General features: G+C 61.4%; 51 protein-coding genes and 1 pseudogene (2 of these 52 cut by a window edge). 28 read left to right on the plus strand and 24 right to left on the minus strand.

Annotated features, from left to right (window positions below):
- From G3N95_RS26025 to G3N95_RS40650, 7 genes are all read right to left on the minus strand, one after another.
- Positions 1 to 113 carry the 5' end (the start) of an ABC transporter permease subunit gene (locus G3N95_RS26025; RefSeq protein WP_205972952.1) on the minus strand. The gene continues 865 nt to the left of window position 1, outside the view, so 113 of the gene's 978 nt are visible here — the first part of the coding sequence; it begins with the start codon at positions 111 to 113; the stop codon falls past the left edge of the window.
- On the minus strand, positions 110 to 1225 hold the full coding sequence (gene potA / locus G3N95_RS26030) for a polyamine ABC transporter ATP-binding protein (RefSeq protein ID WP_346778412.1): 1116 nt from the start codon (positions 1223 to 1225) through the stop codon (positions 110 to 112). The genes G3N95_RS26025 and potA overlap by 4 nt, the downstream gene beginning before the upstream one ends.
- A gap of 263 nt (positions 1226 to 1488) precedes the next feature.
- The gene (locus G3N95_RS26035; RefSeq protein WP_205972954.1) at positions 1489 to 2610 is read right to left on the minus strand and encodes a polyamine ABC transporter substrate-binding protein; all 1122 of its coding nucleotides are present in this window, start codon (positions 2608 to 2610) and stop codon (positions 1489 to 1491) included.
- A gap of 88 nt (positions 2611 to 2698) precedes the next feature.
- Positions 2699 to 4135 (minus strand): aspartate aminotransferase family protein, encoded by a 1437-nt coding sequence (locus G3N95_RS26040; RefSeq protein WP_205972955.1) that lies wholly within the window; start codon positions 4133 to 4135, stop codon positions 2699 to 2701.
- 58 nt (positions 4136 to 4193) lie between these two features.
- A complete protein-coding gene (locus G3N95_RS26045) occupies positions 4194 to 5528 on the minus strand; it encodes a glutamine synthetase family protein (RefSeq protein ID WP_205972956.1) in 1335 nt (444 codons plus the stop codon).
- A 35-nt stretch (positions 5529 to 5563) separates the two neighbouring features.
- Entirely contained in the window at positions 5564 to 6352 is a 789-nt protein-coding gene (locus G3N95_RS26050; RefSeq protein ID WP_205972957.1) for a gamma-glutamyl-gamma-aminobutyrate hydrolase family protein, read from the minus strand.
- 305 nt (positions 6353 to 6657) lie between these two features.
- Positions 6658 to 6864 carry a hypothetical protein gene (locus tag G3N95_RS40650; RefSeq protein WP_039901929.1) on the minus strand — a complete coding sequence of 69 codons (207 nt, stop codon included), beginning with the start codon at positions 6862 to 6864 and terminating at the stop codon, positions 6658 to 6660.
- 437 nt (positions 6865 to 7301) lie between these two features.
- On the opposite strand from G3N95_RS40650, the gene G3N95_RS26055 reads away from it, so the two are divergent.
- On the plus strand, positions 7302 to 7853 hold the full coding sequence (locus G3N95_RS26055) for a cupin domain-containing protein (protein ID WP_205972958.1): 552 nt from the start codon (positions 7302 to 7304) through the stop codon (positions 7851 to 7853).
- A 101-nt stretch (positions 7854 to 7954) separates the two neighbouring features.
- Positions 7955 to 9448, plus strand: coding sequence for an aldehyde dehydrogenase (locus tag G3N95_RS26060; RefSeq protein WP_205972959.1), 1494 nt, complete (start codon positions 7955 to 7957; stop codon positions 9446 to 9448).
- Between the two features lie 42 nt (positions 9449 to 9490).
- On the opposite strand, the gene G3N95_RS26065 is transcribed toward G3N95_RS26060, so the two are convergent.
- On the minus strand, positions 9491 to 10699 hold the full coding sequence (locus G3N95_RS26065; RefSeq protein ID WP_346778406.1) for an MFS transporter: 1209 nt from the start codon (positions 10697 to 10699) through the stop codon (positions 9491 to 9493).
- Positions 10696 to 11229, minus strand: a complete 534-nt coding sequence (locus tag G3N95_RS26070) for a MarR family transcriptional regulator (protein WP_205972961.1) — start codon at positions 11227 to 11229, stop codon at positions 10696 to 10698. Before G3N95_RS26070 ends, G3N95_RS26065 begins: the two co-directional genes overlap by 4 nt.
- Before the next feature lie 209 nt (positions 11230 to 11438).
- Here G3N95_RS26070 and G3N95_RS26075 point away from each other — a divergent pair, with 209 nt between their 5' ends.
- Positions 11439 to 12023, plus strand: coding sequence for a glycine zipper family protein (locus G3N95_RS26075; protein WP_205972962.1), 585 nt, complete (start codon positions 11439 to 11441; stop codon positions 12021 to 12023).
- Between the two features lie 52 nt (positions 12024 to 12075).
- On the opposite strand, the gene G3N95_RS26080 is transcribed toward G3N95_RS26075, so the two are convergent.
- Positions 12076 to 13611, minus strand: coding sequence for an MFS transporter (locus G3N95_RS26080; protein ID WP_205972963.1), 1536 nt, complete (start codon positions 13609 to 13611; stop codon positions 12076 to 12078).
- A gap of 111 nt (positions 13612 to 13722) precedes the next feature.
- Between G3N95_RS26080 and G3N95_RS26085 the strand changes: the two genes are divergently transcribed.
- A complete protein-coding gene (locus G3N95_RS26085; protein ID WP_205972964.1) occupies positions 13723 to 14628 on the plus strand; it encodes a LysR family transcriptional regulator in 906 nt (301 codons plus the stop codon).
- A gap of 63 nt (positions 14629 to 14691) precedes the next feature.
- Here G3N95_RS26085 and G3N95_RS26090 read toward each other — a convergent pair whose 3' ends face one another.
- The 3 genes from G3N95_RS26090 to G3N95_RS26100 all read right to left on the minus strand — a co-directional run bounded on the left by G3N95_RS26090 (position 14692) and on the right by G3N95_RS26100 (position 16159).
- Positions 14692 to 15105 carry a PRC-barrel domain-containing protein gene (locus G3N95_RS26090; protein ID WP_205972965.1) on the minus strand — a complete coding sequence of 138 codons (414 nt, stop codon included), beginning with the start codon at positions 15103 to 15105 and terminating at the stop codon, positions 14692 to 14694.
- A 46-nt stretch (positions 15106 to 15151) separates the two neighbouring features.
- Positions 15152 to 15307 carry a hypothetical protein gene (locus G3N95_RS26095; RefSeq protein ID WP_167538879.1) on the minus strand — a complete coding sequence of 52 codons (156 nt, stop codon included), beginning with the start codon at positions 15305 to 15307 and terminating at the stop codon, positions 15152 to 15154.
- A gap of 87 nt (positions 15308 to 15394) precedes the next feature.
- Entirely contained in the window at positions 15395 to 16159 is a 765-nt protein-coding gene (locus G3N95_RS26100) for a TetR/AcrR family transcriptional regulator (protein ID WP_205972966.1), read from the minus strand.
- 300 nt (positions 16160 to 16459) lie between these two features.
- Between G3N95_RS26100 and G3N95_RS26105 the strand changes: the two genes are divergently transcribed.
- The 4 genes from G3N95_RS26105 (at position 16460) to G3N95_RS26120 (ending at position 22176) form a co-directional block, all read left to right on the plus strand.
- Entirely contained in the window at positions 16460 to 17641 is a 1182-nt protein-coding gene (locus G3N95_RS26105) for an isovaleryl-CoA dehydrogenase (protein ID WP_205972967.1), read from the plus strand.
- A 39-nt stretch (positions 17642 to 17680) separates the two neighbouring features.
- Positions 17681 to 19288, plus strand: coding sequence for a carboxyl transferase domain-containing protein (locus G3N95_RS26110; RefSeq protein ID WP_205972968.1), 1608 nt, complete (start codon positions 17681 to 17683; stop codon positions 19286 to 19288).
- Between the two features lie 24 nt (positions 19289 to 19312).
- Positions 19313 to 20098, plus strand: coding sequence for an enoyl-CoA hydratase/isomerase family protein (locus G3N95_RS26115; protein ID WP_205972969.1), 786 nt, complete (start codon positions 19313 to 19315; stop codon positions 20096 to 20098).
- Between the two features lie 65 nt (positions 20099 to 20163).
- Positions 20164 to 22176, plus strand: coding sequence for an acetyl/propionyl/methylcrotonyl-CoA carboxylase subunit alpha (locus G3N95_RS26120; RefSeq protein ID WP_205972970.1), 2013 nt, complete (start codon positions 20164 to 20166; stop codon positions 22174 to 22176).
- Positions 22177 to 22198: 22 nt separating this feature from the next.
- Here the strand turns inward: G3N95_RS26120 and G3N95_RS26125 are convergent, their stop codons facing one another.
- From G3N95_RS26125 to G3N95_RS26145, 5 genes and pseudogenes are all read right to left on the minus strand, one after another.
- Positions 22199 to 22987 (minus strand): PhnD/SsuA/transferrin family substrate-binding protein, encoded by a 789-nt coding sequence (locus G3N95_RS26125; protein ID WP_205972971.1) that lies wholly within the window; start codon positions 22985 to 22987, stop codon positions 22199 to 22201.
- A gap of 60 nt (positions 22988 to 23047) precedes the next feature.
- Complete coding sequence (locus G3N95_RS26130; RefSeq protein ID WP_205972972.1) at positions 23048 to 24238, minus strand: glycosyltransferase family 9 protein; 1191 nt, start codon at positions 24236 to 24238, stop codon at positions 23048 to 23050.
- A gap of 127 nt (positions 24239 to 24365) precedes the next feature.
- Positions 24366 to 24683, minus strand: a pseudogene (locus tag G3N95_RS40655) (hypothetical protein); the annotation flags it as partial.
- A 319-nt stretch (positions 24684 to 25002) separates the two neighbouring features.
- Positions 25003 to 26310, minus strand: coding sequence for an NAD(P)-binding domain-containing protein (locus G3N95_RS26140; RefSeq protein WP_205972973.1), 1308 nt, complete (start codon positions 26308 to 26310; stop codon positions 25003 to 25005).
- A 154-nt stretch (positions 26311 to 26464) separates the two neighbouring features.
- The gene (locus G3N95_RS26145) at positions 26465 to 27433 is read right to left on the minus strand and encodes a tripartite tricarboxylate transporter substrate-binding protein (protein WP_346778407.1); all 969 of its coding nucleotides are present in this window, start codon (positions 27431 to 27433) and stop codon (positions 26465 to 26467) included.
- Positions 27434 to 27716: 283 nt separating this feature from the next.
- Between G3N95_RS26145 and G3N95_RS26150 the strand changes: the two genes are divergently transcribed.
- From G3N95_RS26150 to G3N95_RS26160, 3 genes are all read left to right on the plus strand, one after another.
- Positions 27717 to 28640, plus strand: a complete 924-nt coding sequence (locus G3N95_RS26150) for a LysR family transcriptional regulator (RefSeq protein ID WP_205973012.1) — start codon at positions 27717 to 27719, stop codon at positions 28638 to 28640.
- A gap of 92 nt (positions 28641 to 28732) precedes the next feature.
- The gene (locus G3N95_RS26155) at positions 28733 to 29545 is read left to right on the plus strand and encodes an IclR family transcriptional regulator (protein ID WP_346778408.1); all 813 of its coding nucleotides are present in this window, start codon (positions 28733 to 28735) and stop codon (positions 29543 to 29545) included.
- Positions 29546 to 29745: 200 nt separating this feature from the next.
- Positions 29746 to 31857 (plus strand): 3-hydroxyacyl-CoA dehydrogenase NAD-binding domain-containing protein, encoded by a 2112-nt coding sequence (locus G3N95_RS26160; RefSeq protein ID WP_205972975.1) that lies wholly within the window; start codon positions 29746 to 29748, stop codon positions 31855 to 31857.
- 314 nt (positions 31858 to 32171) lie between these two features.
- On the opposite strand, the gene G3N95_RS26165 is transcribed toward G3N95_RS26160, so the two are convergent.
- Positions 32172 to 32930, minus strand: coding sequence for a hypothetical protein (locus G3N95_RS26165; protein WP_241018940.1), 759 nt, complete (start codon positions 32928 to 32930; stop codon positions 32172 to 32174).
- 343 nt (positions 32931 to 33273) lie between these two features.
- On the opposite strand from G3N95_RS26165, the gene G3N95_RS26170 reads away from it, so the two are divergent.
- From G3N95_RS26170 to G3N95_RS26215, 10 genes are all read left to right on the plus strand, one after another.
- Complete coding sequence (locus G3N95_RS26170) at positions 33274 to 35394, plus strand: acetate--CoA ligase family protein (protein WP_205972976.1); 2121 nt, start codon at positions 33274 to 33276, stop codon at positions 35392 to 35394.
- 38 nt (positions 35395 to 35432) lie between these two features.
- Positions 35433 to 36473, plus strand: a complete 1041-nt coding sequence (locus tag G3N95_RS26175; RefSeq protein ID WP_241018942.1) for a CDP-6-deoxy-delta-3,4-glucoseen reductase — start codon at positions 35433 to 35435, stop codon at positions 36471 to 36473.
- Positions 36474 to 36499: 26 nt separating this feature from the next.
- The gene (locus G3N95_RS26180; RefSeq protein ID WP_205972977.1) at positions 36500 to 37228 is read left to right on the plus strand and encodes an enoyl-CoA hydratase/isomerase family protein; all 729 of its coding nucleotides are present in this window, start codon (positions 36500 to 36502) and stop codon (positions 37226 to 37228) included.
- A 50-nt stretch (positions 37229 to 37278) separates the two neighbouring features.
- Complete coding sequence (locus G3N95_RS26185; protein ID WP_346778409.1) at positions 37279 to 38067, plus strand: enoyl-CoA hydratase-related protein; 789 nt, start codon at positions 37279 to 37281, stop codon at positions 38065 to 38067.
- An 82-nt stretch (positions 38068 to 38149) separates the two neighbouring features.
- Complete coding sequence (locus G3N95_RS26190; protein ID WP_205972978.1) at positions 38150 to 38407, plus strand: hypothetical protein; 258 nt, start codon at positions 38150 to 38152, stop codon at positions 38405 to 38407.
- Positions 38408 to 38538: 131 nt separating this feature from the next.
- On the plus strand, positions 38539 to 39948 hold the full coding sequence (gene tcuA, locus G3N95_RS26195; RefSeq protein ID WP_205972979.1) for an FAD-dependent tricarballylate dehydrogenase TcuA: 1410 nt from the start codon (positions 38539 to 38541) through the stop codon (positions 39946 to 39948).
- Entirely contained in the window at positions 39935 to 41095 is a 1161-nt protein-coding gene (gene tcuB / locus G3N95_RS26200) for a tricarballylate utilization 4Fe-4S protein TcuB (protein ID WP_205972980.1), read from the plus strand. Before tcuA ends, tcuB begins: the two co-directional genes overlap by 14 nt.
- Positions 41096 to 41288: 193 nt before the next feature.
- Positions 41289 to 41774: a tripartite tricarboxylate transporter TctB family protein gene (locus G3N95_RS26205; protein WP_205972981.1), complete on the plus strand. Its 486-nt coding sequence runs from the start codon at positions 41289 to 41291 to the stop codon at positions 41772 to 41774.
- Entirely contained in the window at positions 41771 to 43333 is a 1563-nt protein-coding gene (locus tag G3N95_RS26210; protein ID WP_205972982.1) for a tripartite tricarboxylate transporter permease, read from the plus strand. Before G3N95_RS26205 ends, G3N95_RS26210 begins: the two co-directional genes overlap by 4 nt.
- 207 nt (positions 43334 to 43540) lie before the next feature.
- A complete protein-coding gene (locus tag G3N95_RS26215) occupies positions 43541 to 44278 on the plus strand; it encodes an IclR family transcriptional regulator (RefSeq protein ID WP_241018944.1) in 738 nt (245 codons plus the stop codon).
- 24 nt (positions 44279 to 44302) lie between these two features.
- On the opposite strand, the gene G3N95_RS26220 is transcribed toward G3N95_RS26215, so the two are convergent.
- Positions 44303 to 45079, minus strand: a complete 777-nt coding sequence (locus G3N95_RS26220; protein WP_205972984.1) for an SDR family oxidoreductase — start codon at positions 45077 to 45079, stop codon at positions 44303 to 44305.
- A 50-nt stretch (positions 45080 to 45129) separates the two neighbouring features.
- Positions 45130 to 46251: a CapA family protein gene (locus G3N95_RS26225; RefSeq protein WP_205972985.1), complete on the minus strand. Its 1122-nt coding sequence runs from the start codon at positions 46249 to 46251 to the stop codon at positions 45130 to 45132.
- A 255-nt stretch (positions 46252 to 46506) separates the two neighbouring features.
- Between G3N95_RS26225 and G3N95_RS26230 the strand changes: the two genes are divergently transcribed.
- Positions 46507 to 47334, plus strand: a complete 828-nt coding sequence (locus G3N95_RS26230) for an SDR family NAD(P)-dependent oxidoreductase (protein WP_205972986.1) — start codon at positions 46507 to 46509, stop codon at positions 47332 to 47334.
- Between the two features lie 43 nt (positions 47335 to 47377).
- Here the strand turns inward: G3N95_RS26230 and G3N95_RS26235 are convergent, their stop codons facing one another.
- From G3N95_RS26235 to G3N95_RS26245, 3 genes are all read right to left on the minus strand, one after another.
- Positions 47378 to 48544: a beta-propeller fold lactonase family protein gene (locus G3N95_RS26235; protein ID WP_205972987.1), complete on the minus strand. Its 1167-nt coding sequence runs from the start codon at positions 48542 to 48544 to the stop codon at positions 47378 to 47380.
- Positions 48545 to 48632: 88 nt separating this feature from the next.
- Positions 48633 to 49034 (minus strand): OB-fold domain-containing protein, encoded by a 402-nt coding sequence (locus tag G3N95_RS26240; protein ID WP_205972988.1) that lies wholly within the window; start codon positions 49032 to 49034, stop codon positions 48633 to 48635.
- 5 nt (positions 49035 to 49039) lie between these two features.
- Positions 49040 to 50209: a thiolase domain-containing protein gene (locus tag G3N95_RS26245; protein ID WP_205972989.1), complete on the minus strand. Its 1170-nt coding sequence runs from the start codon at positions 50207 to 50209 to the stop codon at positions 49040 to 49042.
- Between the two features lie 355 nt (positions 50210 to 50564).
- Between G3N95_RS26245 and G3N95_RS26250 the strand changes: the two genes are divergently transcribed.
- From G3N95_RS26250 to G3N95_RS26275, 6 genes are all read left to right on the plus strand, one after another.
- On the plus strand, positions 50565 to 50789 hold the full coding sequence (locus G3N95_RS26250) for a rubredoxin (RefSeq protein WP_241018946.1): 225 nt from the start codon (positions 50565 to 50567) through the stop codon (positions 50787 to 50789).
- A gap of 200 nt (positions 50790 to 50989) precedes the next feature.
- Complete coding sequence (locus G3N95_RS26255; protein WP_241018947.1) at positions 50990 to 52357, plus strand: MFS transporter; 1368 nt, start codon at positions 50990 to 50992, stop codon at positions 52355 to 52357.
- Between the two features lie 46 nt (positions 52358 to 52403).
- Positions 52404 to 54254 (plus strand): NAD-binding protein, encoded by a 1851-nt coding sequence (locus G3N95_RS26260; protein ID WP_205972990.1) that lies wholly within the window; start codon positions 52404 to 52406, stop codon positions 54252 to 54254.
- 60 nt (positions 54255 to 54314) lie between these two features.
- Positions 54315 to 55397: an amidohydrolase family protein gene (locus G3N95_RS26265; protein ID WP_241018948.1), complete on the plus strand. Its 1083-nt coding sequence runs from the start codon at positions 54315 to 54317 to the stop codon at positions 55395 to 55397.
- 365 nt (positions 55398 to 55762) lie between these two features.
- On the plus strand, positions 55763 to 57139 hold the full coding sequence (locus tag G3N95_RS26270; RefSeq protein WP_205972991.1) for an MmgE/PrpD family protein: 1377 nt from the start codon (positions 55763 to 55765) through the stop codon (positions 57137 to 57139).
- 97 nt (positions 57140 to 57236) lie between these two features.
- Positions 57237 to 57671: the 5' portion of a tripartite tricarboxylate transporter substrate binding protein gene (locus tag G3N95_RS26275; protein WP_346778410.1), read on the plus strand. 540 nt of this gene lie beyond the right edge of the window; the window shows 435 of its 975 coding nt (coding positions 1–435); its start codon is at positions 57237 to 57239; its stop codon lies off the right edge, out of view.

A 57671-nucleotide genomic window follows, 5' to 3' on the forward strand; every position in this document is an offset into this window, starting at 1 on the left:
CTGCGGCCCGAAGGCAGTAGCTTCGCGAGGCGCTGTTTGAACGATGCGAGTGCGGGATTCGCATGGGGTGCGGCACCCATTTGCGCCGCTGCGGGTTGGGCGGGATTTCTCATTGCGTCAGCACCACGCCGCTCGACGGCGACCAGGAGACGAACACGTCGTCGTTGTAGACGGGCGCACCTTCGCTCATCAGGTGCGAACTGGAGAGATTCGACATGACGGTCTTTCCGCTCGGCAGACGCACGTGATACAGCGAATAGCTGCCCATGTACGCCACATCCGTCACGACGCCGCGTGCCCAGTTGTGTGCCGCGCCCGGTTTCTCGCGCGACACGCGTACGCGCTCGGGACGCACCGAAATGCCGACGGGCATGCCGAGCGGTCCCGTCACGCCGTGGCTCACGTACATGCGCGCTTCGAGATCCTCGCTTTCGACGAAGATGTGATCCGGTTCGTCTTCGACGACGACGCCCTCGAACAGATTGGTCGAGCCGATGAATTCGGCGGAAAAGCGGCTGTTCGGAAACTCGTAGACTTGCGACGGCGAGCCGATCTGCACGATGCGGCCTTCGCTCATGACGGCGAGGCGGCTTGCCATCGTCATCGCTTCTTCCTGATCGTGCGTGACCATCACACAGGTGACATCGACTTTCTCGATGATGTTCACGAGTTCGAGTTGAGTCTTCTGGCGGATCTTTTTGTCGAGCGCGGACATCGGCTCGTCGAGCAGCAGGAGCTTGGGTCGCTTGACCAGCGAACGCGCGAGCGCGACGCGCTGCTGCTGACCGCCCGACAGTTGATGCGGCTTGCGCTTTGCGTACTTGCTCATCTGCACGAGATTCAACGCATCGGCGACGCGCTCCCTGATCTCGTTCTTCGGCGTGCCTTCCTGTTTGAGGCCGAACGCGACATTCGATTCGACCGTCATATGCGGAAAGAGCGCGTACGACTGGAACATCATGTTCACGGGGCGGCGATAAGGCGGCAAGGTTGCAAGGTCTTCGCCGTCGACATAGATCTTGCCGGACGTGGCCGTCTCCAGGCCCGCCAGCATGCGCAACAGCGTGGACTTGCCGCAGCCCGAACTGCCGAGCAGCGCGAACAGTTCGTTCTTTGCGATGCTCAGGTTGACGTTGTCGACCGCCGTGCTGTCGCCGAACTTCTTCACGACGTTTTCGATGCGGACGAACTGGTCCGTGTTCGTTTTCGTCGCATTCGTGGTCAGGGGCTGCTTGGCCGCATTCGCTGTTTGCGTGGTGTGCGTCGTATTCATGTGTGACCGTTCTTTGCGGATCGCAGGCACGAACGGGCCCTGGCGAGGCGCGCGAAGCGCTCGCAGGATCGTGCTGCAATCGGGGAAACATGGGGCTGCGCGCGAGGCGCAGACTGACAGCGTGACTGCTCTGCGGTGGAGGGATCGAGCGATCCCTCCACCGCTTCATTCAGTTCCCTTTCATGTCTCTGATAACCGGCGTTGAATCACGAGGTTCAATGACCGGTTTTCAGTTGCGCCCAGAGGCGGTTTTCGAGTCGCAGAATATCTGTCGGCATCGGTTTCATCAGGGTCATCTTCGCGATCACGTCGTCGGCCGGGTAGACCGTCTGATCCTGCGCGACAGCCGGAGTGACGAACTGGCGCGCGGCGCGATTGGCGGTGGGGTAGAACACTTCGTTGGTGATGGCGGCGTTGTTCTTCGGGTCCGAAATGTAGTTGATCCATTTCATCGCGGCCTCCGGATGCGGTGCATCCTTCGGCACCACCATTACGTCGAACCACAGCAGGCCGCCTTCCTTCACGTTCGAGAACCTGATGTCATACGAACGCTTCGCTTCTTCGGTGCGGCGTCGCGCGATGCCGACGTCGCCCGACCAGCCCACTACGACGCACACGTCGTTGTTCGCGAGGTCGTTGATGTAACCCGAGGAATTGAACTGCGTGATGTACGGACGGACCTTCTTCAGCACTTCATAGGCAGCCTGATAGTCGCCGGGGTTCGTGCTGTTCGGATCCTTGTGCATGTATTGCAGCGTTGCGGCGAACACGTCGACGGCCTGATCGAGGAACGACACGCCGCAGCTCTTGAGCTTCGACAGATTGGCGGGATCGAACACGAGCGCCCAGCTGTCGACGGGCGCATTCGCGCCGAGCACTTTCTGCACGGCCTGCACGTTGTAGCCGATGCCGTCCGTGCCATACGCCCACGGCACGCCGTACTGGTTGCCTGGGTCAGCGTCCGAGATCAGCTTCATCAAGGTCGGGTCGAGATTCTTCAGATTGGGAATCTGCGCCTTTTCGAGCTTCTGGTAGACGCCGGCCTGAATCTGCTTGGCCATGTAGTTCGAGGTCGGCACGACGATGTCGTAACCGGAACTGCCCGCCAGCAGTTTGGCCTGCAGCGTGTCGTCGCTGTCGTAGTTGTCGTACTTGACGTGAATGCCCGTCTGTTTCTCGAAGTTCGGAATCGTGTCCTTCGCTATGTAGTCGGACCAGTTATAAACATTCAGCTCCGTGTCGGCAGCGTGCGCCGCCGTGCCAGTAAGTCCAGTGATGCCGGCCACGGCGAGCAGTGCGGCCCCCGCGACCGCATGACGAAGATACCAAACGCTCATGTTGATTTCCCTTGAAGAAAAGTCCGGCATGAGCGTGTGTCGCGTTGTCGATTGCGTCACGGCGCCCGCGCCGGTGGTCTGACTGCCGTTACGAAAGCCCGAGTTGTTCTGCGGTTGCGTCGATGGCTTTTTTCGCCTTCGAAACGATCTCGTCGATCTCGCTCTTCGTGACGACGAGAGGCGGCGAGAGCAGCATGCGGTCGCCCGTTGCGCGCATGATCAGATTGCCGTTGAAGCAGAAGTCGCGGCAGATCGTGCCGACGTCGCCGCCGTTCTCGAAGCGCTTGCGCGTCTTCGGGTTTTCGGCGAGCTGGACGCCTGCGACGAGACCCGTGCCCGCCACTTCACCGACGATAGGATGATTCGCGAACGCTTCGCGCAAAGACTGCTGGAAATACGGGCCCGTTTCGTTCTTCACGCGCTCGACGATCTTCTCGTCGCGCAGCAGCTTCAGGTTCGCGACGGCGACGGCGGCGGCAACGGGATGACCCGAATAGGTGAGGCCGTGATTGAACTCGCCGTTTTCGATGATCGCCTTCGCGATACGGTCATGCAGGCCGACAGCGCCCATCGGGATATAGCCGCTCGTCAGACCCTTCGCCATCGTGATCAGATCCGGCTCGAAGCCGAAATGCTGATGCGCGAACCATTCGCCCGTGCGCCCAAATCCGCCGATCACTTCGTCGGCGACGAGCAGCACGTCGTACTTGCGGCAGATGCGCTGGATTTCCGGCCAGTAGGTGGAAGGCGGGAAGATCACGCCGCCCGCCCCCTGGAAAGGCTCACCGATGAACGCAGCGACGTTCTCCGCGCCGAGTTCGAGAATCTCCGTTTCGAGCTGGCGTGCTCGCGCGAGGCCGAATTCTTCCGGCGTCATGTCGCCGCCTTCGCCGAACCAGTAAGGCTGGTCGATATGCACGATATGCTCGACCTGTGAAGGCATCTGCTCGTGCATATAGCCCATGCCGCCCAGCGTGCCGCCCGCGATCGTGGAACCGTGATAGCCGTTCTTGCGCGAAATGACGAACTTCTTCAGCTTCTTGCCTTGCGTCGCCCAGTACTGGTGGACGATGCGCAGCACGGTGTCGTTGCCTTCCGAGCCGCTGTTGCAATAGAAGAAGTGATTGAACGGTGCGGGCGCCAGTTCGGCGAGCAAGGCCGACAGTTCGATCACAGGCGGATGCGTGGTCTTGAAGAACGTGTTGTAGAAGGGCAGTTCCTGCAATTGCTTATACGCCGCGTCCGCCAGTTCCTTGCGTCCATAGCCGACGTTCACGCACCACAACCCCGCCATGCCGTCGATGATCTTGTTGCCGTCGGAGTCCCACAGATAGACGCCTTCTGCCTTGACGATCACGCGGCTGCCGGTGCGATTCAATGCACCCATGTCGGAGAACGGGTGAATGTGATGCGCGGCGTCGAGCGCGCGGTATTCCGCGGTGCTGCGCAACTGTTGCGATGCGCTTGCCCTTGCGGCCGGTTGAGCGGCTTGCACGTAAGCGATTTCTTCTGTCCTGAAACTCATGTTGCCTCCAGTTTTCTTTGCTATTGCGTGTTGTCTGCCGAGTACTTTCGAAAAAGTCTTAGACGTGCAACAGCAAATGCCTGCGCTCCCACGAACTGATCACGCGGAAAAACGCTTCGTATTCGGTTTCCTTTAGCGCGAGGTATGCCTTGATGAACTGCTCGCCCATGATTTCGGCAAGCGGCTCGCAAGCGCCCATCAAGGTGAGTCCTTCTTCCAGATTGCGCGGCAGCTGATACGGCAGTTCATAGCCGTCGCTGGAGAGAGGCTCGGTGGGCGTGAGCCGCTGCGTGATGCCGAGATAACCGGCCGCGAGCGTGCCCGCAATCGCGAGGTACGGATTGCAGTCGACACCCGGAATGCGGTTCTCGATGCGGCGCGCCTGCGGGCCCGAATGCGGAATGCGGAAGCCGACGGTGCGGTTGTCATAACCCCATTGCACGTTGATCGGCGCAGCCATGAAACGCGACAGGCGGCGATACGAGTTGATGTACGGTGCGAAGATCGGCATCAACGCAGGCGTGTACTTCTGCAAACCGGCAAGGTACTGGTTGAACATTTCCGTCGGCTTGCCGTCGCTGCCCGTGAACAGGTTCTGGCCCGTCTCTTCATCGACGAGGCTTTGATGCACGTGCATGGCCGAGCCCGGTTCGCCTTCCATCGGCTTCGCCATGAACGTCGCATACATGTGATGACGCAGCGCCGCTTCGCGCACCGTGCGCTTGAACAGGAACACCTGGTCCGCGAGCTTGAGCGGATCGCCATGCAGGAAGTTGATTTCCATCTGCGCGGCGCCCACTTCGTGAATCAGCGTGTCGACTTCGAGTTCCTGGATGTCGCAGTACTCGTAGATGTCTTCGAACAGCGGGTCGAACTCGTTGACGGCTTCGATCGAATACGCCTGGCGTCCCGTTTCAGCGCGCCCCGTACGTCCGACGGGCGGGCGCAACGGCAGGTCGGGATCCTTGTTCATGTCGACCAGATAGAACTCCAACTCCGGTGCGATGACGGGCTTCCAGCCCTTGGCCTTGTACAGGTCGAGCACGCGGCGCAGCACGCGGCGCGGCGAGATCGCAACGGGCGTGCCGTCGAAATGCACGCAGTCGTGGATCACCTGCGCGGTCGGATCGACGGCCCACGGAATGATGCGGATCGTCGACGGATCGGGCACGCACACCATGTCGGGATCGGTGACGCCCGTGAGCGTGCCGTCTTCGGGATACTCGCCCGTCACGGTCTGGATCATCACCGCTTGCGGCAGACGCATCGACTCGCCGGATTCAAACTTGCTGCGCGGAATGATCTTGCCGCGCGCGATGCCCGCCATGTCGGGAATGATCGCTTCGATTTCAGTGATGTGATGCTTCTTCAGAAACTCGTCAATTTCATGCATGATCGTTCTCTCTGTTTTTTTGCGCTGGACGGGGATCAGACATGTGCGCTTGCAGCCGCTGCCGAACCCGTCCTGATGCGCATTCGATCGCGGCACGCCGCACCGAACGCACGGAAGATCGCGGTCGATAACGCGTCGCTCGCATGCTTCCACTCCGGGTGCCACTGCACACCCAGCGTGAAGGCACGCGCATGCGATACGCCGATCGCTTCGATCAAACCGTCCGGCGCGCGGGCTTCGACCGTGAGGCCGTCGCCGAGCCGCTCGACGCCTTGTCCATGCAGCGAATTCACGCGCACTTCGCTCGCGCCGCCGGCGAGCTTCTGCAACAGCCCGCCTTGCACGAGATGCAGCGCATGCGAGGGCGCGTACTGCAGGTCGAGGTCGTCTTCCTTGTTCTCGCGATGGTCGTCATAGCCGTCCACCGTTTGAACGCTTTGATGCAGCGTTCCGCCGAATACGACATTCATTTCCTGGAAGCCACGGCAAATAGCGAGGACGGGAATGCCCGCGTCGATCGCGGCACGCATCAGCGGCAGTGTCGTCGCGTCGCGCGCGGCGTCGTGCAGCGTGCCGGGCGCGCTCGCATGACCGCCGTAGCGATCCGGTTCGACATTCGAGTAGCTGCCCGTGAAGAGCAGGCCGTCGATATGTGCAAGCAGATCTTCGGGCGCCTGCCGCTCGCCTAACGCGGGCAACAGCATCGCGAGCGCCTGTGCGCCGTCCACGACGGCAGCGATGTATTTCTCGCCGGCGACGTGCGACGGGTGCGGGCCCATCATCGTTCTGTCGGCGCTGATGCCGACCAGGGGTTTGATTTGCATGACTAACGTGTATTCGTTGTTGATTGCTGGAACGCAGCAAATATTGCATCGTGTACGTGCGGCACGATTCCGCCGCCGTGCGCAGAGCGCAAAGCTGCTGAATGGTGCTTGCGTGGCAGCGCCGTCAGCGCATCGCGCCGCGTGTTGCAATCAGATACGCGGTCCGGTTGGCTCCGCTGCGTGCAATCGCAGGCGTGCAACGGCGCGAGCCCGTTTTAAGGACGAGCGCGACCGATGCCGCAGCGCATGCAAGCGCGCGAAGCGTTGACCCGCGAGCGGGCCGGACTGCGAAAGGCGGAGAGGCGCTAGGGCAAGAGCGATGCGACTTCGTCGGTATGCACCGCGATAAACGCACGCGCTGAAATGGAGTTGTGACGACGAACGGAACGGCGCGACAGGATCGTGAAGACGGACAGAAAGCGGCGAAACGCAAGCCTGCCGTTGCTGCCGTCGGCGATGGCGTTGTCAGCGCGAAGACACCTCGCGAACTGACTACGATCCCACCTAACCAAAGGGCCTCGGACTCTCACGATTACACTCGACTGGCACGTTGAAAGTATTGAACGCCCCGCTCGAAAAACGCGTCTGACGTTTAAAGAAACGGGACGACAGGTTGTTATTCGAATTGCATCTTTTACCCGTTGCGCGGCGATGAATCGAGCCTTTCAACCGGCTAAACAAGCAAAGCAACATCAACCTGTAGTTCAGCATATACGAGTCAAAAAGGCCGTCAAAGTCTTTTTACGAATCTTTGATGAGGGCTTACCCTGAGCTATCTATACGCATTTATGTCCACTTTGAAGCGGGTCGATGCGTAAAAATTTCGTTTCGCTTTCAGGGTTTTCCCCAGCGGCGATCAATTTAAAGTGATTAGAATATTCAACACACGCGCGTGCTATTCGAGCGACGTTTTCCTTGTGCAGAACTTTCCGTTTTCGTGAGTACATCGATGTCCATTGAAGTCGCCACCCGCCTGCAATACATCCGCAAAAAGCACGGTCTTTCGCAGCGCGAGCTGGCTAAACGGGCGGGCGTGACGAATGGCACGATTTCGCTGATCGAACAGAATCGCGTGAGTCCTTCCGTCGGCTCGCTAAAGAAGTTGCTCGAATGCATTCCGATGAGCCTCGCCGAATTCTTCACATTTGAAGTCGAGGCCGATCGCACGGTGGTGTCGCGCCGTGCCGACATGCCGAATCTCGGCAATGAGCAGATCGAGTTCTATCTGGCGGGCGCGAGTGTCAAGGACCGCAATATGGGCATCATGCGCGAGGTGTATCAGCCTCACGCGGATACGGGCCCTGAAATGTTGCAGCATGCGGGGCACGAGGGCGGCGTGGTGGTCAGCGGTCAACTCGAATTGACCGTCGACGGCACCACGTGGCTGCTCGACCCCGGTGACAGCTATTACTTCGAAAGCCGCTTACCGCATCGTTTTCGCAATCCCAGCGCGCAGCAGGTGTGCGAAGTCGTGTCGGCCAATTCGCCGCCCACTTTCTAGGTCTTTTCGCACGCCGCTTCGCGTCAACGCGTATCGGCGCAGCATTGAATGATGCGCATACCGGATGGTCTGCGCTGAACGCATAACATTGAGGCATCCTGATGGACAAGACGACATTGGCTTACTGGCAAGAAAAGGCAGCAGCGCTTGCAATCGAAGGGCGCGCATTTATCGACGGTGAATACCGTTCCGCCGGAAACGGGCGGACGTTCGACTGCGTCAGTCCTATTGACGGCAAGGTGCTCGTCAAGGTCGCCGATTGCGGCGAAGCCGACGTGAATGCCGCCGTGCGCGCTGCGCGCCGTGCATTCGATGCAGGCGTATGGTCCGGACTCAATCCGCGTCAGCGCAAGGCAAAGCTGCTCAAATGGGCAGCGCTGATGCGCGAGCATCTCGACGAACTCGCGTTGCTGGAAACACTCGATGCGGGCAAGCCGATCGGCGACACGACGACGGTGGATGTGCCGGGCGCGGTCTATTGCGTCGAATGGTTTGCAGAAGCGATCGATAAAGTAGGCGGCGAAGTGGCGCCCGCCGATCATCACCTGGTTGGACTCGTGACGCGTGAGCCGCTCGGCGTCGTCGCGGCCGTGGTGCCGTGGAATTTCCCGATCCTGATGGCGTCGTGGAAATTCGGTCCCGCGCTTGCGGCAGGCAATAGCGTGGTGCTCAAGCCTTCGGAGAAGTCGCCGCTGACCGCGATTCGCGTCGCGCAACTCGCGCACGAAGCGGGTATCCCTGCTGGCGTATTCAATGTCGTGCCGGGCGGCGGCGAGCCGGGCAAACTGCTCGCGCTGCATCACGATGTGGATTGCCTCGCGTTCACTGGTTCGACGAATGTCGGCAAGCTGATCATGCAGTATGCAGGTCAGTCCAATCTGAAGCGCGTGTGGCTCGAACTGGGCGGCAAGTCGCCGAATATCGTGCTGCCCGATTGCCCCGATCTCGACCGCGCGGCCAGGACGGCGGCGGGCGCGATCTTCTACAACATGGGCGAGATGTGCACGGCGGGCTCACGTCTGCTCGTGCATCGCGACATCAAGGACGCATTTCTCGACAAGCTGGTCGCGGCGGCTCGCGGCTATGCGCCGGGCAATCCGCTGGATCCGAAGACGTCGATGGGCGCGATCGTCGATCAGGTGCAACTCGATCGCGTGCTCGGCTATATCGAAGCAGGTCGCGCCGAAGCGAAACTGCTGCATGGCGGCGCGCGCGTGCAGCAGGAAAGCGGTGGCTTCTATATCGAGCCGACTGTTTTCGATGTGCCGAAACACGACGCGAAAATTGCGCGTGAAGAGATCTTCGGTCCGGTGCTCTCGGTAATCACGTTCGATACGGTCGACGAAGCCGTGCAGATCGCGAATGACAGCGACTATGGTCTGGCCGCAGCCGTGTGGACCTCGAATCTGACGACGGCGCATGAAGTGTCGCGGCGTCTGCGCGCGGGGACGGTATGGGTCAACTGCTATGACGAAGGCGGCGACATGAACTTCCCGTTCGGCGGCTACAAGCAGTCGGGCAATGGGCGCGACAAGTCGTTGCATGCACTGGAGAAATACACGGAGCTGAAGTCGACGCTGGTGCGTTTGCGTTGATGCGAAGGCGGCGCGCGGCGCGTTAAAAGACGCGCTGCGCGTTCATGGCGACGAAGGCGAGGGCGTACGCTGTCGCGCCTGGCGGTGCCCTTCGCGCATGCCTAGCGTGTAGATCATGAGTGCGCCGCTCATGATCGCGAGTTGCCACATCAGCAGATCGTTACCGAGTGCTTTCATCGCAGGGCCGGCAAACAGCGGCCCGGCGATCGAGCATGCGGTGAAGGCTAGCGATAGAACACGCATGTTGCGCGTGATCGCCTCTTTGTCGCTGCACGCGGCCGCATACATGCCGAGCGTGATGTACGCGCTGTTCATGCCGCCGAGAACGAGCGCGGCCACGATACAGGCAAACGAAGCCGACGGCGCGAACGAAAACCCAACGATCGATATCGTGCTCGCCAACGCACAAACGATCACCGTCGCGGCGAGACCGAAACGGTCTGCCAGCCATCCAACGGGAAATTGCAGCACCATCCCGCCCATGCCGAAACACGCGAGCATCGTCGCGGTTTGTGCGATGGTGAGGCCGCGGCTGTCGGCGAAGAGTGGAAAGAGTCCATAGAGTGCGCCATCGCCGATGCCGCCGACGGCGATCGTGACCAGACCGAGGCACACGACCGGGCCGAGTTCGACGCGTTTGCCGTGCGCGATATGCGGCACGGAGGCGTGCTGCCGCGCAGACGATCGCGTGAACCAGAGCGGAATCGCGGCGGCTGCCGTCAGGAACGAGCCCGCGAGGAATACGAGTGTTCCGTTCACGCCGCACACGACGGCCAGCGCGGGCGCAAGCACGCCCGCCGATCCGATCAGCGCCTCATGGATGCCGACCACTTTGCCGCTCTTGCCGGCGGGCACGAGACTGTAGAGCCAGGTTTCGTTCGCGATCCAGCGCAAGCCGATGCCAAGTCCCGTGAGCATGCCCGGCACGATCCACGCGGGCCACGACAAGGCGACCAACGACCCGTACGCAATCAGCGAGGCCGCGAGTCCCAGCGACACCGTCGCCTTCGAACCCACACGCTCTATCAAACGCGGCGCGAACAGCAGGCCGATGAACATGCCCGTCCATTGAGCGGCTGCGAACAGTCCGGCGCGCGGCGCGTCGAGCCCTTGTTGCGCGAGCCACACGGGCAGCACCATGAAGCCGATGCCGAACTGACCGATCTGCGCAAGCGTCGAGACGGCCGTCAGCGCGGCCACGGCGCTCCAGCGCACGGGCGGATTTGCCGTGCGGTTATCGGGTGCGTTCACGATGCGTCTCCGCCCGGCATCGGCAGCCCCTGGTCGCGGCATTCGACGGGGCAGCCCGCTTTCAGGCACGGCTTGTCGTCGCAGAAGCGGCACAGCTGCATGGCGTGCGACGCGTCGCGCGTCTCGTTCCAGAGAATCTTGATCAGCAGATGCTCGAATACATCGCGCTCGTCTTCGTCAAGGCGTGCGACGATCCGTTCGAGCATGCGCCCGCGCGCGGTCCGCAAGCGGTTCGCTTCGCGGCGCCCGCTTGCCGTCAACACCAGCGCGACGGAGCGCTTGTCGCTGCCCGCCTTCTTTTCGACCAGCCCCGCATCGACGAGGCCCGCGACGGCGCGCACGGCGGCGGGATGCGAAAGATCGACGGCATCGCGCAGCAGTTCGATCGATGAATTCGGATACTGGCCGATCGCATTGAGCATCGCACGTGCTGTCGAGCCGGACAGCGCGGGAATGGAAGGCTGCGCGTCGAGTTCGTCCGTCACCAGAAGGGCAAGCACGCCAAGCAGATTTTCCGTGCGCCGGGTCATCGCGTCACCTCAATGTGTGCACTGTGCATATGTGCATGATGCACATATACGGCGGCAACTTCAAGGTGAATTTCGTCCATCCTTTTTTACCTTTGCTCAGCGTCTTGCACAGAAATATCCAGTAACGGATTAGTAACTCACTTGCGAGTCGATTCGACTATTGTTCATATATTGCAGGTTGGTTTTTTCACATTGGCAGGTCGACGAAGATGAACAAGACTCAGGTCGCTAGAAAGGTCGCTATGCCGGCGGTCGTCGTCGGGGTGTTGCTTGCATTGGGTGGTTGCGCAGTGGCGCCGCCCAGCGGGCCGAGCGTCGTGGCGTTGCCGCGCAAGGGCGAGCCGCTCGAACAGTTCCAGCAGGAAGACTACGCGTGTCGCGACTACGCGTACCACAGCACGGACGCGAACGGCGCAGCGCAGGCGGCGACGAACAATGCGGCGGGCAGCGCGGCGGTCGGCACGCTGGGCGGCGCAGCCGTCGGCGCGCTGCTCGGTGCGGCGGCGGGTAATGCCGGCGCGGGCGCGGCGATCGGGGCGGGCAGCGGCCTGCTGATCGGCGGAGCGACGGGGGCAAATGGTGCGTCGTATTCGGCGTATGGTTTGCAGGCCCGCTACGATGCGGCGTACGCACAGTGCATGACGTCGAAGGGCAACAGCATTGCGCAGCCGCAGGCGCCCGTCTACGCGACGCCGCCTGCATACTATGCGCCAGCGCCTGCTTACTATGGGCCGCCGCGTCCTTACTACTATGGCCCGCCGGGTGTGGTCTACGCGCCGTATCCGTACTACTGATTCGCACGTCTGAAAAGTGTGAGCGCGTCATCCGCGCTCACGCTTTTTTGTTTCAGTCTGTGGATTGCGCGCATGTCGTAGCACGCGCTTCGCGGAGTGACGGACGTTTCGTCAACGCGCCGAACGTCACGAAGCTCGCCAGCGCGAGCAACCACACACCCACGCCGCCATACATCATCACCCAGCGGAACCCGTGCACGAGCGCATCGTGTGCCATCTTCGGATCGAGCGCGACGACGTGGCCTGCAGCAATTGCAGCGCTCACCGCGTGAATCTGCGCAGCGTCCTGCACGTCCGGCAATGCGTGCGACAAGTACGCTTTCACACCCGCCACCAGCACGAACCCCATCAACGCGATGTTGATCGCGAGCGCGATCATCCGCGCACTCATGTCGACGCCCGAAGCCATGCCCGCGCGCGCCGTCGATACAGCGCCTGTCGTCGTATTCGTCACCGTCGTGTTGGTGAGGCCGAGCCCCACGCCGGCGACGATGCAGCCCGGCAGCATCGTGACCCAGCTCGCATGTTCCGCGCCGCTGCCGGCGTGCATCAGAAAGAAGCCCAGGCCGATCGTGAACAGCCCGCCGGGAATCACGAAGCCCGGCCGATAGCGATGCGCGAGGCGCTCAGCGACAGGCGGCACGACGAGCGTCGGCAGTGTATAGGCGAGCAGCGCGAGTCCGGCATGCAGATCGTCGTAGCCGAGCACATGGTGAAAGTACACGGGCAGATAGATCATGAAAGGCCAGAAGCTGAAGTTCATCGCCGCCGATCCGATCAACGCGCCCGAGAATGCACGGATGCGGAACACGGAGAAGTCGAACATCGGATGCGCGTTGATGGTCTCGGCGATGCAGAACGCGATCAGACACAGCGCGCTCGCCGCGACGATGCCGAGCGCGGTCATGCTCGCAAAGCCGAGACCGGCGCCTTGCGTGATGTAGAAGGCGACGCCGAACACGGCCAGCGACAAGGTCACGATGCCCCACACGTCGAGCTTTTGCGCATGCGGATCGCGCGACTCGCCGACGCCGCTTGCCGCGAGCGCGATGGTAGCCAGTGCGAGCGGCGCGTGAGCGAGAAACACCCATTGCCAGCCGATCAGCGCAACCGTCGCGCTGCCGATGATCGGCCCGAATCCCAGTCCGATCCCGAAGATGATGCCCCACGCGGCGAACGCCTTCACGCGCTCGTGGCCCTGCTGGAACTGATGCGACAGCACGGCCACCTGGCAGATCAGCATCGCGCCGCCGCTTGCGCCTTGCAGAAAGCGGCCCGCGATGAGCACTGCCATGTTGGGCGCGAGCCCGCACAGCAACGACGTGATGCCGAACAGCGCAATGCTGACGACGAACACGCGCTTGCGTCCGTAGCGGTCCGCGAGCGTGCCCGTCGCCATCAGCACTGTCGTGCAGGCGATCGTGTAGGCGTTCATGACCCATTGCATGTCGTTGAAATCGCCGTGCAGAAGCTGTTCGAGCGCCGGCAGGATCGCGGGCACGCTGGAAATTTCGAGGCCGAACATCAATGACGAAAGGCAGGCGGCGAGCAGCGCGAGTGTGTTCTTGCGAGGATGAAGACGCGGCATGGCGTGCACCCGATGCGGTGAAGGTGCGGCTACTATATCGGGAACACTAGTCCCGATTGGCGAGGCATATTCCGATGAATGATTCCCTTACGGAACCAATGAGGCGGCGCGATGACTGATCGGCTCGATGGCGTGATGACCTTCGTGCAGGTCGTCGAAGCAGGCAGTTTCGCCGTTGCGGCGGAGCGGCTGAACCTCACGCGTTCGGCCGTCGGCAAGGTGATTGCGCGGCTCGAAACGCGCCTCGGCGTGCGGCTGATACATCGCACGACGCGCAGTCAGAGCCTGACGGAAGACGGCCAGGCGTACTACGAGCGCTGCGTGCGCGCGCTCGCCGAACTGGAAGCTGCCGAGGCAGAACTCGAAGGCGGCCGGCGCACGCCGCGCGGACGTCTGCGCGTGAGCCTGCCGCTCGCGTTCGGCCAGTTGTGCGTCGCGCCCGTGTTGATGAATGTCGCGCGGCGACATCCGAAATTGCAGATCGACATGTCGTTCAGCGACCGCATGGTCGATCTCGTCGAAGAAGGCTTCGACCTTGCCGTGCGGATCGGTGAGCTGCGCGACAGCACGAGTCTCGCGGCGCGGCGGCTCGGCGTGCAGTACACGAGCATCGGCGCGGCACCGTCGTATCTCGCGCAGCACGGCATGCCCGTTTCGCTCGACGAGATGGACGGGCGCGACGGCATTGTGTACGCGCGCGCCGGTGCGCTGGTGCCGTGGGATCTGCGCGACGATACGGGACAGGTGAAGCGCGTGAAGATACGCCCGCAACTGAGCATGGACGACGTGCAGGCGATCGCCGCAGCGGCGATTGCCGGCTTCGGGCTCGCGCGCATTCCGTCGTGGCTGCTCGCGCGTCATGTGAAGGCGGGCGAACTGGTGCTGGTCAAGGGGCGTTGCAGTCTGCCGCCGCAGGAGATCAACGTGGTGTGGCCGCAAACGCGCTACATGGCGTCGAAGACACGCTGCGCAATCGATGCGCTCGTCGCTGAGATTCCGGCGCTGATCGAAGAGTGAACATGGCCGCTTTGCACGAGCGGTGCGCAGCGGCCATGCAGCGGGAACAGCGGAAGCGGCGGCTCAATCCGGTGCGTACTTGAATTCGGGCAGCGCTTCCAGCGACGACTTCGTCGCGTCCGGCATCGTCACCGCCTTCGCCGTGATCTGCAGATCGCCCAGCGGCACGGCGACATAGTGCTTGCCCATGCCGAGGAAGCCGCCCACCGACAGGATCGCGAATGCGTTGTGGTCGGACGGCGAGACGATCACATCGTCGATGGTGCCGATCTTGTCCTTGTCGCGGTTATAGACGCTCGTGCCCGACAGCTTCGAAGCGCGAAAGCCGCTGCCCGTCTGCGTGACTTCCGTGTGGCGCTCGGTGATCGATTGCGGCGCGCCTTGAGCGAACGCCGCCGTCGACGCCGATGTGGACGCGATGGCGAGCAGCGCACTCGCGAGGCCGATCCGGCAAGTTCTGTTGATGGCGTGTTGCACGATGATCCTCCCTGTTTTTGTGGTGAACGGATGCGCGAACGCCGCTCTAAGGCTTTTCGTTCTCGTGATCGGGATCGACGTCGGGATCGAGCGGCGGCGCATCCGGGTCCTGCGGCGGCCCGACATCGGGCAAGTCGGTTTGCACGACATCGGACTGATCGGGGCGGATCGGGTTCTCGCCTTTGTTGGGCGTGGTCGACATGGCCGGTCCTCCTTGGGTTTCATTGCTGGCATGGAATCGTCAGCAAGTCGCGCGCCCGGCCGGGCGCGCCTGTTGATACCTGCGGGTTCAGGTGTCTTCGTTCGTCTGTGCGAGCCGGGGCGCGCGCTGTTTGTGCACGGCTTCCGCTTCAGCGAGACGGCGTGTCGCCTCGCTCACTTCCTGACGAAACTGCACGAGCGCATTGAGCGATGCATCGGGCGGCTGCAGCGCCGACCACAGCACGTCGATCAGGCGGTCGGCGGTGGCGTCGATATCGGTGCGGCGATTGCCGAGCGCCGCGTCCCACAGCACGTGTTCCATCGGGCCGAACACGAGCGAGCGCAGCAGGCGCAGCGGCATGTCCGAACGGATGTGCCCCGTCTGCTGCCCCTGCGACAGCACGCGCATCAGCGGCGCCGTGTAGCGCCGTTGCAGCCCCGTCAGTTCTTCGCTGAGTTCGTGCTGACGCGTACGGCCTTCCGACAGCACGAGCGCGCACAGCCCCGTTCCGTTGACCAGCATCAGCCGCAAATGCGTGCGGACGATGAACGCGAACTGCTGGCGGATGCTGCCGTCGCGGGGCAGGCCCGATTCGATCGCTTCGATGATCTCGTCGTACCAGTCGCCGATCACGCGCGCGCACAGTTCGCGCTTGCCGCGAAAGTAGCTGAACACCGTGGCCTCGGAAATGCCGAGCCGTTGCGCGATCTCCGCCGTGGTCGCGCGCTCGTAACCCTTTTCGGAAAAGACGTCGCGGCCCGCCTGAAGAATTTCCTTCACGCGTTGCTGCGACTTGCGTCCCGCCGGCTGGCGGCGCGATGCCGGTGCTTCGGCCCTGGCTACGCCCATCATATGAGTCCAGTTCAGATTTCGGAGCAGGATGGCTCCGTTGCGGCCGATACTACCACGGTAAATAGACGCTGATGGCGTGCCGTAGAAATTTGAGTGACACTCAAAAATACTGATTGACGCATACGTCAATCTGGAGTGAAATGCGCTCTATGCCGCTGCGCGCTGGTCTTATGTCGGATGAATCGACTTTTCACACAGCTTGCGCGGCGCAGCCGGTTGAGCCCGGCTCAGAAAAATGGCCTGATGCGACAGGGCGCTTGCGCGACGCAAGCCGCCCGCGACGAACTCCTGGAGACACACATGAGCAACTTGCCCGGTTTGCAGTTCCCGCTTGGTGAAGAGATCGAGATGCTGCGCGACAGCGTCGCGTCGTTTGCGGCGAAAGAGATTGCGCCGCGCGCGGGCGAAATCGACCGCACCGACCAGTTCCCGATGGATCTGTGGAAGAAGTTCGGCGATCTGGGCGTGCTCGGCATGACCGTCTCCGAGGAATACGGCGGCGCGAACATGGGCTACACCGCGCACATGATCGCGATGGAAGAGATTTCGCGCGCGTCGGCGTCGGTGGGTCTGTCGTACGGCGCGCATTCGAATCTGTGCGTGAACCAGATTCACCGCAACGGCACCGCTGCGCAGAAAGAAAAGTATCTGCCGAAGCTGGTATCGGGCGAACACGTCGGCGCGCTGGCGATGAGCGAGCCGAACGCCGGTTCCGACGTGGTCAGCATGAAGCTGCGCGCGGAAAAGAAGGGCGACCGCTACGTGCTGAACGGCACGAAGATGTGGATCACGAACGGCCCGGACTGCGACACGCTCGTGGTCTACGCGAAGACGGATATCGAAGCCGGTCCGCGCGGCATCACGGCGTTCATCGTCGAGAAGGGCATGAAGGGCTTTTCCGTTGCGCAGAAGCTCGACAAGCTCGGCATGCGCGGCTCGCATACGGGCGAACTCGTGTTCGACAACGTCGAGGTGCCGGAAGAGAACATCCTCGGCGAACTGAACGGCGGCGTGAAGGTGCTGATGAGCGGGCTCGACTACGAGCGCGCGGTGCTCGCGGGCGGCCCGACGGGCATCATGCTCGCGGTGATGGACGCCGTCGTGCCGTACATCCACGACCGCAAGCAGTTCGGTCAGTCGATCGGCGAATTCCAGCTGATCCAGGGCAAGGTCGCCGATCTGTACACCACGTTGCAGGCTTGCCGCGCGTATCTGTACGCGGTCGGCCGTCAGCTCGATACGCTCGGCTCGGGCCATGCGCGCCAGGTGCGCAAGGACTGCGCAGGCGTGATTCTGTACACGGCCGAAAAGGCGACGTGGATGGCGGGTGAGGCGATCCAGATTCTCGGCGGCAACGGCTACATCAACGAGTATCCCGTCGGCCGTCTGTGGCGCGACGCGAAGCTCTATGAAATCGGCGCGGGCACGAGCGAAATCCGCCGCATGCTGATCGGCCGCGAACTGTTCGCGGAAACGATGTAAGTCATCGCAAGCCACGTAGAACAATCAGGAGAAGGCGCGATGCCCGTCATCGAATCGAAGTTGAACCCGCGTTCCGACGATTTCCGCACGAACGCAGCCGCGCTCGAAGCACTCGTCGAAGACCTGAAGGCGAAGATCAGCAAGCTCGCGTTGGGCGGCGGTCCCGCTGCGCGCGACAAGCACGTGTCGCGCGGCAAGCTGCTGCCGCGCGAGCGCATCGCGCAACTGCTCGATCCGGGCACGCCGTTTCTCGAACTGTCGCAACTCGCGGCGTTCGGCATGTACGGCGACGATGCGCCGGGCGCGGGTGTGATCACGGGTATCGGGCGCATTGCCGGCCAGGAGTGCGTGATCGTCTGCAACGACGCGACCGTGAAGGGCGGCACGTACTATCCCGTGACGGTGAAGAAGCACGTGCGCGCGCAGGAAATCGCGGAAGAAAACCGCTTGCCGTGCGTGTATCTCGTCGATTCGGGCGGCGCGAATCTGCCGAATCAGGACGACGTGTTTCCGGATCGCGATCACTTCGGCCGCATCTTCTACAACCAGGCCAATCTCTCAGCGCAGGGCATTCCGCAGATCGCCGTCGTGATGGGTTCGTGCACGGCGGGCGGCGCGTATGTACCCGCGATGAGCGACGAATCGATCATCGTCAAGAATCAAGGCACGATCTTTCTGGGCGGCCCGCCGCTGGTGAAAGCGGCGACAGGCGAAGAAGTCAGCGCGGAAGACCTCGGCGGCGGCGACGTGCATACGCGTCTGTCCGGCGTCGCCGATCATCTCGCGCAAAACGATCCGCATGCGCTGGCGATTGCACGCAGCATCGTCGGCAATCTGAACCGGCGCAAGGACGTGCCCGTCACGATGCAGGAACCGAAGCCGCCGCGCTACGACGTGAAGAGCATCTACGGCGTGATTCCCGTCGATACGCGCAAGCCGTTCGATATCCGCGAAGTGATCGCGCGCATCGTCGACGATTCCGCTTTCGACGAATTCAAGGCGCGTTACGGCACGACGCTCGTGTGCGGCTTCGCGCATATCTGGGGTCACCCCGTCGGCATCGTCGCGAACAACGGCATTCTGTTTTCCGAGTCGGCGCTGAAGGGCGCGCATTTTATCGAACTGTGTGCGCAACGCAAGATTCCTCTCGTGTTCCTGCAGAACATCACGGGCTTCATGGTCGGCCGCAAGTATGAGAACGAAGGCATCGCGCGCAACGGCGCGAAGATGGTGACGGCCGTCGCCACCGCGAAGGTGCCGAAGTTCACGGTGATCATCGGCGGCTCGTTTGGCGCGGGCAATTACGGCATGTGCGGCCGCGCGTATTCGCCGCGCTTCCTGTGGATGTGGCCGAACGCGCGCATCTCGGTGATGGGCGGGGAGCAGGCGGCGTCCGTGCTGGCGACGGTGAAGCGCGACGGCATCGAAGCGAAGGGCGGCACGTGGACGGCCGAGCAGGAAGAGGCATTCAAGCAGCCGATCCGCGAGCAGTACGAGCATCAGGGTCATCCGTATTACGCGAGTGCCCGCTTGTGGGACGACGGCGTGATCGATCCCGCGCAGACGCGCGACGTGCTGGGCCTCGGTCTGTCGGCGGCGATGAACGCGCCGATCGAAGACACGCGCTTCGGCGTGTTCCGCATGTAAGGCCATCGGCGAGGAGCTTGTGCCATGCAATACGACACTCTGACCATCGCATTCGATAACGGCGTGGCGACCGTCACGCTGAATCGCCCGGACGTGCGCAACGCGTTCAACGAAGCGATGATCGCGGAACTCACGTCCGCGTTCCGTGCGCTGGACGAGCGCGACGACGTGCGCGCCGTCGTGCTCGCGGCAAACGGCAAGGCCTTCTGCGCCGGCGCGGACCTGAACTGGATGAAGAAGATGGCCGGTTACTCGGACGACGAGAACCGCGCCGACGCGCTGCGTCTCGCCGACATGCTCGCGTCGATCTATCGCTGCAACAAGCCGGTGATCGCGCGCGTGAGCGGCGACGCGTACGCGGGCGGCATGGGCCTGATCTCGGCGTGCGACATCGTGGTGGCCGTCGATACCGCGAAGTTCTGTCTGTCCGAAGCGCGCCTCGGCCTGATTCCCGCGACGATTGCGCCCTACGTGATCCGCGCGCTCGGCGAGCAGGCATCGCGCCGCTACTTCATGACGGCGGAAGCGTTCGATTGCGCGACCGCGCATCGGCTCGGCTTCGTCAGTGAATGTGTGAGCGCCGACAAGCTCGACGAAACCGTCCAGCAACTCGCGGCGACGCTGTGCGCGAACGGTCCGCAAGCGGTGAAGGCCTGCAAGCAACTCGTGCACGACATCGCGGGACGCGAAATCAGCGCGGCATTGATCGAAGATACGGCGGTGCGCATCGCGAAGACACGCGCGGGCGCGGAAGGGCGCGAAGGTGTTGCGTCGTTCCTCGAAAAGCGCTCGCCTTCGTGGCGCGCGTGACGTCACGCGACGGGCGCAGCAACTGAGTGCAGCAACCGCACAGAACAAACTCATCGAGACACCTCATGTTCAACAAGATCCTGATTGCGAACCGGGGCGAGATTGCCTGCCGCGTGGCCGCGACCTGCAAGCGGCTCGGCATCACGAGCGTCGCGGTGTACTCCGACGCCGACGCGAACGCGAAGCACGTCGCCGCGTGCGATGAAGCGGTGCATATCGGCGGCTCGACGGCGGCGGAAAGCTATCTGCGCGTCGAACGCATCATCGAGGCGGCCATCGCGACGGGTGCGCAGGCCGTGCATCCCGGCTACGGCTTCCTGTCGGAGAACGAGGATTTCGCGCAGGCCTGCGAGAAAGCGGGCATTGCGTTCATCGGACCGCCCGTCGAAGCGATCGCCGCGATGGGCTCGAAGGCCGCGGCGAAAGCGCTGATGCATTCGGCTGCCGTGCCGCTCGTGCCCGGCTATCACGGCGACGACCAGAATGCCGACTTGCTGCATCGCCAGGCCGATCAGATCGCTTACCCCGTGCTGCTGAAAGCGAGCGCGGGTGGCGGCGGCAAGGGCATGCGCGTGGTCGAGCGCACGGAAGACTTCGCGGCCGCGCTCGCGTCATGCAAGCGCGAAGCGGCGAGCAGCTTCGGCAATGACCGGGTGCTGATCGAAAAGTATCTGACCCGGCCGCGTCACGTCGAAGTGCAGGTATTCGCCGATAAACACGGCGGCGCCGTGTATCTGTTCGACCGCGACTGCTCGGTGCAGCGTCGTCACCAGAAGGTGCTGGAAGAAGCGCCTGCACCCGGCCTGCATCCGCACGTGCGCCGCGCGATGGGCGAAGCGGCCGTGGCCGCGGCGCGCGCGGTGAACTATGTCGGCGCGGGCACCGTCGAGTTCATCATGACGGAAGGCGGCGAGTTCTATTTCATGGAGATGAACACGCGCCTGCAGGTCGAGCATCCCGTGACGGAGATGGTGACGGGACTCGATCTCGTCGAATGGCAGTTGCGCGTCGCGGCGGGCGAGCCGCTGCCGCTCGCGCAGGACCAGTTGCGCATCGAAGGCCATGCGATCGAAGCGCGCATTTACGCCGAGCATCCGGCGCGCGGCTTCCTGCCGTCGACGGGTACGCTGAAGCATCTGCGCATGCCGGAAGGCGTCGAGTTCACGCTGGGCGTGGGCGGCGAACGCGCGCCCGTGCGCATCGACAGCGGCGTGCGCGAAGGCGATACGATCACGCCGTTCTACGACCCGATGATTGCCAAGTTGATCGTGCACGGCGCGAGCCGCGAAGAAGCGTTGAAGCGCATGAGCCAGGCGCTGCGCGGCTGCGAGGTGGTCGGGCCGCATACGAACGTCGAGTTCCTGCAGCGGATCGTGACGAGCGTGCCGTTTTCGACGGGAGATCTCGACACGGGTTTGATCGAGCGTCATCACGATGCGCTGTTCGCACCCGTCGCCAAGCCGTTCCTCGAAGCGCTCGCGCTCGCATGCGGCGCGCTGCTGACGCGCGAAGGCGGCGTCGCGCATGGCGCATCGCCGTGGGATGCGCTGTCGCACTGGCGCCTCAACGGTGGCTATACGCAGACGCTGAACTGGCGCGACATCGAGAAAGAGTCTGCATTTTCAGTGCTTTTCTCGCGCGACGGCGACACGCGGACGCTCACGCACGATGGCCGCACCGAACCGTTCAAGTGGTGGACGGGCGCTGGACAGCATGAATACGGCGCGACGATCGGCGATTCGCACGTGACGGGCCGCGTCTTCATCGACGGCGATACGTTCCATGTGTTCTGCCGCGGCGAAGCGCTCGCATTCGAATGGCAGAACCTGCTCGCGCATGCAGCCGATGCCGAGCATGGTGAAGGACGTCTCACCGCGCCGATGCCGGGCAAGGTGATCGCGGTGCTGGTCGAACAGGGCGCCGTCGTGGAGAAAGGGCAGCCGCTCATCGTGATGGAAGCGATGAAGATGGAGCACACGATCGGCGCGCCCGCGGCGGGCAAGGTGGCGGAGGTGCTGTACGGCGTCGGCGATCAGGTCGCCGACGGTGCGCAACTGTTGGTGCTCGATGTCGAATAAGGCCTGATTCGAAGGGCAGACGTCATGCGAGGCGCGCGTAGTTTGCTATGCGTGCCTCGTTTTCCATCTGGCGGATGCTGTCATAGTCATCTGCCGTCAAGTGCGAAAAGCCTTTGAGTTTCAGACGCTGCGCACGCTCTGGTTGCGCATGCAGCGCTTCGTTCAACGCGGCACGCAATGCATCGGCCTGTTTGTGCGAGACGTGTTTCGATGCGATCAACGGCAGGCCCGGCGTCTTGCGCGTCGTACCGATTCCGCGCAAGCGACCCGTGAGTTCGGGATATGCGTCGCGCGCGAAGGCCATCGTAACGCAGTCGATCGCGGCGACGTCCGCGCGATCCTCAGCGACGGCACGCAGCGAGCCGAGATGCGAGCCCGTCTCCAGCGTCGAGGCGAAGAATCCGCCATCTCGCGCAAACGGCGCAACTGAGTGCCGCAATGCGTTGTAGCCGCTGTTCGAATCGGTGGAATTGAAGGCGGCGCGCGCACCGCGACTGGCTTCGATCGAATCGAACGGCGCGTCGCTGCGCGTGACGATCACACTCGAATAGTTTGCACCTTCGCAGCCGGGCGCGTCGAAGTGCGGCGTCGCGATCAGTTGCACGTACTCATGCAGTCCGAGCACGTACGGATAGCCGCAGGTCTGCGCAAGCAGCAGATCGGGACGCCGCCAGAATGCGTGCAGATCGTGCGGCTCGACGATCACGGCGGCAGGCTCCACACGGCGCAGTACGTCCGCGAGCAGTGCATGCCAGTCGGCTGCGAGCGAGGGCGATACGTTGTACATCGGCAGGGCGGCGACGCGGTTCATGAGGGCGATTCTAAACGCGGATCGATTCGCGCGCCGCCCGTCGTCGAACCGGTCGCGCCATCATGCCGCCGCGCCAAGCTGCGCGCGCGGTTCGTCCGGTTCCTGTGCGTGGGTGGCCGACTGCACGACCGCGTCCACGACGCGCCCGGCAGCCGGCCAGTCGTGCAGCCGTTCTCCTTGCGCTGACCGTTCGGGCGCGACGCTGACATAGTGCGTCGGATAACCCCAGATCGCGTCGTGCACATCCGGCTTCGTGATGCTGCCGCCGAGCACGGCGACCGTCGGGCGGCGGAACGCAGCCGCGACGTGCATCAGCATCGTCGAGTTCGTCAGCACGACATCGGCTTGCTCGACGAGCGCGAACATGATGCGCATCGGCACTTCGCCAGCGAGCGAGCGGACGGCAACGCCAGGACCCGCGGCCGCGATGGCCTCGGCCGCGCGCGCCTGATCCGCCGTGCTGCCGACGATCACGATGTCGCACGCGCTGCCGTTTTGCGCGAATGCCTGCGCGATCTGCAACAGCGCCGCGCCGACTTCGCGTGCGGGCCATGCCTTCGTCGGCACGCCCGCGCCGACGCCGACGACGACGTGCACCGTGCGTCGTCCGTCCGCCGTATTCGTCGCCCAACGCTGCCGCGCCTGGGCGCGCTCGTCGTCCGTCAGGAACAGTTGCGGACGCACTTCGGGCAAGTCCGTCGCGCCCAGCAGTTCGCCTTGCGCCAGCGCGGCGCGTCCGCATTGCCGTCTCGCATACACGACATGCGCCTGACACCCGCTGTCGCCGCCTCGATAGCCGCGCACGCCGATCCGGTAGCGTGCGCCGAGCCGCATCATCAGCAGCGCGCCCATATAGCTGCCCAGCACGTCGATCGCGACGTCGAAGCCGCCGCGCGCGCGCAGCGCCGCGACCTCCGGCGAGTTCAGCAGAAAGCGCAGCACGTTCTTGTGCGAGCGGTCCGCGACGATCTTGTTGTTCCAGGGCGCGTCGAGTTCGACGATTTCGTCGATATACGGATTGTTCTCCAGGATCGGACGGCCCCAACTGCCGATGCCGGCGATCAGGCGCGTCGACGGAAAGCGCTTGCGCAACGCTTCGAAGAGGGGCGTGGTGGTGAGCAGTTCGCCGAAATCGTTCGGCCGCAGCACGAGGATTTCGCGCGGCGTATCGCGGCGCGGATCGAAGCGCGGCGGATAGAACCGGCTCATCAGCCAGACGGGCGTTTCGATCAGCAGATTTTTCCAACCCATGAGTGGCTCCCTCTTCGCAGGCAAGGCCGACCGACATGTCTGCGATTGTGCCGGGTTGCGTCCGCGCGAAAGCGCCGAGGTTCCGCTCTTTTCGGTCATTCAGGCCGGCATGGCGAGGGATGCGCGTTCAACGTGCGGCATGCGTGCGGTCGCTGTGCGCGCCGTTGCCGGCGGTTCGGACCCGGACGTAGCCGTACGATTCGGGATCGAGCGCGAAGGATGCGGTCGGCTCTATCCGGACGACGTCAGGCAGCCCGCCATGCACGGGGTTCGTCACGGGCGCGAACGCTTGACGCTTCGCCCATTCGCCGTAATCGTTCACTAGAAAGCCGCCCGAGCGCTCCCGGTATTGCACGTGAGATGCCGTATAGACATCGCGCAGCGCAAACCACGGCACATGCGGCAGGTCGTGATGCACGAGGTGATAGTTGTTGCTCAGGACCAACTCAGGATCGCATTGAACCCTGCTGGTTGGGATTTGCAGGCTCATTACCGAGCGAAAATTTTGATTTTTACCCGCAATTTACCTGCAGCTTGCTACCGCTGGTCGCAGCGGCGCTTTGAAGGCCATATGGGCAGTGCTCGCTCGTCGCTCTCGATCGATTCTGCTGAGGTTCGCGTGGCTACCGCCCATCGAAGGCACAGAGGAGTTCATCGGGCAGCCGTAGAAAACGACAACCGAAGAACCGCCGGCCCTCTCTTCAGGGCGCAGGCGGTTCGATCAAAAGACCTGAGTCAAACCCGCATCATCTACATCGGATGATTCAGGTTGCATCGTGGGCGGTAGCGGGGTAGAGCCGCGACAGCTCGTGGACGCGCTTTCCAGGTCCAAATTGGCAGCGCATCCGCTCGAAAATAGCGCGCGTCTCATTTGCGATCATCAACGGAACACCGATTCGGCTGGCGAATGAACAGCCTTCCTGGAGGTGCTTCAGCGCATCGTCGACAGATGAGTTGCTCGGACGTTCGCCGCTCATCAGCTCGCTAAAGATGTTCCGCGACCCGGTACTCCAAGCCGAACTGCCATGGAGAACCTGGCTCATGTCTTTCAGTTGCAGTCCGTAGTTCAGGCCAGCAGAGATGCACTCGTAAGAAATCGCGCGAGACTGTGACGCAACGATGCTAGCGATGGTTTCCAGCGTGTCGGCCCCGCTGCTTTCCGACTGTGCCGCCGCAGACTTAAGCGCATCGTCGGCAATGCTCGAGCCTGCCATCGACCCAATGATCTTCACCATATCCTCGAGGCGAGCCTGTGGACCCTGCAGATTCCCACCAATCTGCAGGAGACCCTGGACGATGCCAGTGATCGGCATCGGGGTACCGTGCTTCATGCCGAGCGACAGCGCCTGATAGATGTCCTTCAGCATCAGGGACAGTGCGAAATCGGTCGACGCCTTGCCTTGAAGAAGGGCTGGCAACATACGGTCGGTGATCTGACAGCACGCTTCGCCGTCTGAAAGATGGTCCGCGATAGTCTGAAGCGTGAGTCCGGATTTCCGGCCGAATGCCAGCACCTCCAGTATGCCGAGACGGTTGCCCGCGTTCATCGCGTTGTTGACTGTTTTCAGTGCCTGGCCGTCGCCCACTCGGAATCCACAGCGAAAAATCTTGTCCGTGATCGCTCGAAGCGCCGGGTCTGCCCGATCCAGCACCTCCGCAGATGCCGACACCATCAGGTTTGCGTTTCCCGTGGAGACTATCTGAGGACTTGCTGATACCGCGGCGTCCATCATCAGCACGCCAGACTCGGCGAGCGCGGCGGCGATCTCACGGGTCTCTTCGGGTACACCGCTAGTCTGATCAACCACGATCTTTCCGGGGCTCAACCCCGCAGCCAGCCCATCCGGTGCGAACACCGCGTTCTTTACGTCGGCGCTGCGCGGCAGGCAAAGGAAGACCACGTCAGCGCGCTTCGCGAGCTCGGCGGCTGTGGGCGCCACACTTGCGCCAAGAGAAGCCAGCTCTCCCACAGCAGCCGCACTGATGTCCCATACCGTCAACTGATGATCTTTCAGGAATCGCCTGGCGAGCTGGCCGCCCAGCGCGCCAAGCCCAATATATCCGATGTTCATTGTCGCCTCACATGACTGTTTGATTGATGGTATCTGGTTCTTGTCGGAATGCGTCCCGCGATGATTCCAGTAATCCCGAGGCTGTAGCGCATTTGGAGCGATCGTATCATGCAAATCACTGATCGATATCGATTCCACTAGATGGAATCTAAGGTTATTGACCAATGTGTAGGTCGAAATGGGTCGCTGCATGGAACTGGGCCCATTTTTTCGTGTCGTGAAGGACGTAGTCCTTCACGGATTGGGGCGTGCTGATACCTGGCTCGTACCCGAGCTTGTGCATGTAAGCGACCGTCTCGGGCATACGGGAGACCGCGTTGATCGCACCATTCAGCGTCTGGACGATGTCCGCCGGAAGCCCTTTTGCCCCTACCAGCACGTAGTACGTGTAGGGATCGACGTTTCCCAGGCCGGGGATCTTCGCCTCTCCCAGCGCTGGGACGTTGGGCAGTGAAGCGACGCGTCTGTTACCCGTAACGGCCAGGGCGCGCACCATGCCACCCTGAATCGACGGGAGCGCGCCCTGAATGGGGGTCATCCCGATCTGTACCGATCCGGAGAGCAGTGCCGTGATGATTTCGGCGTCAGCCTTGAAGGGAATGTGCGTCATCCGTATCCCGGCGAGGCTCGACAGATATTCCATCTGTATATGGCTGGCTGAGCCGATGCCGGAAGACCCGAAGTTCAGCGAGCCGGGGTGAGCCTTGCAGTACTTCACAAGCTCTGAAATGTCGGCGATGGGAAGGGACGGGCTCGCAACGATCACGCCGGGTGCCTCTCCGACAAGCCCGATAAACGAAAAGTCTTTGACGGGATCGTAAGGAAGGTCCTTCTGCAGGCCCGGGTACTGGGAAGCGGCGCTGCCGGTGATCAGGAACAGTGTGTATCCATCGGCCGGCGCGGACTTCAGGTTCCGTATCGCAATCATCTGATATGCACCGGGACGGTTCTCGATGTAGACGCTCGCCCGCAGGACATCGCTGAGTTTTGACGCGTAGTACCGGGCGATCGTGTCGGTGGCGCCAGCAGCATTGAATCCGACGAGCAGCCTCACCGGTCGCGCCGGATAGCCGTTTTCTGCGCGCGCGTGTCCCGAAACGAACGCGGCTGCGAAAATCCACACGCTTACTCCAAGCAAGGGCCCAAAAGCTCCGAATCTCCAGTGCCTGCGCATGTCTTCCTCCCGTCGATGAAATTTCTAACAGTTTGCCCGATCGATGCGGTACAGTGTTTAAAATGGTACGAGTTCCAATGGTCGAAACGCGACATCTATGCGGCGATAACTTCCCTGATTCACGCCGGGTTCGGAATTCGCTGTGTCCCGGTGATGGGTGATAGCGACAACTCGCCATTGCGATGCAGATGGCGCATTGACCCGGCTGGACGCGCTGAATAAGGCAACGCAAATGGAAATCCGGCAGCTCCGCTATTTCGTGCAGGTCGTCCAGAGCGGTAGCATGGGGCGCGCTGCCATCGAACTCGATCTCGTCACGTCGGCGCTGAGCCAGCAGGTCAGTCGACTGGAAAGCGAGCTTTCCGTGCGACTTCTGAAACGCACCAAGAACGGTGTGCAGCCTACAAGTGCAGGTCTCGCTTTCTGGCACAAGGCGCAACTGATCCTGCGCATGGCCGACGATGCAGCCAAAGCAGCGCAGTTGGGACGTCTGTCGGGAGAAGCGTCGGTGGGACTCGCGCCGAGCACATCGGGCGTGCTTGCACTGCCATTCCTTCGCGAAATGAGGTCCCGGTACCCGGATGTCGGTATTCGCATCGTCGAAAGTCTGTCCGGCAACCTGGGGTCGTTGCTTGCGTCACGGCAGATCGACGTAGCCATCATCTTTGGCGGTTCAAGGGCGAAGCGTGTCCAGACCGCTCCACTGCTTTCCGAGCGGCTGTATGTGATTTCGGCTGACACGTTGCCGCTTCCCGCGGATCCGTCTGGATATGACATCGCCGAATTGGCGCAATTTCCGCTAATCCTTCCAAGTAGTCCGCATGGACTGCGGTCACTGGTGGATGGCGCTTTTTCGCGAGCCGGCTGCGCGATGAGCGTAGCTGCTGAAATAGACGGACTCGCAACGCTGATGGAGGCGGTCAGCAGTGGCATGGGCGTGACGATTCAGCCCGCCGCTGCCCTGGCGCGCTGCAAGGGATCAAAGCTGCACACGGTGCCGATTCTTGGAGCCACCCTCAGCCGTATCAATCTCGTCGCGTCTCTGGCGGATGAGGAGTTGACGCCTGCCGGACTGGCCGCGCGTCTTGTTTTGCGGGAGGTGGCATTGAGGCAGGTCGACGAAGAGCGGTGGCTCGGGGTGACGGCGTTGATCTGACCAGAGCGCACGCCCGGTGATGCGTTTTCCAGTCGGAGTGGTTCGGCGATGTGCCGCGCGAGGCTGGAGTCAACCAATTTGAGGGGTTTTTCGTGAAAGAGACCATGCGCTCGGTGCAACGCATCCTGGCAGTGTTCGAAAGTTTCAGCGTCGACAGAACAAGTCTCATGCTGCAGGAGATAGCGGACCGCATCGCGCTTCCCAAGTCGACCGCGTTCCGTATTGTCCAGAGCCTGGAGAAGGCGGGGTACCTGGTCCGCCTCGAAGATCAACAGTATTGCCTGTCATTCCAGTTCACCCGCCTGGCGGGCCACGTCCGCAGCACCCTGGGGATTCGTGAGATATCGCGACCGGTCCTTCTTCAGCTTGCGGACCGCACCCGCGAGACGGCTTCATTGCACACGCTTTCGGGTAGCTACCGGATCTGCATCGACGCGGTGGCAACTGTCGCTGCACCGCTCAGGATGGTTGCCCAACCTGGCGAGCAGGTACCGATGGTGGCGGGCGCTGCATCGAAGGTCCTGATGGCGTACATGCCGTCGGAGAAGTTGTCCGCGATGGTGGTCGATGTCGCGCGAGTGACTAGAAAGCCGAGGGCCGAGATCGAGAAGGAGCTGGAGAAGATCCGCTCTCAGGGGTTTGCTGCCTCTCATGGCGAGCGTCTGCTCGGCATTTCAGCGGTCTCTGCGCCGATTCGCGACTCGGACGACCAGGTCAGATATTGCATCTCGGTTGGCGCTCCCAGCGTTCGGATGAGAATCAACGAGGATGAAATCGTACGTAGCCTCCTGATTGCAGCAGCCGATATCTCGCGCCAGTTCGGCGCCGCAACGGTGGATTTTCATGAGGGGACCCAGTTTCTCGCGAAAGATGCAGGAACGATTACCCATCGCATCAGCGGTTGAATCGCAAAAAATCCAGCTATTAAGTTTCGAGCAGTGGAACCAATGCTGTTCAGTAGAACGCGTGATAACATCGACCACATCTGTATGTGAGCGGGAAGGTGCACTCACGGTGGGTTGATGCACGTCGACACGTGCTGCAGGGACTTCGCTATCGGGCATCGTGCGCTCGGAACTGGATTTTTGCTGAAAGGAGACCGGCGATGTCGGAAGAAAGGTTAGTTGGATATAAGGTCGTCGATGGCGTAGCGGTGATAACGCTTAGCAATCCACCGGTGAACGCGCTTGCGCCAGGGATGCGGGAGAGCCTGATTGAATGCCTTGAGCAGGCGAATGCGGACCACAGGGTGAAGGGCGTCGTTGTGACGGGAGGCGGGGGCAATTTCGTGGCGGGCGCCGATATCCGGCAATTCGGCAAAGAGCGCAAGGTTTCATCGTCGGTCAGCACTGCAGCGATCGACGCCAGTCATAAGCCGGTCGTGGCGGCCATCCGCGGCTACGCTTTGGGTGCAGGTCTGGAACATGCGCTCGCATGCCACTACCGATTCGCGTCGTCCGACGCAAAACTGGGTTTGCCTGAGGTCAAGATCGGCATCATTCCTGCCGGAGGAGGCACGCAACGCCTTACGCGGCTTGTCGGGCCGAAAGCGGCCATCGATATCATCGTTAGCGGGCGCCACGTGTCTGCAAAAAACGCTCTGGAATTGGGTCTGATCGACCGCGTGGTGGCCGACGAACTCGTCGTCGCGGAAGCACTGGACTTTGTAAGAAGTCTTCCGCGGGGTGAAGGCGTGCGACGCGTTCGCGACATGAACGACCGGATCGAGCATGCGAAAGCCAATCCGCAGGAGTGGACACCCGCGCGTGACGAAGCCGCGAGGAAGGCGCGATTCGTCAAGGCGCCGCACAGCGCGTTGGCCTGTATCGAGATGGCGGTGAACGGATCGTTCGAGGAAGGCATTGCGCTTGAACAGTCGCTTTTTGCGGAACTCGAAAGTTCCGATGAGGCAAAGGCGCTCCGCTACGCATTTTTCGCGGAGCGCGAAGCTGCGAAGATTCCGGGCAAGCCGGATCACTACAAGCCCGAGGCGGTTCGCAGCGCAGCTGTGATTGGAGCAGGAACGATGGGTGGCGGGATTGCCATCTGTTTCGCCGACGCCCATGTTCCAGTGAAGGTGCTCGAAGCAAGTCAGGAGGGCCTCGATCGCGGAATGCAGAAAATCAGGGACACTTATGCGACGAGGGTGAGCCGAGGCAGTCTGACGCAGGGTGAGATGGACGAGAGCCTGACGTACATCCAGCCCGTGATGGACTATGAACAGATCGGTGACGCTGATGTGGTGATTGAGGCGATTTTCGAGCGCATTGACCTCAAGAAGGAGGTTTTCGGAAAAATCGATAGCGTAATGAAGGAGGGGGCGCTGTTGCTGACCAACTCCTCGGCGATCGATATCGATACGATGGCCAACGTGACGCGCCGGCCAGCCGACGTGGCCGGCGCGCACTTCTTCGCTCCGGCAAACGTCATGAAGCTCTGTGAGGTGGTGCGAGGCACGAGTAGCTCTGTCGAGACCATCCTGCGTACCGCACGGCTCGGACGCGACCTGAACAAGGTAAGCGTCGTTGCGGGATCGTGCGACGGTTTTGCAGCAAACCGAAGTCGTGCGCCGCTGGTCACGGAGGCGATGCTTCTGCTCGAAGAGGGTGCTCGACCAGACCGGATCGATCGCGTCATGAAGGCGTTTGGCTATCCGATGGGACCGTTCGCGGTCAGCGACCTGTCAGGGCTCGATGTCAGCTACGACACCCGGAAACGGCGGGCGGCTGCGGATCCAACCTATCGCAAGCTGCACGTGCCTGACCGGATGGTTGAACTTGGCCGCAAAGGGCAGAAAAACGGCACCGGCTGGTACCGATACAACCCTGGCGACCGAAAGCCGATCGTGGACCCCGAGGTCGACGCGATCATTGCAGGCGTGGCACGCGAACTCGGCGTCGAACAGCGAGAGTTCTCTGACGACGAGATTCTGCAGCGCCTGCTCTTCGCGTCAGTCAACGAGGTCTGCAAGATTCTCGAGGATGGGAAAGCGTACCGCGCAAGCGACGTCGACGTGATGTGGTTGTACGGCTTCGGATTTCCGCGGCACCGGGGCGGCCTGATGTATTGGGCGGACACCGTTGGGGCAGGCAAGGTCGGCCAGCAGGTCCAGGCATGGCACGAGCAGTTCGGAAAACGCTGGAAGCCGGGCCGCCTCTTGCTCGAAGCTGCGGCTGCAGGATCTCAACTGCGCGACCTGCGCGCGCCGGGCATCTGATATCGACTGGCCGATGACCTTCGGTTCATGTAACTCGGGATCGAAGGTCTCGTCGCACCAACCCTCTGCGTTGTGATTGATGCCGTATGTTTGCCAGCGCCGGCAACACCAGCATCGCTCATATCTGACACTGCCGCGGCACTCGTTTCCCGATAGATGCTGGACGGCCCGTAATTGGCTGATCCTACCCTCTCGTGTCGAGAAGGCAGACCTGTGCCGCAAACGCCGATCCGAACGTTCGTCGAACAAAAAGTGAAAACCCCGGAGACAGCTTACGTGTCTCCGGGGTTCGGCCTGAAAGTCCGATAGCTGGGTCAGGCGTTGTTTTCCTCGCGTGGGTACTGGAGGACCAGCGCCTCGAGCCCCTTGTCGCCGGATCGAATCGTAAATTTTTCTTCGTTCGGCTCGACGACAACCATTGACCAGAGCGGAAGTTCTTCGTCGTTGTGCAGGAGGGTGCCGTTGCCGACGAACACGTAGTAACCGGCAGCGGCCTTCGGATCCGGACCTTCGACGCTCTGACCAGCTCCGAGTCGAACGATCTGCGCGTGCATGCCGTCCGAGTCATCCTTCAGAAGCGTTTCCCAGACCGGCTCGGCCCGTTCCTTCAGCACCGGCTCGATGGAGAAGCGCACGCGTTCCGAGGTCAGATGGCGGCGCTTGCTCGGCTTGAGCCGGTCCCGATACCCTTCCTTGTTCAGATACACGGGTTCCGAATTGCCGGTGTACATGCGCATTGCGACAAACGACAGACCTTGCGGACCTGCGACGATCGGGCCGTAAGCGGTGTGATGGTCCTTGAACTGCACTGTCAGGGGCTCGAGTGGCTGTTGCTTGTTCCCAAGCGTCCCGGAGCCGGCGATGAACATCTGGAACATCGTCACGCCGTGAAAATGCGGAACGACCGACTCGTGCGGTTGCAGTTCCGACATGGTGGCCTGCGGCCCCGAACCCGTGGCGTTCGAGCTGCGAGGGCCAAAAAACACCGTTCCCCAATGCTGGTTTCCGGTGCCCGGAGAAACTACGACGTCTCTCTTGGAAAGAGCGTCGGCGCCGCTTCGTGTGTAGATCATTCAAAGTCTCCTTGAATCTGCCATCGTCCGCAGATCGCTCTGCGATGCTTGTTGCGTTCGCCGGCATCTGGCAAACCACAATAGGATCCTAGCATGAGTTTTAAAGAACAGTATCGATTCCGATCAGTGAAACTTAGGCGATGATCATTCAAACCTGGCCGTGTTTTGCGGTCTTTTTTTGCTGTTTCATTCATCGGAACGCATTTCATTTATCGTTGACGCCGGTCGATCCAGGGTCTACAGTCAAGTCCATTGGATCGCTCACGACGCGGAGCGACCGCCGAGAAATCGCTCGCTGTCAGAGCAGACTTTTCAGGAACAACCAGCTGGAGACGGATCGGAAATGAACGATTTCAAATATCTGCTCGAACCGCGGTCGATCGCGGTTGTCGGGGTTTCGGACGAAGCGGGCCGCCCGGGTTCGCAAGCTGTCCGTGCGCTTGTCGGGAACGGTTACCAGGGACACATCTATCCAGTCAATCCAAAGTACGCGGAGTTCGACGGCCTCAAGTGCTACGGCGCGGTGAGCGACATCGATGCGCCGATCGACCTGGTCGTGATCGGCGTACCTGCGAAAGGCGTTATCCCGGTGCTGAAAGCATGTGCGGAGAAGTCGGTTCCATATGTCGTGGTTCTGAGCGGGGGCTTTCGCGAGAGCGGGCCGGAAGGCGTCGAGCGCGAGCGCGAGATGCTGGAGATCGCGAAGGCGGCCGGAATTCGCATCATCGGCCCGAACTGTCTGGGCTTCGCAAACATACACTCGCAGGTGTTCGCTGCATTCGGGAGCATCACGCGGGAGCCCAAGCTGAAGAAGGGGGGCGTTTCCCTCGTCACCCAGAGTGGTGGCTTCGGCTACAGTCTGGCGCTTGCCTGTGCCGAGGCGGACATCGGCTTTCGCCATGTGATTGCCACCGGCAATGAGACGGACGTCGACACCGTACAACTGATCGATGCGTTGCTGAACGACACGGAGACCCAGATCATCCTCGCGTACATCGAAGGTACGAAGGATGGCCGGTCGCTGCTCGATGTCGGCAGGCGCGCACTCGCGGCTGGCAAGCCGGTTCTGCTCTGGAAGGGCGGCGTCACTGAAGAGGGTGCGCGGGCTGCCGCTTCGCATACCGCAAGTATGACCGGAAGCTACGACTTCTATCGTGCGCTCTTCAAGCAGACCGGTATCGTCGAAGTCAGGGAGATTCACGAGGCTGTCGACTTCCTCAAGGCTTTCGCGGCGAAGAAATATCCGGCCAACGGCGGAATGGCGGTCATGGGGGTTTCCGGTGGCTCGGCCATCGTATTTGCTGATGCAGGTGAACCCGAAGGGCTCCATCTCGCGAATCTTGCGGAAGAGACGGAACGGCTGCTCGCGGAGGTGGTGCCGAATATCGGCGCGGTGCACAATCCGATCGACCTGACCGCAGGCTATTTTTCTGCGAGCAATCGCGACAAGCTGCGCACGGCTATCGAGGTCACACTTGCCGACCCCGGAGTGGATGCCCTTTGCGTGAACCTGGCAACGACGGGCAGCGCTGGCAGTACCGCTGCTGCCGAAGTGATCGCCGATGTGGCAAAGGGGTCGGCCAAGCCTGTCTGCGTATTCTCCTCGGCTCCCCGTGATCAGATCGCAGATGCCAGCAGATTGCTCGATGCTGCAGCAGTGCCTCTCTTCCCATCGCCATCCCGCGCGGCAAAAGCGCTGGCGATGCTTGCGCGCTACGGTGCCGCACGAAGCCTGGTGGGAACTTCCGAATCTGCAGATTCCCGCCCCGCCCAGTCATCGAAAGACGTCCTCTCGGGCTGGGCCGGCAAACTGTCCGAAGCACAGTCCAAGGACATCCTGTCGCGCGTAGGTATTCCTGTCACGCGCGATGTGCTGGTGACCGCTGCCGACGGCAGCCTGCCGGATCAGTTGTCATGGCCTGTCGTCGTGAAGATCGTATCGCCCGATATCGCTCACAAGACGGAAGTTGGCGGCGTCAAGGTCGGAATCCGTGACCCGAAGGAACTTGAGTCGGCCATCGCCGAAGTGCGCGCGAACGCGCAGTCTCATGTCCCCGACGCGCGAATCGAAGGCGTGATGGTCTCCCAGATGGTCAAGGACGGGTTCGAGCTGATCGCGGGTGTCGTGAACGATGAGGTGTTCGGGCCCGTGGTGGTGGTCGGAGCAGGTGGGATTTACGCTGAACTGATGCGCGACTCCTCCTGCCGCCTCGCGCCCTTCGATGAAACGGTCGCGCGGCAGATGCTCGACGAACTGCGGTGTCGTCCGATTCTGGACGGGGCTCGAGGTAAGCCTGCGCTCGACGTCGATGCCACGTCGAAAGCGCTTGCGGCGCTCTCCCGGTTCGCATGGGAGCATCGCGACGGCGTATCCGAGATCGATGTCAACCCGCTTTTCGTTCTGCCAGACGGCGTCCTGGCGGCCGACGCGCTGATCGTGCCCGTGTCGTTTCCGGGACATTGAAAGGATGGCCCATTGTGGAACTACCTGTTGATCTTTCCATGAATGACGAAATGGTTCACGCTGAACGCCACACGGTCACGTTCCAGCCGCTCGATCGCGTGCTCGAGGTCCGTCGTGGAGAGAAGATTCTCGCGGCGGCGCTGGCGGCGAACTTTCCCGTTCCGTACAGCTGCCAGAGTGGCGTCTGCGGATCATGCAAGGCCAAGGTGACGGCTGGCGACTGCGATCACGGCGAAGCGCAGTTTGCGGGTCTTTCGGCTTCGGAGGCAGAGCAGGGCTATGTCCTGCTGTGTCAGGCAACGCCGGCATCGGATGTGACGGTGGAATGCCGGGCGGTCCCGTCCATCGAGGGCTATCCAGTCAAAAAGACGCCGTGCCGCGTCGCTGCGCTGGAACGGCTGGCCGACGACGTCATGCGCATCCGGCTCAAGCTGCCAGCGAACCTGCAGTTCAGATTTCTTCCGGGGCAGTACATCGACTTGCTGATCCCAGGTGGAATCAGGCGCAGCCTGTCGATAGCCAACTCGCCAGAGGATGAAGGCTTCATCGAACTGCATCTTCGCAATTACGGCGGACCCTTGAGTACCTTCGTATTCGGCAAGTTGAAGGAGAACGACCTCCTTCGACTGGAGGGGCCGTTTGGCACGTTTTTCGTGCGTGACGATTCCGACAAGCCGATGATTCTGCTGGCAAGCGGCACCGGGTTCGCTCCGATCAAGTCCATCATCGAGCACGAACTGCGAAAGCGCAGTGGTCGACAGATGACACTGTACTGGGGCGGCCGGCGGCCGCACGACCTGTATTTCGATTCACTCGCCCGGTCCTGGGCTGACCACGGAATCAACTATGTTCCGGTCGTCTCCGATGCCCTGTCCGAAGACGACTGGAGAGGACGTTCGGGATTCGTTCACGAAGCGGTGATGAGGGACTTCGGTGATCTCTCGTCGTATCAGGTCTACGCGTGCGGGGCGCCAGTGGTTGTGCTCTCGGCCAAGAGAGATTTTACCGAGCGATGCGGCCTGCCTGAAGACGAATTCTTTGCCGACATTTTCGTGTCCGGTGCGCTCCCCTCCGCTTGAATACGCAAAAAAACTCAGGAGTCCGCATGTCGTTAGATGGGCTGCAAATCGGAAAACGGGATTCGCAACTGTGGATCGAGATCGACCGCGCCGGGAAAGCGAATGCCATGACGGTCGCCATGATGGAAGGGATCGCGTCGGCGATCATCCAGGCCAGCGCGGACGATAAGACGCAGGCCGTGGTGCTGACGGCGAAAGGCGAAAAGCTCTTCTGTGCAGGAGTAGACGTGCGCGAGCAGTCCCCGGACGGAGATGCTGCACGTCAGCGGGAGCGACGGTCTCACGCGCTCGCGGCACTTCAGGATTCCGTCATCACAACGCCGGTTCCGATCGTCGTAGCGCTGAACGGGCTCGCAGTGGGCGCTGGCGCCATGCTCGCACTGATGGCTGACGGATGTGTCGCCGTCGAAGGGGCGGCGCTCTCGCTTCCGGAAATCGATATCGGCATCGCCACCTTTTCGGGCGCAAACATCCTCACTGTACTCGGCGGACGCGCCCTTGCGGCGGACCTGATCCAGACCGGGCGACGGCTGCCGGCCCAGGACGCGTTGAATCGCGGCCTGATCAGCGCGGTGGTCGAAAGGGGGGAACTCGAACACTCGGCCACAAAGATCGCAGAGGCACTGGGATCCAAGAACCGCGCGGCCTTCGCCGACAACAAGCACTGGATCAATCGGGGCTTGTGCTCCGCGCTCGAGGAAGCCCGGCAGGAACACGCGCGCCATCGGGCCAAGGTGCAGGGTGTCGGAAAGTAAGGGGGCCGGCGACTGGCAGAACATGATCACGAATTTAAACGGAGACGGACGTGGCGGATCTTGAAATCAGCAGGGTGGGTCGTGTAGTGGTTGCTACGCTGAATCGGCCGGAGAAAAAGAACGCGTTGAGCGAGGACATGCTTGAGATGCTTCGCAACGAGCTGAAGAAAGCGAACGACGACGACGATGTGGGAAGTTTCGTTCTCACGGGAGCAGGAGACGCATTCTGCTCGGGCGGCGATCTTGGACGCCGCGCGGCCGAAGGCGGGGACCCCACACCGCTTGAGCGGAAACACAGACTCCAGCGCGTCACTCACAAGGTCGCTCGGGCGGTTGAGGAATTCGAAAAGCCGTTGATTGCGGCCGTGAACGGTGCGGCCGTCGGCGCGGGCATGGACCTGTCGCTCATGTGTGACATCCGCTTCGCCGCCCGGTCGGCCCGGTTTGCAGAAGCGTACATCCGGGTTGGCCTGATCCCGGGTAACGGAGGCTGCTATTTCCTCCCCAGACTGGTTGGGCCGGCCAAGGCGCTGGAACTGCTGTGGACGGGTGACTTCGTCGACGCATACGAAGCGAACAGGCTCGGCATCGTCAATCGCGTCACGCCGGACGAAAGCCTTCAGGACGAAACGCTGGCATTTGCGGCCCGTCTGGCAGACGGACCGCCCGTTCAGACGCGCGATATCAAGAAGCTGATGTACCAGTCAATGCGCACTGATCTTCGCACGAGCCTCGAGACCACCTCGGCTCTTATGGCGGTAGTCCAGTCGACCGATGACTATCGGGAGGCGATCACCGCCTACAAGGAGAAGCGCAAGGGCGAATTCAAGGGGCGTTGAAGCGCCTCGAGCATCCGGTACGGCCAGCCTCCGCGCGACTCGCAGCGAGGCTGAAAGCAGACCTCGACCCTCAGATCAGACCATGCAACAGATCGTGCGCTCGTTGAGATGGAACATCGACAAGTGGTTCGGACCGGCGTGCCGCGACCGCATCATCGTGACGCGGGCCCAGGGTGCGAGATGGGGCGCGAGATATGTTTGCGTTCGTGAAAAAGATTCGGGTAACGAAATAGCGCTCTTCCTGTTTCGACATATGGACGGCTCATGGAGCGTTTTTCCGCCCGACCGGATCAGGCCGTCGTTCACCGTGCAATTGCGGGAATCCGGTGACAGCGACTAGTCGCTGTTGTGGAATTCAGGCATGAGGACCGGATTCGGGTCTTCAAAAAAACTGAAGACGTGTTGTCTGAAGGCTGGTGGCGATGACCCCAACGCCACCGTAGCATGGCCTCTCAGAATAGGACAAATATTATGGTAGACGTTCTCGTAATTGGAGGAGGCAACGCCGCACTTTGCGCCGCGATCATGGCGCGGGAAGCGGGTGCCAGTGTACTGATGCTCGAAGCGGCGCCGCGGGAGTGGCGCGGTGGCAATTCGCAGCATACGCGCAACCTGCGCTGCATGCATGATGCACCCCAGGACGTACTCGTCGACGCGTATCCCGAAGAGGAGTTTTGGCAGGATCTGCTCAAGGTAACGGGCGGCAACACGAATGAGGAACTGGCTCGTATTGCAATTCGCGCGTCGTCGAGTTGTCGCGACTGGATGCGCAAGCACGGCGTGCACTTCCAGCCCCCACTTTCCGGCGCTCTTCATGTAGCCCGTACCAACGCATTCTTTATGGGCGGTGGAAAAGCGCTGGTCAACGCTTATTACCGCAGCGCCGAGGCGATCGGTGTCGCTATCCGGTACAACGCCCCCGTCGATTCGATCGAGCTCGACGGCACCCGGTTTGTCGCCGCAAGGATCGGCAATGAGCGTATCGCAGCGAAGAGCTGTGTGCTTGCAGCCGGTGGCTTCGAATCGAATCGCGAATGGTTACGCGAGGCATGGGGGCAGGTGGACGGTGTTTGGGTGGCAGACAACTTTCTGATCCGTGGCACCCGCTTCAATCAGGGCACGTTGCTGAAGTTCATGATCGACGCTGGCGCGGACGAGATCGGTGACCCGTCCCAGTCGCACTGCGTGGCAATCGATGCGCGCGCGCCGCTCTACGACGGCGGAATCTGCACGCGCGTCGACTGTGTGTCGCTGGGGGTGGTGCTCAACCGCGACGGCAAGCGATTCTACGACGAAGGTGAGGATTTCTGGCCCAAGCGTTACGCGATCTGGGGGCGCCTGGTTGCGCAGCAGCCTGGACAGATTGCCTATTCGATTATCGATTCCAAAGCGATCGGCCGGTTCATGCCTCCCGTGTTCCCTGGTACCAGAGCGAACTCGCTACGCGAGCTGGCAACGGCACTCGGTTTCAACGAGGAAGAATTTCTGGAGACGATCCAGACATACAACCGGTCGTGCCGGCCAGGTACGTTCAATCATGCCGTGCTCGACGACTGCCATACCGAAGGTCTGACGCCGCCGAAGACGCACTGGGCCCAGCCGTTGGAGCGTGCGCCGTTTTACGCATATGCATTGCGCCCCGGCATCACATTCACATACCTCGGCCTGAAGGTGAATTCGAATGCCGCCGTTCATTTTGGCGGCGAGCCGTCCCGTAACCTGTTCGTTGCAGGCGAGATGATGGCGGGAAACATTCTCGGCAAGGGGTACACGGCCGGCGTGGGTATGTCGATCGGAACTGCCTTTGGCCGGATCGCCGGCACTCAGGCCGCGGCAGCGGCGCAGCACTACAGGGAAGCTATCAATCATGCAGTCGCTTGAAGCATTGACCCGCGAGGCGGCATCGCTCGCGGCAAACGAAGTCGTCGCCCGGACTGACATGACGCAGGCGGAGAAGGAAGTCAGCCGCATCATGCAGATCTGTAACGCCTGCCGGTATTGCGAAGGGTTCTGTGCGGTATTTCCGGCAATGACACGGCGGCTCGAGTTCGGCAGGGCCGACGTGCATTTTCTCGCGAACCTTTGCCACAACTGTGGAGCGTGTCTGCACGCGTGCCAGTACGCGCCCCCGCATGAGTTCGCTGTCAACGTGCCACAGGCGATGGCGAAGGTGCGAGTGAACACCTATACGGAATATGCGTGGCCCGCTTCGTTCGGGGCGTTGTACCGGAAAAACGGTACGACGGTCGCGCTGGCGCTTGCCGGCGGTCTTGCGCTGTTTCTCGCCCTCGCCGCGATCGCAGGCAGACCGCAGCCCGGCAGCGCAAACTTCTACAGCGTGTTCCCGCACAATCTTCTCGCGCTCATCTTCGGGGCCGTGTTTCTTCTCGCCCTCATCTCGCTGTCGATCGGTGTGCGCAGATTCTGGAAAAACGAAAATCCGGGCGAGCTATCGGTCGATGCCGCCGCGGAAGCAGCGGGATCGGTGCTGACGCTCAGATACCTCGGAGGAGGACACGGCGAAGGTTGTAATAACGAGAGCGACAGCTATTCGCTTTCCCGGCGACGGTTTCATCATCTGACGTTCTACGGTTTCATGCTCTGTTTTGCATCGACCTGCGTCGCTACGCTTTATCACTATGTCTTTGCTCTGGAAGCGCCTTACGGCCTGACCAGTCTTCCCGTGTTTCTGGGGTCTCTCGGCGGGATGAGTCTCGTCGTGGGTTGCAGCGGGCTGTTTATCCTGAATCTCAGGCGCCATCCGCTACACGGCGATGCATCGCAGAAGGGCATGGACCGGGGATTCATTGCGCTGCTCTGGCTGGCCGGGCTCACAGGACTGGTACTGCTGGGCGCCCGGGAAACGGGTGCGATGCCGGTGCTGCTGGCCGTACATCTGGGTGTGGTGATGGCGCTTTTCATGACACTGCCCTACGGAAAGTTTGCGCACGGTATCTATCGATCTGCCGCCTTGCTGAAGTGGGCGATCGAGAAGCGAAAGCCGTCCTCGTTAATGGTCGAGGAGTAATCGCACGGGAAGAGAGCTAACGCGAAGTACCGGCCTTCAGGCCGGGCGAAATGCTGCAGCCGGCGGGCACTGGACATCATCAACATATCCAACGTAAGTCCTGGTCACCGGTATCGCAGCGACGTGATGGGAGCAGATCATCTCCTCGCGGGGAGAGAACTGGGTGTGATTGACGTTCATAGGAGGAGACACCATGAACAGAACACTGTTACATAAGGATCTGATCGGCGGCACACTGCTGATCGTCGTAGGAATCGCAGTCCTAACGCATTCCGTTTCTTACCATATCGGCACGCTGGTTCAGATGGGGCCGGGGTTCTTCCCGTTTTTTCTGGGCCTCATTCTGGCTCTGGTCGGCTGCGGGATTGCCGTTCAAGGGTATCTCTCGGTCCATGCCGAGGCAGTGCCTGACAGACCCACCGCGAAAAAGAAGCTGCGGCCGGAGTGGAAGGCGTGGATTCTGATCTGCCTGGGCATGGTTGCCTTCGTCGTCCTGACAAAATGCCTCGGACTCGTTGCAGGCACGTTCGCCGTGGTCTTTATTTCGGCGCTCGGCGATCGGGATAACAACTTCAAATCGGCGGTCCTGCTGGCACTGGCGATGGTCGCCATCGCCGTGACCGTCTTCTGGTGGGCGCTGCAGATCCAGTTGCCGTTGTTCAAGTGGGGTGTCGTATGATCGCGCAAACGCTGCATGATCTCATGTATGGTTTTAGCATCGCAGCGATGCCGCAAAACCTGTTATGGTCGTTTGTCGGTGTGCTGGTCGGCAATCTGATCGGTGTGCTTCCAGGCATGGGAGCACTCTCCGCGATCGCCATGTTGCTGCCGCTGACCTATTCGATGCACGCGGTTCCCGCGCTTCTGATGCTGGCCGGGATATTTTACGGGTCGCAGTACGGCGGTGCGCTCGGTGCGATCCTGTTGAACCTGCCGTCGCATCCACCGCATGCCGTAACCTGTATCGACGGGTATCCGATGACGAAGCAGGGGCGTGGAGGAACGGCGCTGGGCATCACGATGGTGTCGTCATTTTTCGCGGCGTCGGTCGGCATCGTGGTGATGATTTTTCTTTCGCCATGGCTCGTCAAGATCGCTTTTGATTTCGGGCCGACTGAGATCGTCTCGATCATGCTGCTCGGTCTGATTGCCGGGGCGACGATGTCCCGGGGCTCGCGGCTTAAAGGGATCGCGATGACGGTCTTCGGGCTGTTGCTGGGGATTGTCGGTACGGACGTCAACAGCGGCGTGGAGCGGTTTACGTTTGGATTTGCCGAGCTGTCTGACAAGGTCGAACTCGTTGCGCTGTCGATGGGGCTGTTCGGCGTTGCAGATTTCCTGATCAACGTGAACCGGATCAGCTTCGTCGGGACGCAGACGAAGGTGCGCCTGCGTGACATGCGGCCAACGCGCGGCGAGCTGAAGCAGGCCTTCTGGCCGATGGTCCGGGGTACATTCGTGGGGACTCTTTTCGGCGCCATGCCGGGAACGGGCCCGACCATCACCACGTTCCTTGCGTACGCGCTCGAAAAGAAGATATCGAAGCATCCGGATCGCTTTGGCCAGGGTGCCATTGAGGGTGTGGCCAGTCCTGAAGCGTCTACTCACGCAAAGACCCAGGTTGATTTCATTCCGACCATGACGCTCGGTATTCCGGGCGATGCGGTAATGGCCCTGCTGCTTGGCGCGTTGCTGATCCAGGGATTCCAGCCTGGTCCCCAACTGATCACGCAGCATGCCGATCTCTTCTGGGGGCTGATAGCGAGCTTCTGGATCGGCAATGTGCTCCTTGTGCTGCTGAACGTACCGCTCATTGGAGTCTGGGTAAAACTCCTGCAAGTCCCTTATCGCCTGATGTATCCGTCTGCACTCTTCTTCATTGCGGTCGGCGTCTTCAGTACGAACAACAGCCTGTTCGAAGTCGGTGAGGTACTGGTGTTCGGGATCATCGGGGCGGTCCTGCTCGCACTGGATTTCCCTGTAGCCACCATTCTTCTCGGATATGTTCTGGGGCCCATGGTCGAGGAAAATTTCCGGCGGGCACTGCTGCTGTCGCGCGGCGACCTCGCGATATTTGTGCAACGGCCGATCAGTGGCGCGTTCATGGCGATCTGCCTGGTGCTGGTCGTCGGACAGTGCTACTTTGCGTGGCGTGAGCACAGGAGCAAGCGCTCGAAGGGCCGGTCGCCGGAGGTAGCGGTGCCTCCGTTATCTCACGCTCCGCTGACCGAGGAGTGATGTCAAAGCGCCGCCGATAGGCGGCTGCTCGTTCATGCCGGCAGGGGCCACTGCCGGCGCAAACCGGGTGGTTTGCGACGCGCCATGTCGCCGGGGCCGCGGTTCAGTACTGGGCATCCCGGCGGCCTGAACGTTTCAAAAGGGCCGGTTTCGACCACACCTGATGTACCATACGGTTGTCTTTGACCCCGTATGGAACGTTGCGAAATGATGCGCTCGGTTGAACGTATTCTGGCTGTTTTCGAAAGTTTTAGCGTTGAGCGGAGCAGCCTGTCTCTTCAGGAAATCTCCGAACGCATCGATTTGCCGAAGTCCACCACTTTCCGGATCGTGCAGAGTCTGGAGCGAGCCGGGTATCTGGTCCGGCTGGAGGATCAACAGTACTGTCTGTCGTTCCGGTTCACGAGGCTCGCTGGTCTCGTGCGCGGTACCCTGGGAATTCGCGAGATTGCCCGTCCGTTTATGACGGAGCTCGCCGAGACGACGAAAGAAACCGTGTCCCTTCACACGGTCAACGGTCCCAACCGCGTGTGCATCGATTCCATTTCGACGGTCACCGCCCCTCTCAGAGCAGTGGTGCAGGCGGGCGAACAGATACCGCTGCAGGCGGGCTCGGGTTCCAAGGTGCTGATGGCGTATATGTCAAAGGCCGATCTGACGCCGTTGCTGCCGGCTGCCACGAAAGCCACCAAGCAGACCAGGGCGGCCTTTCTCGAAGAACTCCAGCGCATCCGCGAGCGTGGCTATGCTGTCTCTCACGGTGAACGACTGATGGGCATCTCGGCGATCTCGGCTCCGATCATGGGGGTCGACGAACAGGTCCATTATTGCCTGTCCGTTGGTGCCCCCACGGTGCGCATGGAGATGCATGAGAAGAACTTCATCAAGCTCGTCGTCGAAGCCGCTGTGAATATCTCGCGTCAGTTTGGAGGGCACGCGGAATAGGGCGGGGAAGGCGGTCCAGGGCGTTCAGAACAACGATCCCAGCATGCCGCCTTCAACCGGGATCGTCGCGCCGGTGATGAATCCCGCCTGTACCGACGCCAGAAACGTCACGACACCTGCAAGTTCGCCTTGCGTGCCCATCCGGCCAAGAGGCGTCAACTTCTTGCGCGCCTCGGCCTGAGCAGGAGTGTAGGCAGCGGATCCGGCGCGATGCGGGGTTTCGATCAAGGCGGGTGCGACACAGTTGACCGTGACCCCGCTCGAGCCAACCTCATTCGCGAGATGCTTCATATACGCGGTCACACCGGCCCGGAAGACTGTCGACAGGCTATGGTGAGCCATGGGGGCTTTCACAGAAGCCGAGGTGATCGCAATCACACGGCCCCATCCGCGCGTGGTGATCAGTGGGATGGTCTGACTAACGACCTGCAACACACCGGCGAGCTGGTTCTGATACGCCTCGTCCCAGCGCGCCATATCGACCTCTTCCGTCGTTTCGCGAATAGGATTTGGCGGACGAGCCGTGTTGAGTACGACGATGTCAAGTCCGCCAAACTCCGCTTTCACCACCTCGACCAGCGCAGCGACGTCGTCGCCGACGCGCATGTCTCCCGCTTTCACAACAGCCCGCACGCCATGCTGCTGAGTGATCTCGTCAGCGACCGCCTTCAGCTTGTCCTCTGAGCGCGCAAACAGCACCACGTTTGCTCCCTCTGCTGCAAGCGCGTGAGCGATGTTTCGCCCCATGCCGCCACTCGACGCGGTGACCAGAGCGGTCTTGCCCTTGATGCCCAAATCCATGATTGACTACCCTTCACTCTGATGGTTGAACGGTTGATGCAGCAGTTGCCTTACTGCGCTGTGACTACGACTTCATCGCCCTCGATCTCGAACCGGTGCGGCATGTCTTCCGAGGCCCATTTCATGTATTCGACGACTTCGTCGAATCGCGGATCGCCTGCGCGAAGCACCTCGGGGCGATAGCGGCCGTCGAATTTGACGGGAAGAAACGAGACCTTCGCGACTCCCTGGGGGGAGACGTACGCTTTTGCGAGTAGCGCGAGCGTGCAGTCTTTGCCGTAGGGCATCAGAGGGTATTGCGGATCGAGGTCCATGAAGTTGCGCACTGCACCCTGCGCCCACGCAGGCTCGTTCGTCCAGGCGGGGGCGGCGAAGGACTTCGTCATCGCGAAGACGCCAAGGCTGTAGAAAATGACCTTACCCCTGTACACCTCGATGGCTTTGGGGATGTGCGGAGCGTGTCCGACGACAAGATCGGCGCCCGCGTCGATCGCTGCGTGGGCGACGTCGACCTGATAGTCGGAGACGATTCTCGGAAGACGGATTGCGCCGGCGTGATACGCCAGTATCACCACGTCGACCTGCTTGCGCAGAGCGGCGATGTCCTCCGTCAGCCGGGCAAGATCCTGAGGGTTTGGCGAGGTCCATACGCGTACCGGCTGGTGGGGCCCACGCGGCTCGTAAGTCGTTTTGATACGGATGTTGACGACCCCGGGTTTCCCTTTGCCTGCGTCGGTCCCGGCAGTGGCTACCGACGTGTAGCCGAGATAGCCGACGCGCACGCCTGCCTTTTCAACAATCGCCGGCTGACGGGCCTCGTCCAGATCGCGTCCCGCACCGGTAACCTGAAGACCGTTATCGAGGAAAAGCTTTCGGGTGTCGAGCATGGCTTCCGGACCAGCGTCGAGACTGTGGTTGTTCGCCATCGTCACGGCGTCGAACAGACCGCCCGTAAAAAGCGTCGACATTTCAACCGGCTGACAGACCTGAGGCGCGTGGTCCGACTTCACTCCACGTGTGGAGTAGGTCCGCATGCAGTTCACGAAGCGGAAATCGGCCTCCCGCAGGGCGGGCGCTACCAGTTCCGTATAGCCTTCGATGGGGAACCCTTGCTCTGGCCCATGGGTGGGACCGCAGTCGCCACCAATCAGAATCGATGCAAGCCGTGTCATTCCGCCTCCTTGTGCATGTTGCCGGCCGCCTGCTAAACGGCTCCCGTTGAAAGGCTAGCGCAACCCGCCATCCGTGGGAACCCGAAAAAACGCGCCGGCGATTGATGTGTGAAGTTTCGATCAGTGAAATCAGTATTGATTATAGGAACCCATGATAGCATCTGACGACGCGGCGATGTACGCGAATACAGCTCGCGCGCTTCTGTTTTGCGCGCGACGTGTTTCGTTGTGACTTACAACACGAAGGAGACAACGGTGGCTGATACTGATGGCTGGACCTCGAACGCCCGCCTCGCCGGCAAGGTGGCGGTCGTGATCGGGGCGGGACAGAGTCCGGGTGAGGGCGTAGGCAATGGACGGGCGGTCGCGATGCGTTTCGCGAGGGAAGGAGCGCGCGTGCTGGCCGTCGACAGATCGGTGGAATCAGCGCAGGAGACCGCACGAATTATCAGGAACGAGGGTTTCGAGGCTGATGCGATCGGCGCTGACGTTGCGCATGAGGATCAACTCGCGGCGGCCATTCATGGCGCCAGACAGAAGTGGGGGACCGTCGACATCCTGCACAACAATGTCGGCGTCAGTCTGGGCGGCGGCGACGCCGACCTGATGGATATCACAGAAGAACGGTTTGACAACATCTGCCGCATCAATCTGCGCGGCACCGTGTTTGCGTGCAAACACGCGGTGGCGATCATGCGCGAGCAGCGATCGGGCGTGATCGTCAATGTCTCGTCGGCCGCTGGACCTGGAAAGTATCCCTATGTCGCCTACAAAGCGACCAAGGCTGGCGTTATCGCATTCACGGAGCAGCTCGCGCTGCAGAATGCTCCGCATGGCATCCGCGCCAATTGCATCCTGCCAGGGCTGATTGCCACCCCGATGGCGGTCGATACGCGAGCTCGCGAATGGAACCAGAGCAGGGAACAGGTCCTGGCAGAACGGGACGCGAAGGTCCCGCTCGGCCGTCAAGGAACCGCATGGGATGTCGCGAATGCCGCCCTGTACCTTGCGTCCGACGAGGCGTCCTTCGTTACGGGCGTGTCATTACTTGTCGACGGCGGCCGGATTCTGAACCGCATCTGAAAGTGAGCGGAGGCAGCGCAGAAGCTGCCTTTCGCTTCTTCCGTCAGGCTACCGCAACAATGCTCATCCAGTACTGCAACTGACCATCGTGCGTGTCCACCGGGTATTGATGGGCGTACTCGAGCGAGCCGTCGTCGCGCACCCGGAATACCGTGAGAGCCGCCGGGATAGGCTTGATCTCGCCCCCGACCTTTACCGCGAGCGGTTTGATGCTCGCCGTCACCAGTAGTCTGCCGGTAGGATCACACGCAAAAGTACGAACGTGAATGCTTCGCGTGCCGGCATGCTCCACGAGCGTCGGCTCACCTGTCAAAGAGTTGATCCTGAACACCGCGATGGTGTTCTCGCCGCCTGCAAAAACCTTCTGGCCGTCGATTTCCTCAGTCCGGTCGGCGCGGTTTGCCACGTATACGTATCGACCCGAGGGGTGGACATGGATCGGACCGCCCAGTTGCCGGGCGTCTACGCGGTCCGGCGCCTCAAGGAGGCTGCAGCGGTATGCGGGTTCACTCGCGATGGTGCTGTCCGTGATCCGGAACATGTAAAGCTGGTTGGTGCGCTCGTCCGAAACGTACATCCACGGTCGTGTCGGATGAAAGTCGACGTGCCTTGGGCCGAAACCGTAACCGCGATCCGGTGCAATCACGTCGCCCGATGAGAGGACGCCGCGCGAAAGGGGGAACAGCCTCAAAGCGCCGGGATCCTCTGGCTTGTCCGGTCGGGCGTGGTTCCCCCGGTCGACGATTAACGCGGCCTGTGCCGATGGCAGCACGCGAACCTGATGAGGGTAGGCCCCGCAGTCAGGGGCGGCGCTCTGGGTAACGGGCTCGCCGATGGTGCCGTCTTCCAGAAGGGCGTGAATCGTTAGACCGCTGCGTGGAAAGTTGTGTGCGCTCAGAAGGTACTTTCCCTCCGGATCTACGCAGACATGGACAGCCCGTCGGTCAAGCGGGCGCGATGGGCCATGCCTGGTCAGCGACCCGTCGCGGCCAATCCGGTACGCACTCACGTGGTTGAAATCGGAGGGTACGCGCGGACCCGCGGCGCTGGTTGCTACGTAAAGATACGGGCCGCCTGGATGGCGCCAGGCATACTGGACTTTCGCGGCTGTCCGGATGCTTTCCCGTCGGGTCAGGGTTGCCGCAGCGACGTCGACATCGTAGCGCGTCAGGGTGTCGTCGACGGCACTGAAAAGCGAAATGAGGCTCATTGCTTGAGGCTCCAGATTGCGGAGTAGCGGGCGGTTTCGCCGTCCTTATCACTGTTGCGCGACGGCCCGCCCGATCGAGGATTGCGTGTCAGACCGGCGTGAACATCGGGATAGCGACGCCGCTTTCCGATCTCTTGAAAACTACCTGAACCCGTTGGCCAATTGCGATCGCGTCATAGTCGGTGTTGACAATATTTGTGAGCATCTTCGGACCCTCGTCCAGCTTCACGTAAGCGATGCAATAGGGCGCTCCGGCGCCCCGCCGCATGACGCTGTACGAGTAAATCTCGCCAGTTCCGGAGGCCTCCTTCCACGTCAGATCGGTGCTCCAGCAGAAGGGGCACAGGGACCGGGGATAGTGATGAGGCCGGCCGCAGCTCGTGCAGAACCTGAGCAGCAACTGCCCTCTATCGGCAGCCTCGAAATAAGGCTCGTCACCGGGATTGATAGCGGGATCCTTGATCACGCGTTCTACGACGGTTGAAGTCATGCGAGTTACTCCCTTTCAAGGATCACGGTTGCGCCGCCATGGCGACTTCCAATTGCGCCGCCGATGCCTGTAGCCAGGGCAAGCGTGCAGTTCGGGACCTGTACCGACGGATGGGCCTCAGCGCGCAACTGTCTTACCGCTTCGATAATTTTCGTCATTCCGCCGCGATTCGATGGGTGGTTGTTACAGAGGCCGCCCCCGTCGGTGTTGAAGGGAAGCTTTCCCATACCGGAGATCAGGTTGCCATCGGCGACGAACCGGCCACCTTCGCCCTTCGGGCAGAACCCGAGGTCCTCGAGCTGCAGGATCACCGTGATGGTGAAGCTGTCGTAGATAGACGCGTACTGGATGTCGGCAGGCGTCACTGCGGCCTCTTCAAAGGCACGTGGCCCGGTCCACGCGGCTGTCGTGTAGGTCAGGTCGATGTCCCCACCCGTCAGGTGCTTCGCCGATTCACCGCATCCGAGCACCCGAACGCGCGGGCGTGAAAGCGACTTTGCGATCTCAGGTCGTGCAATGACGATAGCGCCCCCGCCGTCGCTGACGACGCATGAGTCAAGCCGGTGAAGCGGGTCCGAGATCATCGGCGATGCCAGAACGTCCTCGACGGACACAACGGAACGCAGCATCGCGTGCTCGTTGTATTGCGCGTGGTGGGACGCGGCCACCTTAACCCATGCCAACTGTTCGTTTGTCGTCCCGAATTCGTGCATATGGCGTTTTGCCGCCATCGCATACAGGTTGAGCGGTACGGGGCTGTATGGAATTTCAAACGGAGCGTCGGGAAGATTGGTGCCCCTGTTGCGCACCTGTGTTCCGGCGCTCCCCTCGGAGTTGGGCCGGCCCGCAAGCGTCACGAGCGCGACATTGCACTTGCCGGCCGCAATTGCCTGCGCGGCATGCGCCACGTGGATCAGATATGAGCAGCCGCCCATGTCTGTCGAATCGATGTGGCGCAGCCTCGTCAGATTCAGATAGTCCGAGAGCGACCACGGGTTTGCGCCGGGCGCGTCGCCTGCGCAGAAAAAACCGTCGATGTCGTCGCGTGTAAGACCGGCGTCCTCGATCGCGCCCTTCGCGACTTCAGCATGAAGCTGGGCGACCGAGTGATTGGGAGCCTTGCGCAACGGGTGTTCGTAGGCACCGACGATATAAGCCTTGCCTCTGATGGTCATACGGTACGTCTCCTGTCTCAGTGATGCATCCGCAGCGACAAACCGCCTTGTCGCCCGGGATGCTCGAGGTTTCGATGACTGTGCTTTTTGTTGTCTCAAGTTCCGATCAGTGGAATCAATGCTATCAGTCAGAACCATGATACCATCGCTTCACGCTTGAAAGTTCTTCTGCGAAACGGACTGAAAATCGTGGAATGACGTGCTCGCGCTTAGTGGAGGTCGCCGCAGGTGGATGTCACCCCGCTGGCTTCATCGGCGCGGCTGCCCGAGCCGGAGGCTGCTGATCAGGCGACACCTGATGGCCCGGCATCTGTATGTGGGTTGTCAGCGCTGGCGCGCTGTCATGGAGAGGATCATGATTGAACAGGTGAAAGAAGTGACTACGGAAATTGCTGCGTCTCAGCCGCAGGCGGAATTCAGGATCTGGCAATGTGCACTGTGTGGCTTCATTTACGATGAGGCGGAAGGCCTGCCGTCGGAAGGCATTGCACCAGGTACGCGCTGGGAAGATGTGCCGGACAATTGGGTTTGCCCCGAGTGCTCGGTAGGCAAGGCCGACTTCGATATGGTGGAGGTCTAGGTCTTCAGGGCGAGGTGCCAGTGTGTGCCGTGGCTAGGCACGTCCGGCACGCGACACCCGCAGCGCATCCGTTACCCGGACCGCAGGCACGAGACGCATGCAGGCAACGGTTGAATGACGGCTTCAGGGCTGGTGGAGCCCTGAACTGCCAGTTCGCACAAAAACGACTCAGCCGCAGAAGACGGTTGAAGGAGACACCCATGAACCATTCAGTGCAGCCGCCCATCGAAAAATGGGGCGAAGGCTTCGCAGGCAGTCCGGTCGTAACCGACCAGCAGATTCAGCACACGTATCGCAAGGTTGCGTTCCGACTCGTGCCGTTTCTTTTTCTATGCTGGGTCGTCAACTACCTCGACCGGGTCAACCTCGGCTTCGCGAAGATGTCGCTATCCCAGGATCTTGCACTCTCGGACGCGGCTTACGGTTTGGGGGTCGGGCTGTTTTCGATCGGCTACGTGCTTTTCGAGGTACCCAGCAACCTGATGCTCGAGAAAATCGGGGCGAGGCTCACCATGACCCGCATCATGGTCCTCTGGGGCGCAGTAACGTGTTCGATGATGTTCATCCATAACACTACCCAGTTTTACATTGCGCGCATCCTTCTCGGTGCCGCTGAAGCAGGTTTTTACCCAGGGCTTCTTCTTTACCTTACCTACTGGTTCCCGTCGGCCCGACGGGCGCGGATCACGTCGCGCTTCCTGCTGTCGATTGCCGTTTCGGGAATTATCGGCGGCCCCATCGCAGGCTGGATCCTTCACAGCTTCAACAACGTGGCGGGACTGCGTGACTGGCAGTGGCTTTTCCTGCTTGAGGGGATGCCGGCGGTCCTGCTCGGCGTCATCGCTTACTTCTATCTCGATGACAGGCCGACGGACGCGAAGTGGCTGACCGAGGCCGAAAGGCAGATCCTGATCGACAACATCCAGGCAGACAGGAAGTTCAAAGGATCGACGGGCCATCAGGGGCTGCTCGCGGTTCTGCGGGATCCGCGCGTCTACGTGGTCGTACTCGCGTCTCTGGTTACGCCAATGCTTGGCATCGTGATGAATTACTGGATCCCCACGATCATTCATCGGGCAGGGGTGAAAGACATTCTGCATGTAGCGCTGCTTTCGGCGATACCGTCAATCTTCGGGGCAATCGGGATGGTTCTGATCGCGCGCCATTCCGACAAGCGCGTAGAAAGACGCTGGCACTACTTCTTCTCGATTTCGATCGGAGCAGTTGGTCTCGTGCTGCTGCCTCAGGTGGGCAGCAACCCCGTGCTGACGATCGGATGCCTGTCGCTACTCGGCATCGCCTACTACGCAGGCAGTACGATGTTCTGGACGATTCCACCCGCATATTTCTCGGCCGCATCGGTCGCAGCGGGGATAGCGTTAATGAGCAGCCTTGGACAGGCAGGGTCGCTTCTTACACCAACCTGGCTCGGATGGCTCATGACGAATACCCACAGCATTGCGATCGGGCTGTACACCATTGCGGCAATCGCGCTCGCTGGTGGTGTGATCATCCTGGTCGGCGTACCGGCCGCTGCGCTGCGGGAACGTCAGGACACCTCCATTTAATCACCATCCCGGTTTCGGGTATGAGCTAACCACGGTAAAAGAGTGCATGGACACGGCAGAACTGAAAGCAGAATCCGATCTCGGCACGTCGATCGGGTTCATCGGACTTGGCGCCATGGGAGCGCCCATGGCGCGCCACCTTGCCCGCCAGGGCTACAGGCTGATCGTCAACGACTTCAACCGTTCCGCGGTCGACTCGGTCGTCGCGCTTGGCGCGCAGGCGGCGGCTTCGGCCAGGGAAGTGGCAGATCAATGCAGCATCGTCCTGCTGTGTCTGCCGTCTCTGCCGGCGATCCGCGATGTCGTCTTCGGTGAGGCCGGTGTTGCCAGTGGTTCTGCGGTTCGCGTCGTGGTCGATTTTTCGACGACGGGAGCGAATTTCGCCAGGGAAGTTGCCGAGGGTCTCGCGGCCCGCGATATCGCGCTGCTCGATTCTCCGATCACCGGAAATGTCACGACGGCAGGTAATGGCACATTAGGAATCATGTGCTCGGGGCCACGGGCAGCATACGAACAGGTGGCTACGGTCATGTCGACGCTTGCGAGTGCCACCGTGCTCTACCTTGGTGAAGAATCGGGTAAGGCACAGACCCTCAAACTACTTAACAACCTGTTGTCCGCAACGGGAATGGCGTCGACGTGCGAGGCGTTCATCCTGGGCGTCAAAGGTGGACTTGCGCCGCGACGGATGCTCGAGATCATCAATTCGGGAGACGCGAGTTCCAGTGCCTCACGGAACAAGTTCGCGCGTTCAGTGTTGCCCCGCCGCTTCGATTTCGGCGCGCGGATGGCGATCACGGCGAAGGACATCAGCCTGTCCGTCGAAGAAGCGCAGAGTCGCGGCGTTCCAATGTGGGTGGCGCAGACCGTCCAGCAGATCTGGAAGTTCGCCTCCACGCAGGGAGGATACGACCGCGATGGCACCTCCCTGATCACCTACCTCGAACCGTGGGCTGGCATCGAGGTTTCCAGCCCCGAAGAGGAGCCGTCCTGCCGGATTTCGTTTCCTGAGCCCGCGCATCGATCGCTGGTGCTGATCTGCGCCCTCGCGGACGTCCGCGCGCTCGCCGACAGACTGGTCGCGTCAGGATACAGCAGCCAGCATGACGATGAAGACGTGCATGTGATCCGTTTGGGGTTGCCGTACGCTTCCCGGATTACCGTGACGCTCCTCGGCGTAGCAGAGGGGCAATCTGAAGAGTCGATGGCGGTCGGTATTGTAAAGGCTGCTCACGGCGGCGCCGCAGTTGTGAACATGTGCGCGATGGCCATGAGCAAGGCTGTCAGGATGAAGGCGCTGCTTGGTCCGGAGATTCCATATTGCGACGCGCTTCACACCGGCACACATCGCCAGATTGCGGCAGGTGACGGCGTGATCATCGTGGGCGGGGACGCATTGGCCATTCAGGCTGCGGGCCACGTGATTGTGAACCTGTGCCGCGACGCCTTCCAGATTGGCTCGGCAGCCGGCGCCGCGCATCTGATGCTGAACATCCATGCGTCGTTGTTCGCGACGCTGCTGGTGGTCACCAGCGAAGCGTACGTTGCCGGCGCCAAGGCAGGATTGACGCCCGGGCAGATGGCGAAAATCATGGGCATTGAGACGGGGCGCAACGCGGCAAGTTCGCGAATTCTGCCTGACGAGGTGGCAACGGGCCAATTCAACTACGGCTTCAGCCTGGGCGAAACGTTCTCCCGACTCACCGCTGCGACCGACGAGGCGCGTCAACTCGGTGTGACGACCTGGATCTTCGACAAGGTACGGGGTATCTACGGTCTCGTGCAGGCGTGCTCCTGCCCGACCGATGATGTCACGGCCGTGGCAAAACAGTATGAACGATGGGCTGGCGTTGAAGTGAGGAGTGCCGCATCGATCGCTGTCGAGCCTGTTCGGTAGGACGCACGATGCACACTGCTTCCCGGTTTCAGTGGAATCTGTCGCAAAGGTTGGTACAGCATGAACAGGAATGAAGTGATGCAGTCCCCCGGAACTGCAGGTGTTGCGTTCAAGGGAACGACCCACCGCCAGATCGCCGAACTGGCGAAGTGGACCGACCTGCTGCGCGAAGAGGCGCTCGAGCCGGAGCTTCCCATCATCGATCCGCATCATCATGTCTGGGATGACGAACGCGGACGGTACATGTCCACGGAACTGATGCACGATCTGTCGAGCGGTCACCGTATCGAAGCGACGGTATTCGTGCAGTTCAAGTCGGGATACCGGAAGAACGGCCCGGCGTCGATGCAGCCCGTCGGCGAGGTTGAGTTCGCGCGTTCGTTCGCCGATGCATGCGCGATTCGGATGCCTGACGGGCCACGACTGTGCGAAGGGATCATCGCTCACGCCGATCTGACGCTCGGAGACGAAGTGCAGCCTGTGCTAGATGCGATGGCAGTGGCCGGAGGCAAACGGCTCAAGGGCATCCGGCATGGCGCTACCTGGGACAGCGGCAGCGCCGGGTATGGGCGGACCTTCGCAAAGCCCCATCTTCTCTCCGACGCAGCTTTCCGACGCGGATTCGCAAGGCTCGCGCCGATGGGGCTCACATTCGATGCATGGCTTTTCTACCCGCAACTGCCTGACCTGGTGTCGCTACTGCACGATTATCCCGATTCCCCGGTCGTCATCGATCATGCGGGAGGCGTCCTCGGCGTCGACCCGCACACCGATCGTGCTGCCGTCTTCGACATCTGGCGCGAGAACCTGAAGCAGGTCGCCGGGTGCCCGAACGTATCGGTCAAGATTGGCGGGCTGGGGATGCTTTACACAGGATGGGATTTCCATCTTCGCGACACGCCGCCGTCCTCCGAAGATCTGGCAACACGCTGGAGGCCGTACGTCGAAACCTGCATAGACCTGTTCGGTCCCGAACGATGCATGTTCGAAAGTAACTTCCCGGTCGACAAGCAGACATGCGGCTACGGCGTTCTCTGGAATGCGTTCAAGCGGATCACCGGACGCTTCTCCGCGACAGAAAAGCTGGCGCTCTACAGTGGCACCGCAGCGCGGGTCTACGGGCTTGAGCAACCGATCGCGTGACGCAGTCGTAGGCGTCCCTTCACCGTACCGCTACCCGCATCGGTTGCCGCCAACGTAGGCTCGCAGGTGGGAGGGCCGCCCTGGCCACCACCTCTATCGGCGCGAGTCCTGCTGACCGACCGGCGATTCGGGCGAGCGCGCTTCGCTCCTTTTTTGTTTCTGCCTAACGCAAGGAACTGCAACGCTCAGTCGATTTTCTAGTTTCACTGATTGAAACGCGTTTCTTTTTTGTTGACTCGAATCCTGTTGCGGTCGTAAAGTCAAATGAACGGGTTCCGTTCTCGCCAGCTTTAGTTCACATCCGGAAAAGCGGTCCCGACAGACCCGGCAAGCAGGGTCAGCAAAAATATCAACAGGAGACGGATTTGTCTTATCGCACTGAAACAGTTGCCCAGCGCTACGGCCGCTTCATCGCGGATGCGGATCTTGGAAGCTTCCCGGGCGACGTCGCAGAATACGGAAAGATGCTGGTGGCGAGCACTCTGGCGAGTGCAGCGCTGGGATCGACGCTGCAATCGAGCAAACTGATCAGGCAGCTCGAAAAGGAGCGCGGCGGATTGCCCGTCAGTACGGTCTGGTTTGGCGGATGGGACCGGCTACCGGCCGTCGCCGCCGCGCGCCTGAACGCCCTCATGAGCGATGCGGCCGCATCTGATGACAGTGACCTTCGCAATATCGTTCACAGTGGCACACAAGCATGCGCGGCCGCTATCGCCGTGGGTGAAGCGTGTAACGCAAGTGGGACGCAGGTGTTGGAGGCGGTCGTCACGGGCTACGAAGTTGCGGGAAATATCAACACCGCGATGATCGGTGGCCTGCAACGCAAGGGGTTTCATGGTTGTGTGGTCGCGACCTTCGCTGCGGCTGCAGCGGCGGCACGCCTGCTCAAGCTGCAACCAGATCAGGCTGCACATGCGCTGGTGCTTGCCGCGACGTCGCTGGGAGGGCTGCATGCCGTGGCTGCAACGAGCCTCGCGCGCGAGTACCACGCGGGCAATGCAGCGATGATGGGCGTGTCGGCCGCCGAAGCGGCGAAGCATGGATATACCGCAGATCTGGCTGGTTTCGAGATGCCGAGGGGTTTTTTCGACACGCTCGGCACGGGCAACCACGCACAGGACGTTGTCGGGCAGCTAGGCAGCAAGTGGAGTCTCCAGGCAGAACTGGGCATCAAGCTGGTACCTGGAGGCTCTCCATTCCATGCGGTTGCGGAAGCCGCAGCCATCGCAGCGGGAGAGGGCGATCTTGATGTGGCCGACATCAGGGAAATCGAATTCACGCTGCCTGACTACCCGTTTCCCGGTCCGAAGCACCCAACCGATCTGATCGGTATCGCCCATAGCCCCTTCTACTTCGCGGCCGCGGGCGCGGCAGACCGCGAGTATGGCTGGCAGCATGCGCTTCCTGAAAAGATCGCAGATCCACGCATCCGCTCGCTCTTCGATCGTGTCACGCGGCTCGACTATGACGTTCCGAACAAGACCGACTTCAAGAGCGGAGCGATCGTGCGGATCACGACGGTTGATGGTGCACTCCACGAGGCTTCTGTTCTGGCGCCGAAGGGTGCGGCGGTTCGTGGCATTCACTGGCCCGAACTCAGGCAGAAGTATGAGGCGCTCATGCCATACGGAGGGGTGAGCGCAAAGCAAGTGGGGACGAGTTTCAGCCAGATCCAGGACTTGAACGCCCTGACATCCATCCGCGACCTGACCGACACGATAAAAGCAGATATGCCGTCGTGAGAGGAGACTTGCGCCGCATTGGCGTAATTGACTTAACTATCGCGCAACTCAGCCTCCATATCCTGCTGTCGCGCGAAACTGAAGTGAGGAGACGCAAGTGAAAACTTTGAACAGGATCGCAATCGGGGTGCTCGTCGCAGCAACGAGCACTTTTTCCAGCATCGCGTCGTCAGCCGAATTCCCGTCCCGAACGATAAGGATTATCGTCCCCGTCTCGGCCGGTGGATGGGGCGACGTCACGACCCGGGTCGTTGCACAAAAGCTCGGCGAAGTGCTCGGGCAGTCGGTACTCGTAGACAACCGGACTGGCGCAGGCGGGCTGGTTGGAATTCGTTACACGAAGGAGCAGTCGGCGGACGGATACACCCTGATGTCTACTGGCAGCACCCTCTCCATCCAGGAAGCAGTTAACAAGGAGCCGGGATATGACGCCCTGAAGGACTTTATTCCGGTTGGGACCATCGCACGTTCTCCCGCCCTGGTCATCGCCGGTGCAAAGTCCAGCTACAAGAGCTTTAGTGATCTCGTCGCC

Source organism: Paraburkholderia sp. Tr-20389 (assembly GCF_017104565.1).
Lineage (GTDB): Bacteria > Pseudomonadota > Gammaproteobacteria > Burkholderiales > Burkholderiaceae > Paraburkholderia.

Bases quoted from the DNA above. Each gene is read 5' to 3' on its own strand.
- G3N95_RS26035 (WP_205972954.1), bottom strand. From the start codon at position 2,610: ATGAGCGTTTGGTATCTTCGTCATGCGGTCGCGGGGGCCGCACTGCTC.
- G3N95_RS26040 (WP_205972955.1), bottom strand. From the start codon at position 4,135: ATGAGTTTCAGGACAGAAGAAATCGCTTACGTGCAAGCCGCTCAACCG.
- G3N95_RS26045 (WP_205972956.1), bottom strand. From the start codon at position 5,528: ATGCATGAAATTGACGAGTTTCTGAAGAAGCATCACATCACTGAAATC.
- G3N95_RS26050 (WP_205972957.1), bottom strand. From the start codon at position 6,352: ATGCAAATCAAACCCCTGGTCGGCATCAGCGCCGACAGAACGATGATG.
- G3N95_RS26055 (WP_205972958.1), top strand. From the start codon at position 7,302: ATGTCCATTGAAGTCGCCACCCGCCTGCAATACATCCGCAAAAAGCAC.
- G3N95_RS26060 (WP_205972959.1), top strand. From the start codon at position 7,955: ATGGACAAGACGACATTGGCTTACTGGCAAGAAAAGGCAGCAGCGCTT.
- G3N95_RS26070 (WP_205972961.1), bottom strand. From the start codon at position 11,229: ATGACCCGGCGCACGGAAAATCTGCTTGGCGTGCTTGCCCTTCTGGTG.
- G3N95_RS26075 (WP_205972962.1), top strand. From the start codon at position 11,439: ATGAACAAGACTCAGGTCGCTAGAAAGGTCGCTATGCCGGCGGTCGTC.
- G3N95_RS26080 (WP_205972963.1), bottom strand. From the start codon at position 13,611: ATGCCGCGTCTTCATCCTCGCAAGAACACACTCGCGCTGCTCGCCGCC.
- G3N95_RS26085 (WP_205972964.1), top strand. From the start codon at position 13,723: ATGACTGATCGGCTCGATGGCGTGATGACCTTCGTGCAGGTCGTCGAA.
- G3N95_RS26095 (WP_167538879.1), bottom strand. From the start codon at position 15,307: ATGTCGACCACGCCCAACAAAGGCGAGAACCCGATCCGCCCCGATCAG.
- G3N95_RS26100 (WP_205972966.1), bottom strand. From the start codon at position 16,159: ATGATGGGCGTAGCCAGGGCCGAAGCACCGGCATCGCGCCGCCAGCCG.
- G3N95_RS26105 (WP_205972967.1), top strand. From the start codon at position 16,460: ATGAGCAACTTGCCCGGTTTGCAGTTCCCGCTTGGTGAAGAGATCGAG.
- G3N95_RS26110 (WP_205972968.1), top strand. From the start codon at position 17,681: ATGCCCGTCATCGAATCGAAGTTGAACCCGCGTTCCGACGATTTCCGC.
- G3N95_RS26115 (WP_205972969.1), top strand. From the start codon at position 19,313: ATGCAATACGACACTCTGACCATCGCATTCGATAACGGCGTGGCGACC.
- G3N95_RS26120 (WP_205972970.1), top strand. From the start codon at position 20,164: ATGTTCAACAAGATCCTGATTGCGAACCGGGGCGAGATTGCCTGCCGC.
- G3N95_RS26125 (WP_205972971.1), bottom strand. From the start codon at position 22,987: ATGAACCGCGTCGCCGCCCTGCCGATGTACAACGTATCGCCCTCGCTC.
- G3N95_RS26130 (WP_205972972.1), bottom strand. From the start codon at position 24,238: ATGGGTTGGAAAAATCTGCTGATCGAAACGCCCGTCTGGCTGATGAGC.
- G3N95_RS26140 (WP_205972973.1), bottom strand. From the start codon at position 26,310: ATGAACATCGGATATATTGGGCTTGGCGCGCTGGGCGGCCAGCTCGCC.
- G3N95_RS26150 (WP_205973012.1), top strand. From the start codon at position 27,717: ATGGAAATCCGGCAGCTCCGCTATTTCGTGCAGGTCGTCCAGAGCGGT.
- G3N95_RS26160 (WP_205972975.1), top strand. From the start codon at position 29,746: ATGTCGGAAGAAAGGTTAGTTGGATATAAGGTCGTCGATGGCGTAGCG.
- G3N95_RS26165 (WP_241018940.1), bottom strand. From the start codon at position 32,930: ATGATCTACACACGAAGCGGCGCCGACGCTCTTTCCAAGAGAGACGTC.
- G3N95_RS26170 (WP_205972976.1), top strand. From the start codon at position 33,274: ATGAACGATTTCAAATATCTGCTCGAACCGCGGTCGATCGCGGTTGTC.
- G3N95_RS26175 (WP_241018942.1), top strand. From the start codon at position 35,433: ATGAATGACGAAATGGTTCACGCTGAACGCCACACGGTCACGTTCCAG.
- G3N95_RS26180 (WP_205972977.1), top strand. From the start codon at position 36,500: ATGTCGTTAGATGGGCTGCAAATCGGAAAACGGGATTCGCAACTGTGG.
- G3N95_RS26190 (WP_205972978.1), top strand. From the start codon at position 38,150: ATGCAACAGATCGTGCGCTCGTTGAGATGGAACATCGACAAGTGGTTC.
- tcuA (WP_205972979.1), top strand. From the start codon at position 38,539: ATGGTAGACGTTCTCGTAATTGGAGGAGGCAACGCCGCACTTTGCGCC.
- tcuB (WP_205972980.1), top strand. From the start codon at position 39,935: ATGCAGTCGCTTGAAGCATTGACCCGCGAGGCGGCATCGCTCGCGGCA.
- G3N95_RS26205 (WP_205972981.1), top strand. From the start codon at position 41,289: ATGAACAGAACACTGTTACATAAGGATCTGATCGGCGGCACACTGCTG.
- G3N95_RS26210 (WP_205972982.1), top strand. From the start codon at position 41,771: ATGATCGCGCAAACGCTGCATGATCTCATGTATGGTTTTAGCATCGCA.
- G3N95_RS26215 (WP_241018944.1), top strand. From the start codon at position 43,541: ATGATGCGCTCGGTTGAACGTATTCTGGCTGTTTTCGAAAGTTTTAGC.
- G3N95_RS26220 (WP_205972984.1), bottom strand. From the start codon at position 45,079: ATGGATTTGGGCATCAAGGGCAAGACCGCTCTGGTCACCGCGTCGAGT.
- G3N95_RS26225 (WP_205972985.1), bottom strand. From the start codon at position 46,251: ATGACACGGCTTGCATCGATTCTGATTGGTGGCGACTGCGGTCCCACC.
- G3N95_RS26235 (WP_205972987.1), bottom strand. From the start codon at position 48,544: ATGAGCCTCATTTCGCTTTTCAGTGCCGTCGACGACACCCTGACGCGC.
- G3N95_RS26240 (WP_205972988.1), bottom strand. From the start codon at position 49,034: ATGACTTCAACCGTCGTAGAACGCGTGATCAAGGATCCCGCTATCAAT.
- G3N95_RS26245 (WP_205972989.1), bottom strand. From the start codon at position 50,209: ATGACCATCAGAGGCAAGGCTTATATCGTCGGTGCCTACGAACACCCG.
- G3N95_RS26250 (WP_241018946.1), top strand. From the start codon at position 50,565: ATGATTGAACAGGTGAAAGAAGTGACTACGGAAATTGCTGCGTCTCAG.
- G3N95_RS26255 (WP_241018947.1), top strand. From the start codon at position 50,990: ATGAACCATTCAGTGCAGCCGCCCATCGAAAAATGGGGCGAAGGCTTC.
- G3N95_RS26260 (WP_205972990.1), top strand. From the start codon at position 52,404: ATGGACACGGCAGAACTGAAAGCAGAATCCGATCTCGGCACGTCGATC.
- G3N95_RS26265 (WP_241018948.1), top strand. From the start codon at position 54,315: ATGAACAGGAATGAAGTGATGCAGTCCCCCGGAACTGCAGGTGTTGCG.